The organism is Blautia sp. AF19-1, from assembly GCF_003479155.1.
In the GTDB taxonomy this organism is placed as follows: Bacteria; Bacillota; Clostridia; order Lachnospirales; family Lachnospiraceae; genus Fusicatenibacter; species Fusicatenibacter saccharivorans.
In genome coordinates, this window is the sequence record NZ_QUGQ01000026.1 from 1 (window position 1) to 44,046 (window position 44,046).

Consider the following 44,046-nt stretch of genomic DNA (forward strand, 5'->3'; position numbering starts at 1 on the left):
GATCATCGTCTGTGTACGTTTCAGACTGGAAAAAGATACAACTGTGATTTGTCAGCATCGTATAATATCGGAGCGAGATATTTTATCCGTGAAATTTTAAAACCCTTGCCGGAAACGGAAAGGTCTTTGCTGGAGGCAAAAGTTCCTGCAGTAAAGCGTAGAACCTCATGTGTTTATGCAGATCTGAGAGAACTGATTTCAGAAATGGAACTGCGTAAAGCAGCATAAACACAGGCAGATATGCAGTGGATTACCTGTTATGTGGAAACCCGCCGTATCCGGCATGGAAGAAGCACATATCTGTGCAAAATCTAAGTAACAGGCGTATCCGCCGATATTTGGTCTGCCGCTTAAAGCGGCCGGAAGCACGTGACTTTAGTCATGTGAGGTTCACGATTGAGTAAACAGAAATATTATCTGATTTGATATAACCAATTGCAAAGAAAGGAAAATCTTCATGAGAAGTCATTGGACAGAAATAGAAAAATATTTAGAAGACCAGAAGGTAGCGCAGGAACTGATTGGAGAACTGAGAGATTTTCACATGCGTTATGAGGTAGAGGATCAGGTAAAGGAACGAGTAGAAAAACCGGATATCCTATTTTATGGGAAAAAGATTCTGGAAATGTCAACAGCAGCGCTTCTTCAGGGAGATAATCTGTTACTTTCCGGTGCAAAAGCTACAGGAAAAATGTACTATGTGAGACATTGGCATGGATATTCGGAAGACCGGAATACGATATTTCTTTTCATGTAAATACAGACAGTGCCGATCTGATTGGAACGGATACCTTTATAAATAATGAGGTTCGCCTTCGGAAAGGCCCCATCTACCAATGCGCGGAATTTGGAGGATTTGGAATCCTGGACGAAATCAATATGGCAAAAAATGATGCGGTTTCTGTACTGCATGCCACACTGGATCATCGGCGCAGAATCGATATTCCAGGATATAACAGGATTTTACTTCATCCGGCAACACGATTTATCGGCACGATGAATTATGGTTACGCAGGTACCAGAGAGCTAAATGAAGCATTGGTTTCAAGGTTTATGGTAATCGATATGCCTGAAATGGATGAGGATAGTGTTCTTTTTGTATTAAGGCAACATTTTCCAGATGGGGAAAAAAGTGCACTGAAAGCTTTTGCAGGACTGTTTCTGGATTTGCAGATCAAAGCTTACCATGGAGAAATCTCAACAAAATCTCTTGACCTGAGAGGATTGGTTTCTGCTGTAAAAGCAACAAGAAGCGGACTTTCTCCAATTGATGCAATCCAGATGGGAATCATAAATAAAAGTTTTGATGTATTTGAAAAAGAGATCGTAGAAGATGTGGTTTCTACCAGAATCCCATCTTCCTGGACCGGAAAAGACATATGGGGGTAAACTTGTATGGAGGATGTCAGATGGCCGGCGGAACAACTGGAAGAACATCATCTGGAGATCAGCAATCGTATCAGAAATCTTTTTTGGACAGTCAGTGGTGATTATGATACGGAATTTGAACCGGATACAGAAAAATATGTTTATTCAAAACAAACGGTTCTGTATGAGGCAGTGAAGCAGGGTGCCTTTGCACGATATTTTGATCAGAAGAAACTTGGCATGTATTTGATGAAAAAATTACATTTTTCTGCTGGAGAAGATATGCTTTTGCCTCTTCAGAGATTTCGGGATTATGAAGATCCAAGGGAAACAAATGAAAGAATCTTTCAATTTCGTGCATATGCCAATAACAGAGATGGGCTTGCACTGAAAACAGTCGGTTCCTCTCTCATGGAGCGACCGGAAAAAAATAAGATTTTAATCGTATTAAGTGATGGAAAACCCTGTGATATGAGCATACAACGACCAGGAACCCGCCAGCCCAAGATCTATGACGGAGAAAAAGCTGTGAAAGATACTGCATATGAGGTACGTCGGGCCAGAAATCAGGGAATTTTCGTAATTGGTATTTTTGTAGGAAATGAAGAAGAACTCTCCGTGGAAAAGAGAATCTATGGAAAAGACTTTGCCTATATTCGTAATATCAGCAATTTTTCCCGTATGGTAGGAACTTTTTTGCGAAGACAAATTGATATGGAATGAAAATGGAGGAATCACTATGGGTAAAATTGAATTTGCCAATTGCCAGGATGTAAGAAATCAGAAAAAGATACAGGAATTAGATTGTCCACGCTGTCATGAACCGGGAGGCATTGAAGCCTTTGTGAAAGACGGGATACTTGCAGAGGATGGAGTATGTGATAACTGCGGATATATTCTTCCAGAAGGAACAGAACTGGAGGAAGTGGAGTAAGACAGTTTGAAGTAATCCCGAATCTCACCTATAAATCCGGTGAACAGATGGAGCAACTTGGCAAGTATGGTTTTCTTCGCAGAGATTATCTGAAAAACCATCGAAATTCAACCTATCAGGTGATGCTTCTGCAGGATACGATAGGAGAGCATCTTCTGGAAGTGGACAAGGCAGCCAGGGAACGGGAAGAAGTGATTCTGAAACAGTTGGAAGAAAAAGAACCACTGCCGGATAAGGAGAAAGATCAGATGGCATGGGTAAGAGCTGCCAATCAGCACAGAGCGATTGCAGAAGAGATTATCCTGAAAGAATTGATTTATGTATAAGGATTGGCAGTAACTAATCTGGCAGGTAACTGATAAAAATAGAATATTGTGAGCGAAGTAAGACGTGAGTCATAAGATATGGCTTGCGTCTTTTCCTTTTGAACTGGAAAGGAGGATGGGAGCATGGCACAGATTTTTCGTGTAGAGAGAACTAAGAATTTTACGGTAATGAGTAATCATCATTTCAAGAATAAGAATCTGACATTGAAAGCGAAAGGTCTATTATCGCTGATGTTAAGTTTAAAGTATCAGGCGGAACAAAATAGAAAGACAGCTGAGAACGAAGTGCAAAAATTGAAAAAAGGATAAGATTGCAATCAGAGAAAATAAACGAGATAAAATTTTTCTGTGGAATCGGATATATAGTGGCACTTGTACTTTCAGCTTGTCTTATTAAGATGTGTTTCTTGTGATTTTAAATGCGATATTTCAGAATTGAATTACGATTTTTGATAGATTAGATTGTTTGAAACGCATTTTTATGATATGATGATAAATACCATGTGAACAGATATTTCAAGCAAATAAGATTGAGGTGAAAAAATGGCAGTTAGTTACAAGAAATTGTGGAAATTGTTAATTGATAAAGAAATGATGAAGAAAGATTTGCGTGCAATGACAGGAGTTAGTACAACAACGATGTCTCGATTATCAAAAGATGAAAATGTAAGTACAGAGATTCTGTCAAAGATATGTTCTGCTTTGAATTGTGATGTAGGAGATATCATGGAATTTGTTCCTGATAAAAAAGAGGAGCAGTAAGGAGGTACGGGAACATGGATCATTCTTATCCTTATATTGCGTCTTTGACCAGAGAGCCGTTCCTTTTCTACGAGATGCGTTCTACCGCAAAGCTAATGGCAGAAGGAAATTCAAATGATGCGATTGTTAAAGAAATTGTAGAGCAGAATCTTTTCCAGTATCCAACGGAAAAATCTATTACACGCATGGCGAAAGCCTGTATCAAACGACTCCATGCGCTAGAAGATGATTCGCTGGTTGCTGCGATTGCGTCACAGCCAACGGATGTAGCAAAACAGATTTGTCTTTATGCTTTGATGAAGCAGAGCCGACTGGTTTGGGAATTTATGCTGACCGTCATTGGCGAGAAGTACAGATTAAGGGACACGTCTTTTGGTAAGATAGATTTGAATACATTTTTTATGCGTTTGCAGGAGCAGAATGATACCGTGGCTTCCTGGAGCGATACTACAATAACAAAGTTAAAACAGATTATTGCCAGAGTGCTTGTTGAAACAGAATATCTCGACAACCGGGGGGCAAATCATTTGAATCCAGTATGGCTGCATCCTGTTTTGGAGAATGCCATCAGAAGCAATGGCGACACGGCGATACTGCCAGCGTTTAATTGCTTTTCTTAGGAGGTAGCCAATGAGTGACATAAAAGAACGCTTGGATAAAGTTCGGGCATTGATTCAGGAACCGGAGTTCCTGGAAAGCAAAGGACTCAGCAATGAGGTGAATATCAGAATCTTCTGTTATGAACCGGAGAATGAAATGGTTGTCCGTCATTTTGTGAATCAGCTGGAAACTGATCAGTCCTTAGATTGCCATTTGATCGTTTGTAATTTATATAAAACATTTCTCTCTATCTGCGATGATATGGACATCACAGATGCAATTCCCGATATGGAAGAAGCTGACGGAAGTGCTTATCTTCTGGAGCAGCTTAACTCCGCAATCGGCAATGGAGAGTTCATTGATAAAATTCAGTATGAGCCACACGAACCGGGTGATGTGCTGATGCTGACAGGTGTGGGCGAGGTGTTCCCGTTTATGAGAATCCATACGTTATTGGAAGCCTTGCAACCGTATTTTTCGGATGTTCCGATTTTGGTTATGTATCCGGGTGAGTTTGATGGTCGTCATGTAAAACTGTTTAATCGTCTGACACCAAATGATTATTACCGGGCATTCAATGTCATAGATTAAGGGGGATAAAGCCATGATGATTCGAGATATGTTTGCGGATGACATCAACCGCAAAATCAATGGTGTAATTAAAGTAGATCAGGCTGCTGATGATGTAATCGAGCAGGAGTTAAATGAATATGTCATTACCAGAGAATTGAAGAAACACTTCATCACTTTCTTCAACTATTATGGAGATGCCTTTGACCAGCCTACGGCTGATATGGGGGTTTGGATTTCTGGTTTCTTTGGAAGTGGTAAATCTCACTTTCTGAAAATGCTTTCCTACCTTCTGGAAAATAAAGAGGTAAAAGGTATTCGGAGTGTAGAACGTTTTCGTAAAAAGTTTGAGGACGATCCGGCAACCTTTATGCTGATTGACCGTGCTACAAAGGGAACAACGGAGACAATTCTGTTTAATATTGATATTGAGGGATTCAGCAATAAAGATAAGACAGCTGTACTTCGTGTTTTTGCGAAGATGTTCTATAACCATCTGGGATTTTACGGAGAAAATCTGAAAGTTGCCATGATGGAGCGTTATATCGACCAGCAGGGAAAAACGGAGGAGTTCCGCAGAGTTTTTGAAGAAAAGAAAGGCAAGTCCTGGATGGAAATGCGCCGTGCCTTTGCATTCAATGGAAAGTTTATTATTCCGACTTTAATGGAAGTTCTGGATATGAGTGAGGACGATGCCAAGGCATGGTTCAATGATAAAACTGCAACAGAAATATCTATTGCTCAGCTTGTGGAAGATATGAAAGCCTATGTGGATACTAAACCAGCGAACTTCCGTCTGCTGTTTATGATCGACGAAGTTGGTCAGTATGTCGGCACAGACACCGATATGCTTTTGAACCTCCAGTCTTTGACAGAAAAAATCGGAAGTGAGTGTGAAGGAAAGATTTGGGTGATCTGCACCGGACAGGAAGCGATTGATGAAATCATCAAAGTTCGTGCCGATGAGTTCTCCCGTATTCAGGCTCGTTTTAAGACAAGACTGAGTTTATCATCTTCCTCTGTGGATGAAGTCATCCAGAAACGTATTCTGAAAAAGAAACCAGAAGCAGCTAAAAATCTGGAAGATGTTTATGAGCAGAATGATTCTGTTCTTCGTAACCTGTTCAGCTTTAGCGGTTCCATTCTGGATATTAAAGGTTATTCCGGCCCAAGGGAATTTACCGAGAACTTCCCGTTCGTGCCGTATCAGTTTATCATCATGCAGAAGGTATTTGCTGAAATCCGGAAACATGGAAATTCCGGTAAGCACCTGTCTGGTGGTGAGCGTTCCATGCTGTCCGGTTTCCAGGAAGCTGCACAGAAAATTCAGGAGAAGGATGAATACGCACTTGTTCCATTCTTCCGTTTTTATGATACCGTACATACTTTCCTGGACGGTTCTATTCGCCGAGTAATTGAGCGTTGTCAGAAAGCAGCCGACAATGGCGATGGCATCGAACAGCAGGATGTGGATGTGCTGAAACTTCTGTACTTGATTCGATATATTGATGATATTCCTTCTAATTTGGACAATATCGTTATCCTTATGGCAGACGATATTCGTGTAGATAAGATTATCATGCGTGAAGCTGTCCGTGGATGCCTTGACCGTCTGATGAGCCAGAACTATATTGGCAGAACTGGCGATACTTATAATTTCCTGACCGATGAGGAACAGGACATTCAGCGAGAAATCCGGGATACCAATGTGGATACCGCTTCTATCGTGGAGCGTATTGCTCAGATGATTTACGGTGATATTTTCACAACTAAGAAGTTCCGTTATGGAAAATATGACTTTGCCTTCGACCAGATGGTAGATGGTATTACTGTTGGTGTGGCAACAGGCGGTATGCGTCTGCGTTTCCTGACCGTTGCTACCGATGCTATTGAAAAAACGGATTATCGTCTGATGGCAGAATCCAAAGGCAACGAAGCAATCGTAGTTCTGGCGGATACGCCTTACTATGAATCTCTGGAATCTGCTATGAAGATTCGCAAGTATGTAAAGCAGAGAAATGTAAGCCAGCTTCCAAAAACTGTGCAGAAAATCATCAGTGACCAGCAAGACGAAGCCGGAAAATATGAGCTGAGTGCCATGAGCGAATTGCAAAATGCCATTGAAGGGGCGCAGTTCTATGTAGATGGTGAGCATTTGGAAATCAAAGCCGGAAATGCCAAGAGCAAGATTGACCAGTCTCTTGAATATCTGGTTGCTCATGTATATAGCAAGCTCGACCTGATTACAGATAATGCAGGCAGTGATGCAGATATTATTGCGATTCTGACAGGTGCAGTAACAGCACTTCCGGGCATGGAGCCGAACCGGGATGCTGCTTCTGCTATGGAAGAATATCTGGAAATGCAGGATGCAAAAAAACTGCCGACTTCCATGGCAGATGTGCAGAGCAAATACAGTGCGATTCCGTATGGCTGGAAAGAAATCGACATTGCTGCGGTTGCGGCACAGCTGATTTATTCCCAGAAAGTAACCATCAAGTACGCAGGCAATACCATTCAGCCGGATGACCCGAAACTACCGGATATGCTCCGCAAAAAGAGTGAGATCGGCAAGACTTCCATCAGCAAGCGTAAAACCATTTCTGCTACGATGATGCGTGATGTAAAATCAATGCTCCGTGACTATTTCGATGTTATGGATGTGCCGGACGATGAAGATGGTCTGATTCGCTTTGTGACTGAAAAATTCGGTGAACAGCGTGACTACTATGCTTCTCTGGATGCTCGTTATGATGGACATAAATACCCGGATCGTTCTTTAGTGCAGGAAGCCATTCATCTGATGGATGATGTACTTTTTCAGAAGAAAGATAATATTGCCCTGATTGAGCGTGTGCTGAAAAAAGAGGATGCTCTTTTCAACAATAAAGAAGCCATGAGCAACGGCATTGAAAACTTCTTCAAAACCCAGGTAACAGTATTCGACCAGGCAGTGCAGTTTGAAAAATCTCTGCACGACGATTTTGACCGAATTGCAGAAAATGAGGAAGCACATAAGGCACTGAATACCATTCGTCTGATTACGATGGTTCAGACTGGAAGCAAGTTCAACTATAACCGGATTCGTGAACTGAATCCGTTGATGGATACAGTTCGTACTGCTCATGATAAGATGCTGGAAGAAAAACGTGCCGAGGTTCTGGAAACGGTTCGTCAGTGTATGGAAGCGACCCATACTGCTGCAAACGGCGATTCCAAGGCATCCCATCTGATTGAAAAATCAGACCGATATTTCAGCCAGTGCAAGGAAAAAATTGCAGAATTAAAGAGCCTTGCCCTTCTGGATGCTATGTTCTTGCCGATGTGTCAGTACAAGGATGATACAGTCGGTAATATTGAATCAGTTTTGGCTCCGCCAGCACCAAAGCCACAGGTACAGCCGACACAGCAAGGAAAAGAAACTGCTCCTGTAAAGAAAAAAGTGGTTCGTGCCTATAACCGTCAGGTTGTATTCCAGGCAAAGACTTTACAGACGGATGCGGACATTGATGATTATGTAGAGAAGATTCGTTCTCAGCTGAAGCAACTCTTGAAAAATTGCGATGAGATCAAGCTGAACTAACGAGGAGAGACGAGTATGGATAAGAATGCGATTAAAAAATTTGCTGTCTGGGCAAGAACAGAGCTGATCGCCCGTGTTTCCCTAAAAGGCGTGGAATACGGTATCACAGAGGATAATATCGAGGCCGCCAATGCGGACAGCGTTGGCGGCAAAGTCCTCACTGCTGATGAAAAGAAACAACGTCAGGCTTTGATTGCCGAGATTAACGATAAAGGCTATAAGCAGGTCATGGAGGAGGTTGCTTACACTTGGTTCAATCGCTTCTCTGCTCTGCGATTTATGGAAGTCAACGGCTATCTTCCTTCCCATGTGCGTGTATTCACGGACGAGGAAAACAACTTTAAGCCGCAGATTATAACCGAAGCAATTCATCTGGATTTGGATGGATTGGATATGGAAAAAGTCTATGAGCTGAAAGATGCCGAAAAAACCGAAGAACTGTATAAATATCTGCTGATCGTGCAGTGCAACGCTCTGAATAAGATTCTGCCGGGAATGTTCCAGAAGATTGCAGATTACACTGAGCTTCTTCTGCCGGACAATCTGCTCCGTGAAGGCAGTGTCATTCAGCAGATGATTGAGCTGATACCGGAGGATGATTGGAAGGATGCTGTCCAGATTATCGGTTGGTTGTATCAGTATTATAACAGCGAGAAAAAGGACGATGTTTTTGCAGCACTGAAAAAGAATGTGAAAATCACAAAAGAAAACATCCCTGCAGCAACTCAGCTTTTCACACCAGACTGGATTGTTCGCTACATGGTAGAGAACAGTCTTGGTCGTTTATGGCTGGAGGGACATCCGGATGTGAAAGAGCAGCTTCTTCCTACCGAGGAAGAACAGTCTGCCTATGCTGCCGGAAACCGTGACCCGGAAGATACCAAATGGCATTACTATCTGGAAGAAGCTGAGCAGGAGCCGGAAGTGCAGGCACAGCTTGCCGAGATTCGCAAGGAATACGCCGCGCTGACACCGGATCAGCTGAAAGTCATTGACCCATGCTCCGGTTCCGGTCATATCCTTGCGTATATGTTTGATGTGTTGATGAAGATTTATGAATCCTACGGCTATACTACCCGTGAAGCAGTAGCAAGTATTGTGGAGAATAATCTTTACGGTCTGGATATTGATGACCGTGCGGCACAGCTGGCTTATTTTGCGGTAATGATGAAAGCCCGCCAGTATGACCGCCGTTTCTTTAGCCGTGGCATTCAGCCCCATGTGTATGCCATCGTGGAGAGCAATCATGTAGATAAATTCGCAGTGGACTATTTCTGTAATGGCGATGCGAAGCTCACAGCCGCTATGGATACCATTATCAGTGAACTGCATGATGCAAAGGAATATGGTTCTATTCTGACGATTACACCGCAGGATTGGTCAGCTTTGTATGACCGTTTTGCTGAGATTACGGAAGATATAAATATGTCCCGTGATACGGCATTAAGAGAATTATTGCCGTTGGTGCAGGTGGCGGAAGCATTGGCACAGAAGTATGATGTTGTAGTGACGAATCCACCGTATATGGGCGTGTCAGGAATGGATGATAAGTTAGTGGATTATATAAAAGATAGATTTTCAGACACAAAATCTGACATGTTTGCAGTTTTTGTTGATAGGTGCAGAGCGTATTGTGTTAAAAACGGATACTATGCTCTTATTACACAACCTTCTTTGATTACACTGTCATCATTTGAAAAACTAAGAAGAAGAATAAATAGCGAACAACATTTACACTCACTTATTCATATGGGAAGAGGAATATTTGGAATTGATTTTGGGTCGGCAACTTTTGTAATTCAAAACACTTCAGACAGAAAAAAAGATAGTTCACTTTTTTATAGATTGCATGAAAAGACATTTCAATTTATTGATCCGAACGATATTCGGAAACTATTTTTATATGCTAAAAAAAATAATAATATTTGTTGTGATTATAACCTATATAATATTGAAAAAGGAATAGTTGCGGAAATGTTTTCATTAAACAGAGGAAGACGAATGCAATTTTGCGTAAATACCTTGCGATTTAATGATATTCCAGGAACACCATGGATTTATGAGGCGAATGAAGAGTTATTTCATGCATTTAAAGGTAGTACACTCCGTGATTTAGCTACTCCAAAAGTTGGATTACAAACTGGAGAGAATAATAAATTTATACGATTATGGCATGAGGTATCATATCAAAAAATTTATTTTTTAGCACATTCCATTGATGATGCGAAAAAAAGCGGATTTAAATGGTTCCCCTATAATAAAGGGGGAGATTACAGAAAATGGTATGGGAATAATGATTATATAGTAAATTGGGAAAATGATGGTTTTGATATTAAACATTTTAAAAATGATAAGGGAAAGCTTAGATCAAGACCTCAGAATACAGAATATTATTTTAGACATTGTGTAAGTTGGTCGAAAATATCTGCGGGAAGTATTTCCTTTAGGTTCAAAGAAGATGGTTTCATCTTTGATGTAGCGGGAACTAGTTTTTTCGCCAACGATAGTTTGCTATATTATTTGGCAGGTTTTTGCAATTCTTCTGTAGCATTAAGAATTGTGAAAATGATTTCTCCAACTATGAATTATGAGGTTGGACATATAGCATCTTTTCCTATAATTGTCGATAAGAATAGAGTAGATGAAGTATCCGAGTTAGTAAAAAAATGTATCGAAATTTCAAAAGAAGATTGGAACTTATATGAAATTTCCTGGGATTTTGCTAAGCATCCGTTAGTGTTTGGAAATATGATGAATGCAACAATGAAAAAAGCATATGAAGAATTTGAGAAAACGTCAAATTTAAGATTCACGTGTTTAAAAAATTTAGAGAAAAAAATAAGTATTATTTTTGAAGAAATCTACTCATTCGAAGGTGATGAAACTGCATTCGAAGATAGTTCTATTTCCGTAAGAAAAGCAAATGTTGAAAGGGAAATAAAAAGCTTTATTTCCTATGCAGTAGGTTGTATGTTCGGTCGTTACTCTCTGGATGTGGATGGACTTGCTTATGCTGGTGGCGAATGGGATGCCAGTAAATATGCGTCTTTCCCTGCGGATAAGGATAACATTATCCCGATTTGTGATGACGAATATTTTGAGGATGATATTGTCGGTTTGTTTGTAGCGTTTGTGAAAACCGTTTACGGTGCAGATACGCTGGATGAAAACCTGAAGTTTATTGCCGACGCTCTGGGTGGCAAAGGTCAGCCGAAGGATGTGATTCGGAATTATTTCCTGAGTGATTTCTATTCTGACCATTGCAAGATTTATCAGAAACGCCCGATTTACTGGCTGTTTGACAGTGGTAAGAAAAACGGCTTTAAGGCTTTGATCTATATGCACCGTTATCAGCCAGACACAATTGCCCGTATTCGTACCGATTATGTGCATGAACAGCAGGCTCGTTATCGCACTGCTATTGCTGATCTGGAGCAGCGGATTGCCAATGCATCCACTGGCGAGCGTGTGAAGTTGAACAAAAAGCTGACCACCTTACAGGCACAGGATACTGAAATCAGAACCTATGAGGAAAAGGTTCATCACCTTGCCGATCAGATGATTTCTATTGATCTGGATGATGGTGTGAAGAAGAATTATGCAATTTTCCAGGATGTTTTGGCTAAAATAAAGTAAGGAAAGGCTTGCATATGATGACTGAAGAAAAAATCAAAAATCCGACTATGACAGCAAACCTGATTTTGCTTCAGAAAAAATATGCTCGTGTCATTGAGTGTTTTGCTAAACAGCAGGGACTTTCACTGGATACGGCATTGGGATTATTTTATCATTCTGAAGTCTATCAGTTAATGCGTGACGGTGTTTCTGATATGCACTGCATGAGCGATTTGTATCTTGCAGAGGAATTAAGACTGGAATATCAGATGAAATAATAAAAAGGCTATGCACTGTGTAGCAAATTGAGAGCGAGGTGTTACAATGACCATAGAAGAAATTCTTGCAGGAGAATCGAAGAATGTGGAGTTCAAAGAGAACCTGCCGGAGAAAAGCATCAAATATATGAAGTCTGTGGTTGCCTTTGCAAATGGAACCGGCGGAAAAATCATTTTCGGAATTGCCGATAAAACCAGAGAGGTCGTCGGCTTTGACAAGGAAGATGTGTTCAAGAAAATGGATGCCATTGCAAATGCTGTATCAGACAGCTGTGAACCAGCAATCATCCCGGATATTACTTTGCAGACGGTTGATGGTAAGACTGTCATTGTGGTAGAGGTTTCTGAGGGTAGACAGCGCCCCTATTATATCAAAGCTCTTGGCAGAGATGGCGGTGTATATGTCCGTGTTGCTGGAACTACCCGCCTTGCCGACGAGTATATGATAAAAGAATTGTTGTTTGAGGGCAGTAACCGCTACTATGATCAGGCTTTATGTACTGGGTTAAATGTTACAGATGAAGATATTGATACCCTTTGCAAAGCTATGAAAGAGCAGGCTGTCAGAAATGCTCGGACAGAGGAACAGAAAGCATCGATTAAAGATGTAGGCAGACAGCAGTTGCGTTCCTGGGGAATTTTAATCGAGCGTGATGGAAAAGATTATCCATCCAACGCATTTGCAATTTTGACAGGCAACGGAGGCCTTCATGTTGCAACGCAATGTGGTGTGTTCAAAGGTACAACGAAAGCGGTATTTGTTGATCGTAGAGAATATACCGGACCGCTTTGGGAACAGATAGACGAAGCATTTCAGTTTGTCTTGAGAAATATTCATCTGGGTGCTACTATTGTGGGAATTTATCGCCAGGATGTTTATGAGATTCCACCGGATGCCATTCGTGAGTTGATTATCAATGCTATGGTACATCGTAGTTATCTGGATCATGGTACGATACAGGTAGCGGTATATGACAACCGATTGGAAATCACTTCTCCAGGAAAGCTGCCAATGGGACAAACTATGGAACGTATGAAAGAAGGCTATTCCAAAATCAGAAATGAAGCCCTTGCCCATGCGTTTGCTTACATGAATCTGATTGAGCATTGGGGAAGCGGTATTCCGAGAATTATTGATAAAGTGAAAGCTGCCGGACTTCGGGAGCCGGAGTTTATTGGTGGCGAAGTGGATTTGCGTATCAATATTTATCGAGGTCAGGTTGACGGCACTGTTGACCTCAATGACCTCAATAACGCCATTAAAGTGCCGGATACTATTGATAAAATGCCAGATAGTGGCAATGAAGTGCCGGATAAAACAGAAACAGTGCCAGATACTATGGGAAAAATGCCGGATAGTGACAATGAAGTGCCAGATACGACAGAGAAAATGCCGGATAGTGAACAGGAACAACAAATCTATAAATATGTATTGGAAAATGGCTCTATTACTACTGCTGAAACAGTAGAGATTTTAGATGTAAAACATCGTAGAGCCAGAGCTGTCTTGCTGAATATGGTTAAGGATGGTTATTTGAGAAAAGAGGGTGCGGCACGAAGCACTATTTATGTAAAAAATACGGAAGGGAAATAATGCAGCATGGATACAGACAAAATAATACAAGATTTAAATCGCAGGTTTGCTGCACCTCTGCCTGAGTTTTATCAGCGTCGTATCATTTTCTGGTATGATGAAGATAAGGAATTTGAGGATAAACTGGATGAAGTGGTTTTGGAAAATGCAAAGGTGATTGCGCTGACAGGAAATAATGCGTTTTCTGTAAAAAAACTGCTTTCAGTAGATGATTTGACCACAAATTATCTGGTTTACAGTCCGTGTGTCTATAACCGCCCAGATGATAACTGGCTTCTGGATGTGGAGCTTTACAGCGAAGAGTTTCGGGCGGATCTGATTTCTATTTGGATGGATGAGATGGGACTTATATCAAATCCGGCAATGAGGAAACAGGTTAAAAATTATCGTGCTTATTTCAATGCGAAAGACCGTCGTTTGAAAGTCAGCACACAGAATAAAGTTCCGGAAACACCGGCACAGTTACACATGGCTGTCATGGCGTCAATCTGTGGATTGAAAGATGCACAGCCTAATATGATTCTCCGTAGTGTGTTCCAGGCGGGACTGGATTTGAATAATAATACGGTTTATCAGGATTTTGTAAAATATCATGCAGACGCAGCTTTTTGGGCGATGGTTCGTCAGGGATGTGGATTTGTGGTGGAAGAACCAGATCTTGGGCAGTTGGCAATTTATCTACTTTTAACTGCAGCGACCCGTACCATGCGGCAGGAATATTTTGCCGGACTGGACAGTTTTATTTCCATACCCCATCAGGCATATTGCTATGATTTTATTTCTGAATGGCTTCATAGTGACAACATTCCGCAATTATATGATGTGGCACGTTATGTTGAGGATGAAGCTCGTCTGTATCAGCGTTTTGAAAAGCTGACAGTAGAAGATTTGGTAGGAACAGAGTGCTTTCCGTGTATTAACGAAGTAATTCTGACAAAGCTAATGACAGAGATCAGTGACCATATTATTGATGTGGATACCATTACGAATACCGTTGAAAAACGTAGAACTTGTGTATGGTATGAGCCATTTGAGAATTTTTATGACGGTATCTTACAAGTGGCGAATATGCAAAGTTTCTTTAAGGAACATTCTGCCGGATTCCATACCGCAGAAGCGAAAAGTATCTGGAAAGAATATACTGAGAGCTACTATCAGATGGACACTTATTACCGTTTGTTCCATCTTAGTTTTCAAAAGAGTTTGGAGACTTCCAATATTCTGCTGGATGATTTGTTCAAGCATGTTGTCGATAAGGTGGAAGGACTTTATACGCACTGGTTCTTAGGTGAGTTGGGCAACAACTGGTCGGATGTATGTGCGGATGAACTGGCAACTTACGGTAAAGTTCTGGAAGTACCGCAACAGGAGGATTTTTACCGTTCTCGTATCCAAACCTCGGATACGAAAGTATTTGTAATTATCTCAGATGCCATGCGTTATGAAGTGGCGGTTACGATGGCAGATCAGCTTCAGCGAGAAACGCAAAGTAAGGTTTCTATCAGCAGTATGCAGAGCATCTTTCCTTCTACTACAAAGTTTGGTATGGCAGCTTTGTTGCCGCACAAAGAATTGACAGTAGAGGTTCGGAACGATATTTTGACGGTTTTGGCAGATGGACAGTCTACGGCAAGTACTTATAGGGACAAGGTTCTGAAAACAGAAGAGTCGGCAAGCGTGGCCTTAAAGTATAATGACATCATTGCTATGAAACGAGCGGAAAGAAGTGCTTTGGTAAAAGGTATGGATGTGGTCTATATTTACCACGATACCATAGATGAAGCCAGCCACACTTCGGATACTGCTGTTTTTGCTGCGTGTGACAAGGCAATTTCAGAATTGAAGAATCTTGTGCGTATCATTGTAAATGAATTTGGTGGAACGAATATTTTAATTACGGCAGATCATGGATTTCTTTATACATACAGTCCTTTGAAGGAAGAGGACAAAGTAGATAAAAGAGGATTTTTTGATGTGGATGTAACAAACTCTGACATTACAAAAAAAGAAAGTATCAAGCGATGTGTAGAATATGGCAGAAGATATGCAATTATGCAGAAAGGTGTGCAACCAGATTACTTGATGCCTGTAAAATTCCTGGGCGGAAATACGGAATTTGATGGATTTGCACCGAGAGAAAGTATTCGTATCAAAATGAATGGCGGCGGTATGAATTTTGTGCATGGTGGTATCAGTTTGCAGGAAATGGTTGTTCCAGTGATTGAGTATCATTATCTCCGCAACGATTCTATGGAATATAAGCGAAATAAGCAGAAATATGATACTAAGCCGGTAACGGTTAATTTACTGTCCGCAAACCGTAAGATCAGCAATATGATTTTTTCGTTGAACTTCTATCAAAAAGATGCGGTCAGTACAAATCGTGAAGCAGCAACCTATCAAGTTTATTTTACAGATGAGGACGGCAAACAGATTAGTGATATTCAGAAGATTATTGCAGATAAGACCAGCGATAACGGTGCAGAAAGAACTTTCCGTTGTCAGTTTAATCTAAAATCTTTAAAATACAGCAATACCGCTACTTATTATCTGGTAATTGCAGATGAACAGGGATTACAGCTGCCACAGCGGGAGCCATTCCAGATTGACATCGCCTTTGCGGTGGACGAGTTTGATTTTTTTAGTTAATGCCGCAGGAGGAGAGAAAGATGGAGCAATTTGCAGAGGGTGAAAGTACCCGTGAAGAAATAAAGAACAAGCTCCGTCAGAACTTTGACGGTAAGATTGTTCGGAAAGACCTGACAAAGAAAATTAAAGAAGGGGCGAATGTCCCAGTGTATGTTCTTGAGTTCTTGTTGGGACAGTATTGCAGTTCAGATGATGAGACGGTTATAGAGAAAGGCGTACAGAATGTGAAGCGTATTCTTGCTGACAACTTTGTACGCCCGGATGAATCACAGAAAATTCTGTCTCAGCTGCGTAAAAAAGGCAGTTACACAATCATTGATATGGTGACTGTTCGACTGGATATGAAAAAGGATTGCTTTTTTGCAGAGTTTTCTAATTTGGGCATTGGTAATGTACCGATTGCCGATGAATATCCAGAAAAATTTGATCGCCTGCTCTGCGGCGGTATCTGGTGTATTGTTCAGCTGGATTATGAGGTTGAAGGCGACAATAATTTTGGCATTGAGGATATTGATGGAAATCCACTTCGTTCCAAACAGAAAAAGCAGAAAGATATTTCACCAATCAGTATCCGTAAGCTGACACCGATCCAGATGCCGCACATTGATATTGATGAACTGAAGCAGGGACGAAAAGCTTTTACGAAAGATGAATGGTTGGATATCCTTCTTCGTTCTATCGGAATGGAACCGGATGAATTTACATACCGTGAGAAATGGTTGCTCTTGACCCGTATGATTCCATTAGTTGAGAATAACTTTAATCTTTGTGAGCTTGGACCGAGAAGCACCGGTAAATCTCATCTTTACAAAGAGATTTCACCAAACAGTATTTTGATTTCCGGTGGACAGACGACGGTTGCAAACCTGTTTTACAATATGGGACGCAAAACGGTCGGACTGGTCGGCTTATGGGACTGTGTAGCCTTTGATGAAGTGGCAGGTATCAAGTTTAAAGATAAAGATGGCATTCAGATTATGAAGGATTACATGGCATCCGGCTCTTTTGCCCGTGGCAAAGAAGAAAAAGCTGCTACTGCGTCCATGGTATTTGTGGGAAATATCAATCAGAGTGTGGACGTGCTGTTGAAAACATCCAGTCTGTTTGCACCTTTCCCGCAGGAAATGGGAACAGATACAGCATTTCTTGATCGTATGCACTGTTATCTTCCAGGATGGGAGATACCGAAGTTCAGACCGGAGCATTTTACTAATGATTATGGTTTTATCAGTGACTATTTGGCAGAGTTCATCCGAGAGCTTCGCAAGGAGCAGTATGGAGATGCACTTGATCACTACTTCCGTCTGGGGAGAAATCTGAATCAGCGTGATACAATTGCGGTTCGTCGTATGATAGACGGTTATCTGAAGTTGATGTACCCAAATGGTGAGTTTACCAAAGAAGAACTGGAAGAAATTATTCAGATTGCATTGGAAATGCGTCGCCGTGTCAAGGAGCAATTGAAGAAGCTGGGTGGTATGGAGTTTTATGATGTGAACTTCTCTTATATAGATCTAGAAGATATGTCAGAACATTATGTTTCCGTACCAGAACAGGGTGGTGGTAAGCTGATACCGGATGGAATGTGTAATCCGGGACAGGTTTATACCGTATCCAGAGGAAAAAGTGGCATGATTGGTGTATTCCGTTTGGAAAGTCAGATGCTTCCAGGCAATGGCAAAATTGAACGGACTGGCTTAGGCAGTGATTCTAAATGCAAGGAAGCGGTGAACACGGCATTTAATTATCTGAAAGCCAACGGCAATCGGATCAGTGGCTCTATCAGCACCTCGACCAAGGATTACATCATCAATTATCAGGATTTGCAGGGTATCGGTATGACAGACAAATTGGCACTTCCAACATTGATAGCACTTTGTTCGATTGCTCTTGGAAAGCCTGTTGTCAGCAACTTGGCAGTGTTGGGAGATATAACAATTAGTGGCACAATGATAAAGGTGGATGAACTTGCCAATACACTTCAGGTGTGTCTGGATAGCGGCGCAAAGAAGGTGCTGATTCCAAGTACATCGTTTGTTGATTTTGCAAGTGTTCCAGCTGATCTGATGAGTGCATTTCAGCTGATTCCGTATCAGAGTGCGGAAGATGCAGTGTTTAAGGCGTTAGGGGTAGAGTAAAATCGAAGATAGGAGGCTACGAATGGCTATTGAGAAGGTAATCATTCAAAATTTTAAGAAGTTTAAAAATCCGTTTGAAGTAAAATTTAATGAAAATATCAATCTTCTGGTTGGTGATAATGAATCTGGAAAATCTACTATTCTTGAAGCCATTCATGTGGCTTTAACGGGTATGTATGCTGGTCGAAATATTAGAAATCAGCTATCAACATATTTATTTAATAGAGAAGCAGTTGAGGAATACCTGGCATCAGTGGAAAATGGACAGCCGATTGCACCTCCAGAAATAATGATTGAGTTATATTTCAAAAGTGGAACATTGCCTGAATATGAAGGAAATGGTAATTCCGAAAAAAGTGATGGTATAGAGGGAATCAGATTCACAATTAGTTTTTCTGATAAATTTAATTCAGAATATGAAAGTTTGCTGAAAACAGAAAAAATTATAAGTTTGCCTATTGAATTTTATGAAGCTAAATGGTTTTCTTTTAGCCGAGATGAAAAAATGCCCAGATTCATACCAATAAAGTCTGTAATGATTGATTCGTCAAATTACAGATACCAAAATGGGTCTGATGTATATATTTCCAGAGTAGTAAAGGATTTCCTTGAACCAGAGGACATAACAGCAATAACACAAGCCCATAGAAATATGATAGATGAGTTTGCACAAAATGAAGCAATTCAGTCAATCAATGAGAAAATTAGTGCAGCGTCTACTGTTATGAATGGAAAATTATCATTGAGTGCCGATCAGGGAGTTCAAAATTCTTGGGAGTCAAGTTTGGTTACGCAGGTGGATGGAATCCCGTTTGCTCATGCTGGAAAAGGTGCACAATGTATCATAAAAACACAATTAGCTTTAAGTCATAAACAGGCAGAAAAAGCAAGTATTATTTTGATTGAAGAACCTGAAAGTCATTTGTCTTTTTCCCGATTAAGCGAACTAATGGGAGTTATTGAAAAGGCTGCATCTGGTAGACAAATTATAGCATCAACGCATAGTAGCTTTGTCGCTAATAAACTCGGACTGGAAAATTTAATTTTGCTTTCAGGCGATAATTGTTGCTCGATGCAATCGCTCAAAAAGGAAACTTTTGAATTTTTCAAAAAAGTGGCAGGTTATGATACACTGCGATTGATTCTTTGTAAAAAATCAATCTTAGTAGAGGGCGATTCAGATGAGCTGGTTGTTCAGCGGGCATATATGGATACTCATGAGGGGCGGCTTCCTATCCAAGATGGAATAGATGTAATGACCGTAGGTGGGGTGACATTTAAGCGGTATCTTGAAATTGCACAGACACTAAACAAAGAAACAGCTGTTGTTACGGATAATGATGGAAATATTGAAGCTGTTAAGAAAAAGTACAAAGAATATGAAGAAATACAATGTATTCATATATGTGTTGATGAGGTAGTGGATACAGGTGATTTGAAACTGTCAGATAAGGATTTTAATTATAATACCTTAGAGCCGAAAATATTAAAAGAAAATGGACGAGAAGCAATGAACAATATTTTTGGAACTAACTACGATACGGATGATGAGATGCACAAATATATGCACGCTCATAAGACGGATTGTGCCATAGCAATTTTTGAATCGGCTACGAAAATTAAATATCCTGAGTATATAATGAGGGCGATAAAAAATGAGTAGTCTAATTATTGCGGCGGCAGGGGCAGGAAAAACAACATTTCTTGTAAAGAAGGCATTGGAGATTTCTGAAAATGTTTTGATAACAACTTATACCGATGCTAATGAACAAAGCATTAGAGACAAATTTTACGAAATAAATGGTTGTATTCCATCTAATGTAACTATTATGCCGTGGTTTTTGCTGCTAATCAAGCATGGTATACGACCTTACCAAAGCTATCTTATAAATAATAGGGTATCCGGTGTGTTATTAGTGAATAAGGCAGATAAAAATTTGTTGAGACTAAAGGATACAAATGAGAAAAAATATGTCACGGCTTCCGGTAATGTATATTCAAATATGATTTCAAAATTGCCCTGTGTTTTGGACGAATTATCGAATGGATGTGTATTTCGCAGAATACGAAAAATTTTTTCTTATGTTTTTGTAGATGAAATACAAGATTTTGTTGGATATGATTTAGAAGTTATAAAAAAGTTGCATGAGGTTGGTTGCAACATGACTTTAGTAGGAGATCCTCGTCAGACGACGTATCGAACTCATTATGAAGCAAAATATAAAAAATATGCAGGTGGGAAAATAGTGATTTTTGTGCAGGATAATATTGCCGGAATGAATATTGATACCACAACATTATCGACATCTCATAGAAATAATCAGATTATATGTGATCTTGCAAATCAGATGTATCCTGATATGAAGCCATGCGATTCTGCCATGAATGAAAAAACGGGACATGATGGAATATTTTGGGTTCACGAGAATGATATTGATAAATATGTAGATATATATAATCCTGTTCAGTTGCGGTATGATAAAAGAACCAAGGTAAATCCCATCCCAAAAACGATGAATTTTGGATTGTCCAAGGGACTTACTTTTAATAGAGTCTTGATATACCCGACGAAACCAATGCTGGATTGGTTGTCAGGAAAGTCCAAAGACATGAAGGATGAAAGTCTTTCTAAGTTTTATGTTGCAGTGACGAGAGCACGGTATAGTGTGGCTTTTGTATACAAGACAAAACGACTTCCAACTAACGATATTGGAACAAGGTGGACACCTGATGTATTGGAATAAATAATAGATTGCACGACAAGAAGTAATTTAGTTGTTATAAGTAATAATACTGTGTATTGGGCATAATCTAAGTTTCACTTATGTAGGTGTCTGAGGAAAATTTAATAGGAAAAACATGAAAAAAGCACTGAAAACCGTTTGTCGGGAGATCCATGTAGGTGGACAGCTTGTATATTATGAAGGTGAAGAAGGATATTGTTTCCATGATTCAGAAACCAAAACGGATGCAGGAATCAGAGACATTCCTATGACACAGATGGTATATGATGCGTTCCGTAAACAGAGAGAGCTGAACCTGATGCTTGGTTTGCAGAGTAATGTAGAGATTGGTGGACGCAGTGGATTCATCTTCAATACAAAGTATGGACGTCCGATTATGCCAGCGGGAGTGAACAGCTTTCTGAAAAACATTGTTAATGCCTATAATAAGAAAGAAAGCAAACTGGCAGAAGGAGAGAAGCGAGAGCCGGAGCTGATGCCTCCTATTTCATCGCATACCCTTCGTCATACGGGATGTACCAGACTGGGTGAGAATAATGTCAATCCCAAAGTTATGCAGTATGTGATGGGGTGCTGGATGTCCGGGGGACATCCGTTTAGCACCGACCGTAGCGGAGCGAAGAACATTCAGATGCACAGATCACAATGAATGTCTACAATCATATTGCAGAGAAGTCTCATGTGGAGAACGAGATGTCTAAAATGAATCTGCCAGAAACCGTACCTGCTGTGGTATAAACCAGAAGTCGTTGTCGTAAAATGTGGTAAGAAAATCAGACGAATATATTTTTCCAAGAATTTGTGGTCAAAATGTGGTCAAATCAAGAAAATCGAGTGCGAAAGTAAGTGAAAAATCCCTGTGAAGCCCGTAAAATCAAGGCTTCACAAAATCTTCACAAAATAATTAGCACTCACCTCTTGACAGTGCTAATAATAAGTGTTATATTACAGCTAGAACAAAGGAAGAGGGATACAAAGAGAGGAAAAGAAGAAAACCTCCGGTATCCGGAAGCCTTTCCGTTCCAAAGAAACAGGTAAACAAAAAGATCCGGTGAAAAGAAAAACCGGAGAAAAAGCATGGATCAGGTTCCATGAGAAGAATAAGAAGGAGCGATGACTTATGTTAATGCCTAGTATTTTTGGAGAAAATTTATTTGATGACTTTTTCAACGATTTTCCGTTCTATGATTATGACAAAGAGATGAAGAATACAGAAAAGAAACTGTATGGCCGCAAAGCCAGCCATGTGATGAAAACAGATATCCGCGAGCTGGACAATGGCTACGAGGTAGTGGTTGACCTTCCGGGATTCACAAAAGATGAAGTTCAGGCCACACTGGAAAATGGTTATCTGACCATCAGTGCCGAGAAAGGTCTCGACAAAGACGAGAAAGAAAAAGAGAGCGGCCGTTACATCCGCAAAGAGCGTTACGCAGGTGCATGCAGCAGAAGCTTCTATGTAGGTGAGGATATTACCGAAGAGGACATCAAGGCTGAATTTAAACACGGTCTGCTGAAACTCTTCGTACCGAAGAAGGAAGCAAAACCGGCTGTGGAGCAGAAAAAGACAATCTCCATTGAAGGATAAAAGAAAAAAAGCAAAAGCGTTTGCCGCCCGGGAATGTTAAAATTCCCGGGCGGCAAAATTTTTATCTTTTCCGGTACATCCCGAGGGAAAGAATCCGGAATATGCGGGCGGATATACGTGATTTTCAGATTCGGAAAATAAATTGTATACAATAATGTACTTGCTATTTGGGAACAGGTCGGATACAATAGGCGTGACAATTACAAAATGAGAGAACTCGTATCAAAAGGAGAAATCATGAAGAAAAGAAGAAGCGTACTTGCGCTGCTTTTAGTTGCAGCTCTTACTGTTGTACTTGGCGGATGCCAGGATGGCAAGGATGGGAAAGCAGATTCTTCCGATACCACAAGTTCTCAGGTATCAATGGAATCAACCCCGACAGGGGAACCTGTTATGGGAGGTTCCATCACGGTAGGAATTCCTCAGGACATTGAGGATAGTCTTGACCCACACAAATCTGTTGCGGCAGGAACGAAAGAAATCCTATTCAATATTTATGAGGGCCTTGTAAAGCCCGATGAAGAAGGAAATCTGAACGATGCGGTGGCAGAGAGCCATTCGATCTCGGAGGATGGAAAGGTTTATACCTTCAAGCTCCGGAATGGTGTCAAGTTCCACGATGGAACGACCGTCACTGCAGAGGATGTAAAATATTCAATCGAACGCTGTGCGGGTATCAACGGAGACGGAACGCCTCTGGTAGAGGCATTTTCCAATGTAGACAAGGTTGAAATTCCGGACGAGAGCACGATCGACATCTATTTAAAAGAGCCAGACACCGAGTTTCTTGCCTATCTGACGGTGGCGATTGTACCTGAGCATGTGGAAGATCTGGAAGCAGATCCGGTCGGAACAGGCCCGTTCCACTATGTATCACGGTCCCCGCAGGAAAACATTGTCCTTGAAAAATTCAGCGATTACTGGGATACGGAAAATCAGGCGTATCTGGACAAGGTAACATTTCGAATTGTCAAGGACAGCAATGCAGTCGTAACAAACCTAAAATCCGGAACACTGGACATGTATGCACGTCTTAGTTCCACACAGACAGCGCAGCTTGCCGAAGATTCCGATTTTACGATTTATGACGGCGGTATGAACCTGGTACAGGCGCTGTATCTAAACAATGCCGTGGAACCGCTCAACAATGTGAAGGTGCGCCAGGCGCTCTGCTATGCGGCAAACCGTCAGGAAGTGCTGGATATGATTGCGGACGGAAAAGGAACGATCATCGGAAGCAGCATGTTCCCGGCATTTGGAAAATATTATGTGCCGGAACTGTCAGAGCGATATAATCAGGATATTGAGAAGGCAAAAGAACTGTTAAAAGAAGCCGGATACCCAGATGGATTTGAGCTTACGATTACAGTGCCGAACAATTATCAGCAGCATATCGATACAGCCCAGGTTCTTGTAGAGCAGCTTAAAGCGATCGGTGTTACTGCCAAAATTCAGCAGGTCGAGTGGGACAGCTGGCTGTCGGATGTATATGCAGACCGGAAGTTCCAGTCCACGGTTGTCGGCGTTGACGCGGCATATCTGAGCGGACGCGCGTTGCTGGAACGGTTTACCTCAACATCATCCAAGAACTTTATCAACTACAGCAACGAAGAGTATGATAAACTGTATCAGCAGGTTAAGACCAGCACGGATGAAGAGGAGCAGGTTGAGCTTTACAAAAAAATGGAAACACTGCTCTGTGACGATGCGGCAAACCTGTATATCGAGGATATGGCATGCGAGGTTGCACTTCGGAGCGATTTTGCGGGCTACCAGTTCTATCCGCTGTATGTACAGGATATGGCGAAAATTTATAAAGTAAAATAAAAATCAAATTATAGGGGACTCGAAAGGCAGAGGGAAAAGAAAAACTCTCATTCAATTGTCAAATGCTGCCGGAAGAGTCCCCTGTAATTATTAGTAGAAATCCCGAAAATATGTTAGGCTTGACTTTTTTTCCGACACTGCCTACTATAGAAAAAGACAGAGAAAACGTAAGGGCTCCGCGGCAATGCAGGAGGCCTTTTTTTAAAAGAAGGGGGAACCATGACAGATTTTCTGGTAAGACGTTTTGTAAAAGATTATGAGAAAACCGACAACGCGGATGTGCGCACGAGCTACGGCATTTTGTCAAGCATCGTGGGAATCTGCTGCAACATTCTGCTGTTTACGGCAAAGCTGCTGATCGGTGCCGGAATGAACTCTCTGGCGATTATGGCGGATGCGTTCAACAACCTCTCGGACGCGGCATCGTCTGTGATCAGCTTCGTCGGTGTGAAGATGGCAAACAAACCGGCCGACAAAGAGCATCCGTTCGGGCATGGGCGGATCGAGTATATTGCAGCGCTGATCGTTTCGTTTCTGGTTATTGAAGTCGGCTTTACGTTTTTAAAGAGCTCCCTGGAGAAAATCCGCAATCCGGAAGAGATCACATTTCAGATGGTTCCGTTTTTGATTCTGGTGCTCTCGGTTGGTGTAAAGCTGTGGATGGCGCTTTTCAACCGAAAACTGGGAAACCGCATTCAGTCGAAGGTGATGCTGGCAACGTCGGCGGATTCCATGGGCGACGTGATCACGACGAGCGCAACGATCGCTTCTACATTGATCTGCCATTTCCTTTCGGTTAATATCGATGCAATCGCAGGACTTGTTGTGGCGGTACTCGTTATGTGGTCCGGTATTTCCATTGCAAAAGATACATTGGAACCGCTGATCGGGCAGGGCGCGGATCCGGATCTGTATGCACGGATCATGAAAGAGGTTGCTTCCTATGAAGGAATTGTAGGAACCCATGATCTGATTGTCCACAACTACGGGCCTGGCAGAAGTATGGCATCGATCCATGCGGAGGTGCCGCGAGATGTCGATATCGAGGTATCGCATGATATTATCGACCGCATTGAACATGAGGTCGGTGAAAAATTGGGGATTCTGCTGGTCATCCACATGGATCCGGTGGAGATCCACGATGCGACGGTTCTTGCGACAAAGGAGAAGGTAAGAAACGTAATTTCCATTCTTGATCCGGAGCTTTCCTTCCACGATTTCCGTATGATCAACGGGTCGGAGAAAAAGAAGCTGATTTTTGATCTTGAAATCCCGTATTCTTATAAGAAGAAAGACTGTGATCGCGTGATCGGGCAGATCGGGGCGCTGATGAAGGAAATGGATGAGAAGTATGAATGCGTCGTCAACATCGACAAAAAATACGTGGCGGGAGAGTGACAACGGCCGGGTTGAGCCGTCAAATCCCTTCCAAAATGTTCCAAAAGTCAGTTTTTTGAAAAAAATAAAAAAATTTCAAAAAAGGTGTTGACTTTTCTCTTGCGATAGTGTATTATACATTTTGTCGCAAGGCAATGGGCTATCGCCAAACGGTAAGGCAACGGACTCTGACTCCGTCAGTTCCTGGTTCGAATCCAGGTAGCCCAGCTCATTGAAAGGTCTCAGGTCTCGTACCTGAGGCCTTTTTCGATTTGTGCAGGCAATGAGCCAAAGTCTGTGTTTGCTCGAAACTTTGGCGAATATCCGCTTGACAAAACATTTTCGGTCAAAGATTAAAAATACAGCAGGAGGAACGAAACGATGAAGTATTCCTTTACAAGCAGAATCCGCTACAGCGAAATCGGTGAGGACGGAAATCTCACCCTGCCGGGGCTGATCAATTACTTTCAGGACTGCAGTACCTTCCAGTCGGAAGCGATCGGCGAGGGCGTTGCGGAGCTCAAAAAACGAGGCTGTGCCTGGGTGCTGTCCGCGTGGCAGATTCATGTGCGCCGCAATCCATCCCTCGGTGAAGCGGTAAAAATCACTACATGGGCGAGCGGCTTCAAAGGATTTCTTGGCATGCGTAACTTCACGATGGAAACAGAAGACGGCGAAATGCTCGCCTGTGCCAACTCCATCTGGTCTTACGTCAATATGGAAACGGGTCATCCCGTCCGCGCACCGAAAGAGACGACAGACGCCTACGGCATTGACGATCCGATCGACGAGGATTTCGGCGAGCGCAAAGTGAAAATGCCGGAAGCAGATTTCATCGGCGAACCGTTCCCGGTGCGGCCGCACAACCTCGATACGAACCACCACGTCAATAACGCACAGTTCATTTCCCTTGCCGGTGAATGCCTTCCGAAGAACTTCACCGTGCGCCGGATGCGCGCCGAATACAAACAGCAGGCGCACCTCGGCGATGTCCTGCATCCGCTGTGCGCCGAGACGGAAAACGGCTGTTTTATCTCGCTGAACGATGAAAAAGGACAGCCATACGTAGTTGTGGAATTTCAATGATTGTGGTACAATCGGAAAGAATAAGATACGATACGAACGTAATAAACACAATGAGGAAAGGGGAATTTGCCATGAGAGCGCAGAACCTTACACTGTTAACCGATTTATATGAACTTACCATGATGCAGGGCTACTACGAGAACCCGTCCGATCAGATCGTGGTATTTGATGCATTTTACAGAAAGAATCCATGCGGCGGCGCATACGCCGTATGTGCAGGACTTGAGCAGGTAATCGAGTATGTCCGCGATCTTCACTTTTCACCGGATGACATCGACTATCTCCGTTCCCTCCATATTTTCAACGATGATTTCCTGGAGTATTTAAGAGGCTTCCATTTCACCGGAGATATCTATGCGATCCCGGAAGGAACTGTCGTATTCCCAAGAGAACCGCTCTTAAAAGTTGTCGCTCCGATCATGGAGGCACAGCTTGTAGAGACCGCGATTCTGAACATGATCAACCATCAGAGCCTGATCGCGACGAAAGCATCCCGCGTTGTTTACGCGGCAAAGGGCGACGGCATCATGGAGTTTGGACTCCGCCGTGCACAGGGACCGGATGCCGGTATCTACGGCGCGCGTGCTGCCATGATCGGCGGCTGCATCGGAACCTCCAATGTCCTGACCGGACAGATGTTTGACGTTCCAGTCAAGGGAACCCACGCACACAGCTGGATCATGAGCTTCCCGGATGAGTACACCGCATTCAAAACGTATGCGAAAATGTATCCGGAAGCCTGCATTCTTCTCGTAGACACCTACGATGTTCTCGAATCCGGTGTTCCGAATGCGATCCGCGTTTTCAAAGAGATGAGAGCAGAGGGCTTACCGATGAAGGGCTACGGCATCCGCATCGACAGCGGTGACCTGGCTTACCTGTCGAAAAAAGCATATCAGATGCTCGAGGCAGAAGGTTTCGGCGATGCCATCATTTCCGCATCCAGCGACCTCGATGAGTACCTGATCGACAGCCTGAAAACCCAGGGTGCGAAGATCAATTCCTGGGGTGTTGGTACAAACCTGATTACTTCCGGCGACTGGCCGGCATTCGGCGGCGTTTATAAGCTGGCGGCTGCAAAAGAGAAAGAGGATGCCGAGTTTACACCGAAGATCAAGCTGTCTGAGAACTCGGAAAAGGTAACAAATCCGGGCAACAAGACCATTTACCGCATCTATGATAAAGAAACCGGAAAGATTCGTGCAGACCTGATCTGTCTTGCGGGCGAGACCTTCGACGAGAGCAAAGATATGATTATCTTCGATCCGATTGAGACCTGGAAAAAGACGAAGATCAAGGGCGGAACCTATACATTAAGAGAGCTCCTTGTTCCGGTTTTCCAGAAGGGCGCATGCGTCTACACTTCTCCGTCTGTGATGGAGATCCGTGACATCTGCACCAGAGAAAAAGATACTCTCTGGGAGGAGTCAAAACGTCTGGTCAATCCGCATGAGGTTTATGTGGATCTGTCCGACAAGCTGTACCACATCAAGAGCAGCCTGCTCGAGGAGATGAGCATGAAGGCTCTCGACGAGCAGTAAGATAAGGGAGAAAGGAAATTTCATGTTAAATATAGGAAGAAAGCAAAGGCTGGTAGTAGTAAAGAAAGTAGAATTCGGTATTTATCTTGGGGAGACCCGGGAAGCAGGCGAGAAGGAACGCGTTCTTCTGCCGATCAAACAGGTGCCGGAAGGAACAAAAGAGGGAGATGAGCTGGAAGTATTTCTGTACCGCGATTCCAGCGACCGTCTGATTGCGACAACCAGAGAGCCGAAGCTGGTGCTTGGAGAGCTGGCTGTCTTAAACGTAGCTGCTACCGGAAAGATCGGAGCATTTCTGGACTGGGGTCTGGAAAAAGATCTGTTTCTTCCGTTTAAACAGCAGACCCGCCGCCTCCATCCAGGTGATGAGGTTCTGGTTTCCCTCTACATCGACAAGAGCGACCGTCTCTGCGCAACGATGAAGGTTTACCATTTCCTGAAAACCAATTCTCCGTACGTCGTAAGCGATATCGTAAAGGGAAGAATCTACGAGATCAGCGGAAACTTCGGCGTTTTCGTTGCTGTTGATGACCGCTACTCCGGCCTGATTCCAAAGAGAGAAGCACAGGCAGACTATCATGTCGGCCAGGAACTTGAGTGCCGCGTTACAGAAGTCAAAGAGGACGGAAAACTCTCCCTGTCCGCACGCGGAAAAGCGTACGAGCAGATCGCAATCGATGCAGAGAGCGTTCTTTCTGTGATCGAGGAATTTGCAGGTGTCCTTCCATTTGATGACAAAGCATCACCGGAAGTGATTCAGAGAGAATTCGGCCTCAGCAAAGCAGCATTTAAGCGCGCGGTCGGCCATCTGATGAAAGAAAAACAGGTTGTCATCCGCGACGGTAAAATCTGGACGGCAGAAAAAGCAAAATAAGAAAAAATCGGGCACTGGACAGGAAGCACATCCTCTCCGGTGTCCGTTTTTTTGTGTCAGACAGCAGATAAAATTTTGAAATTTTTTCTGCGCCCGGTTTGCGGTTGCGCGAAGAGAGGATTGCGCTTATAATATGATCTATATGACAAAAAGTGACACAGGATCTGATGGAGAGCGATGAAGAAAAAGAAAAGTAAGAAAAAAACATCTTTTATTTCCAAAACCGCAATGACGGTTTTAACGATCATTCTGATTATTCTGTTTTTCTGCATTATGTCGATGGTCGAGAAAATACAGGGAACGGCCCGCGTTGTCAACTATGCCGGTCTGGTGCGCGGAAAAACGCAGCGGATTATCAAGCTGGAGAATGCGGGAGAACCGCAGGATACGATGATTGCAGACATCAACGCTTATATCGACGGTCTGCGGAACGGAAGCAGCGAGCTGGATCTGGTGCGCCTGGATGACCGGGATTTTCAGGATAAGATGACTGAGCTGGCATCGTATTTTGAAGAGCTGAAGGCAGAGATTCTGCTGGTGCGTGAAAAAGGATATGAGAATACCGCGATTATCGAAAAGAGTGAGACCTTTTTCAAAATCTGTGACGAGGCGACGGGCCTTGCGGAAGCGTATTCGCAGAGAATGGCGTCTTCGCTGAAGAAGCTGGAGCAGGTGGTAGTAGGAGATATCATCGGTCTGGTGTTTGTCATCGGCATGGAGCTGATCAAGGCCGTCCGCTATGCGGCGGTGAACCGTATTCTGCAGAAGAAAGTCTATCTCGATGAGGCGACGGGCCTGCCAAATAAAAATAAATGCGAAGAGATTCTGGAGGGAAGCGACGGAGGAGAAGAAATTTCCGGCGTGTATGCGGTCTGCGTGTTTGACCTCAACAATCTGCGCACGATCAACAACAGTCTGGGTCACGACAAGGGAGACGAATATATCCGTTCCTTTGCCGTTCAGCTTCGAAAAGCAGTCCCGGAGGAGTATTTCGTCGGAAGAAACGGCGGAGATGAGTTTCTTGCCATTCTGCGCGGACTGAACCGCGAAGAAGTGGAAGCGTGCATGAATCACATCCGCACGCAGACGGCAGAATATTCCCGCCAGCACCCGGAGATGCCGATCAGCTACGCCGGAGGCTATGCACTGTCCACGGAATTTGAAGACTGTGATATCCGGGAACTGTTCCGCCATGCGGATCAGAACATGTATATCGACAAAAACCGCGCGAAGATGGAAGAAGCCGCCGCAGAGCGGAAGATCAGCCTGGAAGCGCTGGACGTCGTAAAGAAAAAGGGATACCATTTTTCCAACTGTATTTACTGCAATGCAAGACAGGACCAGTACCGGATTCTGCGTGCCGTTTCGGGCTTTTTCCTTGCCGAGGACGGCAGCTATACCGGTGCGGCCGAGCATATTGTGCAGGGCATCACGGATGAGGAAAAGAGAAAGGAAATGCGTAGAATGCTGGATCTTACCCATCTGAAGGAGTGCTATCAGAAGGGAGAAGAGAGCGTAGAAATTCTGTACGAGTATCAGGAGGGCAGCGAAGGGGAAGCGCTCTGCCGGGGAAAAGTCACCATTCTGTTCTACGACGCGGCCGAGGACGGCGGACTGCACCATTTTCTGATGGGCTTTGAGCGGTTCCGCTCCAATGGGGAAGCTGCTCGGAATGAAAAAGAACAGCTCGACCAATACTATGAACAGATGAAACAGTCGATCATTGAAAACAGCCACTACGCCGAGGCACTTCTCGAGACGGCCGAGGCCGTGTTCGCCGTTGATCTGACGAATGATTCGCTGGAGCAGATTTTTTACCACAGCGGGCAGAAGAAATTTGACCTCAATATAGATCTGCCGTGTTCCTACGAGAAATACTGCGGGGAATGCAGTGCGTTTGTCGCGGAGGAGACATTGGAATCATACCGCATTGTGGATTCCTCGAAGAAACTGCTGCAGCGCTTTGAAAACGGAGATAAGCAGGTAGTCGTGGAGTATCAGGAAACAGATGAGTCCGGCAGAAGAATATGGTTGCAGAAGACGGTTCTTATGTCACAGGATACCGTCTACGACCGAAAGACAAAGCGGGAGAGCGTTGTGGTACACGGCATGATCCTTTTCCGTGATACGTCAGAGTTCCACAGCCGGGAAGAGAGGGAGAAGATACAGCTTCAGGATGCCTTTAGAGCTGCAGACAGTGCAAGTCGTGCAAAAACAGAATTTATGAACCGCATGAGCCACGATGTGCGCACGCCGATCAATGGCATTATGGGCATGCTGGATATCATCCGCAAAAACCGGCAGGATGAGGCAAAAGTGGACGACTGCCTCGATAAAATCAATCTTTCCGCAAGCCATCTGCTGGCACTCGTCAACGATGTGCTCGATATGAATAAGCTGGAGTCCGGAAAAGAGACGATCGAGAGCGCTTCTTTTGATCTGACGCATCTGATGGATGATGTGGCATCCCTTGTCAATGCGCAGATTACGGAGATGGGCATTACCCACCGTATGCACCGCGGTGAGCTGACGCACACGAGACTGATCGGCAGTCCGCTGCGCCTGCGGCAGATTATGCTGAATCTCTTCAGCAATGCAATCAAGTACAACAAGCCGGGCGGAACGATCGATACGTATGCGGGCGAAGTCTCCTGCGACGGAACCCGGGTCGTCTACGAGTTCCGCATCATGGACAGCGGCATCGGAATGAGCAGCGAATTTATCGAAAAAGAGCTGTTCCATCCGTTCACACAGGAGAAGTCCGGTGCGAGAACGCAGTACAAGGGAACGGGCCTTGGCATGTCGATCGTCAAAGAACTGATCGAAAAAATGCAGGGCACGATCGAGGTAACGAGCCAGCAGGGCGTCGGAACGACGTATGTATTCCGGCTTCCGTTTTACATTGACTGCGAGGGACAGCGGATTCAGGAAGTAAAGACACGGATCGCAGGAAAAGAGCTTGTCCGTTTCCACGTTCTGCTTGTCGAGGATAATGAGATCAACATGGAAATCGCCGAGTTTTACCTGACCGATCACGGTGCGACGGTGGAAGAGGCATGGAACGGCCGCGAGGCGGTCGAAAAGTATGCGGCGAATCCGCAGAAATTTGATGTGATTTTAATGGATCTGATGATGCCTGTGATGGGCGGTCTTGAGGCAGCGCGGCAGATCCGCACCATGGGGCTTCCGGAAGCAAAACAAGTCCCGATCATCCCGATGACGGCGCAGTCCTCCGAAGAGAGTAAAGAGGGATGCCGCGCAGCGGGCATGAACAGCCATCTGACCAAGCCGATCGAGCCGGACAGCCTGGTGCAGACGATCTTGGAGACAACGGAACATGCCTTTGGAAAATAGAGGAGAAAACGATGAGTTTTACGCATTTACATGTACATACCGAATACAGCCTTCTGGACGGATCGAACAAGATCAAAGAGTACGTTGCCAGAGTCAAGGAGCTTGGCATGAACAGCGCCGCGATCACCGATCACGGCGTCATGTTCGGCTGTATCGATTTTTATAAAGAAGCCCGCGCGCAGGGCATCAAGCCGATCCTCGGCTGTGAGGTTTACGTGGCGCCGGGTTCCCGTTTCGACCGCGAAACCAGCCGCGGAGAGGACCGGTACTACCATCTGGTTCTGCTGGCGGAAAATAATACGGGCTATTCCAATCTGATGAAGATTGTTTCGGCGGGCTTTATCGATGGATTTTACTATAAGCCGCGTGTCGACATGGAGATTCTGGAAAAGTATCACGAGGGCATTATCGCGCTTTCCGCCTGCCTTGCAGGTGAGGTGGCGCGTGCGATGGTGCGGAACCAGTACGAGATGGGAAAAGAGGCCGCACTGCGGTATGAGAAGATTTTCGGAAAAGGCAATTTCTTCCTGGAACTGCAGGATCACGGCATCTCGGAGCAGCGGATGGTCAATCAGCAGCTGATGCGCCTTTCGGCAGAAACCGGCATCGAGCTGGTGGCGACGAATGATATTCACTACACGTACGCAGAAGATGCGGATTCCCACGATATTCTTCTGTGCCTGCAGACCGGAAAGAAGATCACGGATGAGGACCGCATGCGCTACGAGGGCGGCCAGTATTTCGTGAAATCCGAGGCGGAGATGGCATCGCTCTTCCCGTATGCACCGCAGGCAATCGAAAATACACAGAAAATTGCAGACCGGTGTAATGTGGAGATCGAATTTGGTGTCACAAAACTTCCGAAATTCGATGTGCCGGAGGGATACACTTCCTGGGAATACTTAAATAAGCTCTGCTACGACGGCCTCGAGGAACGGTATCACCCGGCGACGGATGAACTGAAAGCGCGGCTGAAATACGAGCTTGATACGATCAAAACGATGGGTTACGTCGATTACTTCCTGATCGTGTGGGATTTCATCAAATTTGCGCGCGACCACGACATCATGGTCGGACCGGGACGAGGATCGGCGGCCGGAAGTATTGTTTCCTACACCCTTGGCATCACGCAGCTGGACCCGATGCGGTACCAGCTCCTGTTCGAGCGTTTCCTGAACCCGGAACGAGTTACCATGCCTGATATCGACGTGGATTTCTGTTTCGAACGCCGCCCGGAGGTCATCGACTATGTAACGAGAAAATACGGCAAGGACCGCGTTGTACAGATCGTCACATTCGGTACACTGGCGGCGCGCGGTGTCATCCGAGATGTCGGCCGTGTGCTGGATATGCCGTATGCACAGGTCGATTCGATCGCGAAGATGATTCCGAATGAGCTGAATATCACGATCGACAAGGCACTGCAGATGAACCACGAGCTGCGGGAGCTGTATCAGGGAGATGAAGAAGTTGCCCATCTGATTGATATGTCACGGAGACTGGAGGGTCTGCCGCGTCATACATCCATGCATGCTGCAGGCGTTGTCATCGGTTCGCGGCCGCTGGTCGAATTTGTGCCGCTCTCCAGAGGAAGCGACGGAACGATTGTCACGCAGTTTACCATGACGACACTCGAGGAGCTGGGACTTCTGAAAATGGACTTCTTAGGGCTTCGGACCCTCACCGTGATCCAGAATGCAACGAAACTTGCGGAGCGGTACAGCGGGAAAAAGATGGATCTGCTTCAGATTGATTACAACGATCCGAACGTGCTCGGCATGATCGGCGCATCGAAAACGGTCGGTGTGTTCCAGCTCGAGAGTGCGGGAATGAAAAACTTCATGAAGGAGTTAAAACCGCAGAGCCTCGAGGATATCATCGCCGGAATTTCCCTGTACCGGCCGGGCCCGATGGATTTTATTCCGCAGTACATCAAAGGAAAAAACAACCCGGAATCCGTTACGTACGATACGCCGCTCTTAAAACCGATTCTGGAGCCGACGTACGGCTGTATCGTCTACCAGGAACAGGTTATGCAGATCGTACAGGCACTGGCGGGCTATTCGCTTGGACGGGCTGATCTGGTGCGCCGTGCGATGTCGAAGAAAAAGGCATCCGTCATGGAAAAGGAGCGCCAGAACTTCGTCTATGGAAACGAGGCGGAGGGCGTGCCGGGCTGTATCAAAAACGGCATTGACGAGAAGACAGCGAACAAGATCTATGATGAGATGATCGACTTCGCGAAATACGCCTTCAACAAATCCCATGCGGCGGCGTACGCGTTCGTATCGTACCAGACGGCATGGCTGAAATACTATTACCCGGTTGAGTTCATGGCGGCTCTGATGACCTCCTGCATCGATAACCCGGGAAAAGTCGCAGAGTATATCTTGAGTTCCCGCCAGATGGGCATTTCCATTCTGCCGCCGGACATCAACCGAAGCGAAGGAAAATTCACGGTAGACGGCCAGGCGATCCGCTATGGCATGGCGGCGGTCAAAGGCATCGGAAAGCCGGTCATGGAGGCGATCGTGGAGGAGCGGAGTGCAAACGGACCGTTCCGCTCGTTAAAGGATTTCGCGGAGCGTCTGAGCGGAAAAGAAGTCAACAAGCGGACCGTCGAGAACTTTATCAAGGCGGGCGCATTCGACTGCTTCGGCGTGACGAGAAAGCAGCTCATGTTCGTCTACGCCAATGTGCTCGATGATGTGGCGCGCGAGAAAAAAGATTCGTTAAGCGGCCAGATGAGTCTGTTTGACTTCGTAGACGAGACGACCAAACGGTCGTATGAAACGGTGTACCCGGATGTCGGAGAATACGAAAAGAGTGATCTTTTAGCGCTCGAAAAAGAGGTGCTCGGCATCTACGTCAGCGGTCATCCGCTCGAGGAGCAGGAGGAGTGCTGGCGGAAGAACATTTCCGCGGTAACGACAGACTTCCAGCCGGATGAGGAGACGGGTTTCCCATCCGTCACCGACGGCGCGAAAGAGATTGTCGGCGGCATTATCACGGATAAAAAAATCAAATATACAAAGAATAACAAGACAATGGCATTTCTCACACTCGAGGACCTCGTCGGCAGTATGGAAATCGTCGTATTCCCGCGCGATTACGAGAAAAACGCAGCGATGATGCAGACCGATGCGCGTGTCTTCATCCAGGGCCGTGTTTCCGCGGAGGATGATAAGCCGAGCAAGCTGATCTGCGAGAAAATTTTCCCGTTTGCAGGCATCCCGAAAGAGCTCTGGATCCAGTTCCCGGACAAGGAAACGTACGAGAGAGAAGTGGCGGATCTGTACCAGATGCTGCATGAATCCGACGGCAAGGACAGCGTGATTCTCTACATCAAATCGATCAAAGCGATGAAAAAACTGCCGCCGAGCCGCAATGTGCAGGCAGATGCCCGTCTGGTGGCGTCACTTCAGGCAAAATTCGGTACCGGAAACGTGAAAGTTGTAGAAAAGAGTATTGAAAAAAGGGCCTGAATGCTTTAAAATAAAACTGTGTGTGATTAATAAATAAAACTACTCGTTTATTAATGTGTGTGATGAGATGGAGGAATTCATATGGCAACGACTAACAAGGTAAAGACAATCGGAGTGCTTACCAGCGGTGGTGATGCACCAGGTATGAACGCAGCGATCCGTGCAGCCGTAAGAAGAGGTCTGCAGAAGGGCGTTCAGATGAAAGGTATCCTGAAAGGCTACGACGGACTGATGAACGAAGAAATCATCGACATGACAGCCCGCGATGTATCCGACACCATCGAGCGCGGAGGTACTATCCTTTATACAGCCCGCTGCGCAGAGATGCGTACACCGGAAGGCCAGAAACGTGCTGCAGATGTCTGCAGAAAACACGGCATCGACGGACTGGTAGTTATCGGCGGAGACGGATCTTTTGCAGGAGCGCAGAAACTGGCAGCTCTTGGAATTAACACCGTAGGTGTACCGGGAACCATCGACCTGGATATCGCCTGCACAGAATATACCATCGGTTTTGATACCGCGGTAAACACTGCAATGGAAGCCATTGATAAAGTAAGAGATACTTCCACTTCCCATGAGAGATGCTCGATCATCGAGGTTATGGGACGTAATGCCGGATACATCGCTCTGTGGTGCGGTATCGCAAACGGCGCAGAGGATATCCTGCTTCCGGAGAAATACGATTACGATGAGCAGAAGATCATCAACAACATCATCGAGAACCGTAGAAAAGGCAAAAAACATCATATCATCGTAAATGCTGAGGGCATCGGCCATTCCACCAGCATGGCGCGCAGAATCGAAGCTGCAACCGGCATCGAGACCCGTGCAACGATCCTTGGACATATGCAGCGTGGAGGAAGCCCGACATGTAAAGACCGTGTATATGCGTCCATCATGGGTGCTTACGCAGTTGACCTTCTTCTGGAAGGCAAAACAGACCGCGTTGTTGCATACAAGAACGGTGAGTATGTAGATTACGATATCGATGAGGCACTGTCCATGACAAAGACTCTGCCGGAATATCAGTGGGAGATCGCAAGAGCTCTTTCTTATAACTATACGAAATAAAAAAGTATCACGAAACAGACTGTTTTTAGCAAGCAGTCTGTTTCATTGGTATAATAGCGGGAATAAAAATGTTTCCGCGGACGGAATAGAGAGACAAAATAAAAAAACAGGAGGAACTTAACAATGGTTACCTGGAACAATCTTGATAAACTGGCTTCTTTTGAGGAGCTGAAAAAAGTGGAGCGTGTCAATCTTGCCGAGGTGATGTCCGGCGAAAACGGAGCAGAGCGCGTAAAATCTTACAGCGTTCCGATGGCAGAAGGACTTGCGTATAACTACGCAGCAAAACAGGTGAATGAGGATGTCCTTGCCGCACTCGTAAAACTGGCAGAAGAGGCACAGCTTTCTGAAAAATTTGAGGAGCTTTACAACGGTGCTGTCATCAACACCGGAGAGAACCGTCTCGTGCTTCATCAGCTGACCCGCGGCCAGCTCGGAAACACCGTTACGGCAGACGGCGTAGACAAACGTGCTTTCTACGTAGAGCAGCAGAACCGCATCGCAGAGTTTGCGAACAAAGTACATGCAGGTGAGATCACCAACGCAGCAGGTGAAAAATTCACCACCGTTGTGCAGATCGGTATCGGCGGAAGCGACCTTGGCCCGCGTGCGATGTATCTGGCTCTGGAAAACTGGGCAAAGAAAAACGGCTGCTTCAAAATGGAAGCAAAATTCATCAGCAACGTTGACCCGGATGACGCAGCAGCTGTTCTGAATTCGATCGACGTAGCACATTCCATCTTCGTTCTGGTATCCAAATCCGGAACCACACTGGAGACTCTGACCAATGAGTCCTTCGTAAAAGACGCTCTGAAAAATGCAGGCCTGGATGCATCCAAGCATATGATCGCCGTTACCAGTGAGACTTCTCCGCTGGCAAAGAGCGACGACTATCTGGCAGCATTCTTCATGGATGACTATATCGGAGGCCGTTATTCTTCCACATCCGCAGTCGGCGGCGCTGTTCTGTCCCTGGCTTTCGGACCGGAAGTATTCGCAGCATTCCTCGAGGGCGCTGCAGCAGAAGATAAACTTTCTGCAAACAAAGACGTATTACAGAACCCGGAGATGCTCGATGCGCTGATCGGTGTTTACGAGAGAAACGTTCTTGGCTATCCAAGCACTGCAGTTCTTCCGTACTCCCAGGCACTGAACCGTTTCCCGGCTCACTTACAGCAGGTAGATATGGAGTCCAACGGTAAATCGGTCAACCGCTTCGGCGAGCCGGTCAATTACCCGACCGGTCCGGTTCTCTTCGGCGAGCCAGGTACCAACGGACAGCATTCCTTCTATCAGCTGCTGCATCAGGGAACTGATATCGTTCCGCTGCAGTTTGTAGGATTCCGCAATAACCAGATGGAGACCGATGTCGACATCCAGGGCAGCACCAGCCAGCAGAAACTCTGCGCAAACGTAGCAGCTCAGATCGTTGCATTTGCCTGCGGTAAAGCAGATGAGAATAAAAACAAAAACTTCGAAGGCGGCCGTCCGTCCAGCATCATCATCGGAGATCAGGTAAATCCGAAGACGCTGGGAGCACTGCTTGCACACTTCGAGAATAAGATCATGTTCCAGGGATTCCTGTGGAACGTAAACAGCTTCGACCAGGAGGGCGTCCAGCTTGGTAAAGTCCTTGCAAAACGCGTTCTGGCTCATGAGACAGACGGAGCACTGAAGGTATTCAGTGATCTGCTCAATATCTAAAAGCGTTATTTTCTGATCAGAAAAGGCGTCCTGTGAAAAAAATCTCCCGGAAAAACTCCGGGAGATTTCAGACTATAGACAAAGCCCTGCTTAGGGGCGGTGACGTAAGAAAACATTTATGTGAGAGAATCGGCGTAGTTTAGGCTACGCCGGTTTTCTTTTCTTTTTGGGCTGCTTGGGATTGCTCCCTTGCGTCCTCAAAATCAAATGCACCAATGAAGTTATAGACGATCTCGATTTCTCTGACCTTGATGCGCGGCTCATTCTCGTCCGGCGTATAAACCTCGGAGATATAAATTTTCTCCACAAACTCCCGGAGAACAGAGGCGTCAAGCTGCTGCATATCAGTGTACTTCCTGACCGCTGCAATAAACTGTCTGACATTGACTTTCTGCTTTTCCTGTTCCTTGACTTCTTGCCGAAGATATTCGACAAGGTTTGTAAGGTTAGTCTGTTCCAATTCATAGTCACGGGACAGTATATCAGCATGGCGGCTCCCTCCGTGGGCCGCCGATCCTGCGCTGGGCAAAGAGAAGCGGCGGCCTTGATTTCTCAAAGCCGCCGCTGGTTTTATGGGCGTGTCAAAAGGGCTGTTGTACGACGGCTTTTTTTCTTTGCCGTCGCCCGGCAGTTGAAACAATACTGTTTATTTGATTTCCAATGAAATGGTTAGTGTATCATTTTCAATTTTAGCGAACACATTGCCGCCGAGCTTGTCAGTTAATAGTTTTACCACAGCAAGCCCCACTCCTGTACCGCTATTATGCCTTGATTTGTCCCCGGTATAAAATCTTTCAAATAGTCGGTTTGGGTCTATTTCCACCTTACTATCAATGGGATTTTCAATGATAAAAATAGCACTCTTTTCTTTGCCTTGCTTCAAGTCAATTTTAATCGAGCCAGAGGAATATCGAATAGCATTTATAATAAGATTTTGAAAAATACGTTCTACCATACCATAGTCCGAATGGAGATAAACGGAATGATCTGGCAGACCAATTACAGGAGATATGCCTTTTGCTTCCAATGCTGGGGCGTTCTCTGTGATAAGATTTATCAGCAAATTTGTTAAGTTGAAATCTTCACGCACAGGAGTTACTTCTTTTGCGTCTATTACAGAAACATCGTAAAAGGTTTGTATCAGCGCTTTCATTCTTTCTGCTTTATTATAAATGGTTTCTATACGCTGTGTTTGACCTGCTGATAAATTCTCCTTTTTTAATAATTGTAAATGGCCAAGTATTACCGTCAGAGGGGTACGCAAGTCATGTGAAATATTAGCAATGGACTCTTTCAAATACATTTCGTGCCGTAATGTGCTTGCAATGGACTGTCTTTGCTTTTCATTATACTGGTTTAATACTGCGGCCAGTTGTTCTATATCTTTATCAACAAGAGAGATGTCCAGCATCTTTTCCGATTTTCCAGTTGTAAGATCGGTCATTTGTTTCGATAGATTACGGATTTGTCTTTTGATTTGCACATATTTGAAAAGCACTACTATCAAGACTGCGATAACTAAAATTAACAACAGCTTTATTCCAGACACCTCCCTCCTTGTTATTTGAGTTCACATTTGCGAAAGCTAATCCATGAAAAGGTTATCAAAGCAACTATCCAAACAACGCCAACTAAAATGGCCCATGGCAAAAAATAGGTCACAGAAAAAACCGCTTCCCGTATCTGATAGGTTGCCAAAAATGCAACAGGAAGATCAAACATCATTCCATACCCAAGATAAAGGCTAAGAACAAAAGTGACTAAAGCGGTAACAGCTATTGCTCTTGCAGAGCTTCTTAACCAAAAAACAATCCAGATTGCAATAAGAAAAGTCGCACTGTTCAAAAGCAGAGAATATAAAATCGCCTTACTGACCTGATAACAAAGGTTGCCTGCTTCGGTAATACCAAAGCGGACACTTTCTCTTATACAACCAGCCACAGGATAAACAAGAGCCATGATATTAAATGCAATTAAGTATGAGATTACTTTAGCAAAGAAAATGGTTTTTCTCGAATGTCCTGCATTGACCTCAAGATCAATCGTCCGACTGGAAAATTCCTGTCCTAAAATCAGAGCTAAAATACTGGATATAATAATCAGGAGAAAGGTTGAATCGTAAACCATTCCATTAAAAATATCTGCGAGGGATGTAGCAGCCCCACCCATAGGCCCCATAGCTTCCGGGACATAAGTATCTGCGGTAAAAAAACCAATCAAAAATATCCCTATTAAACCGCACCAATAAAAGATATTATGTGATAATTGATATTTTTCCATTTTCAGTAAGTTGTTCATTCCCACACCTCCTTGTTATTTCAAATCCGAGCGTCGGAACCACAGATAAGTACCTAAGCATAATGCCAGTACCCATAAAAAATCTGAAAACATGAATTGCCCGCCGGATATGTTGGATTGTTGCAATGCCATAAGCCGAAGCTGGCCCATAGGCAATATTTGTGAGATAAGCTGCACTTGATCTCCATTCATCAAAAAGACCATTAAGAAAAAGAGTACCATCGGCACAGCCATACTCTTTCCTATATCACGGAAAATGAAGGCAAAGAAAAAAGGTAATAGGCACATTGCAAATTGCGAAGCAATCACCATTACAACTATGCCGATGCTTGCCAATGCTCCTTTAGTGACAAACGTACCAATTATGCTATGTAACAACAGTGGAAAAGACAGGATAACCATGCAGGCGATTTGATGAACTACCAGCTTCGCAAATAGTATCTTTCCGCGTCGATGTCCGGCATTGATATATGATTGTAATGTTCTTCTGCCAAAATCATTTCCAACAAACAGGGCAGAAAAGATGATTGTGAGGAAATATAGGATTGGCATATTGTATATCGAAGCAAAGAAAAGGTTGGATGTTTCCCCAACGCTATCCAGTAACAACACACTACTTAAAAGGAGATTAAACAATCCTATCCCCCAAAAATACCAGCTATGGAACAGCTTATAAAATTCAGCTTTTAGGAGATTTGACATTTCCTGTCCCTCCTATTTTGCTTAAAAAGTAATCTTCTAATGTATCACCGGCCACAGAAAGACCTGTAACGAGAATATGTGCATCTGACAAAGCAGCAGCCACTTTTTCCATATCATCGAGATAATCATATAGGCGAATTATGCCATCTGGCATCAGCTTAAAACTATCTGTGTGTAGCGTTTCTTCCAAAACGATCAGAGCTTTTTGTGGATCAGTTGCCTTTATTGCGATATGCCGTTTGCAACGATCATTTAGTTCTCGATCTGATATTTCTTCGATAATTTTGCCTTTGTCTATTAAAATAAACTCTGATGCTGTCTGATACAGTTCCTCTAAGATATGGCTGGATACCAATATCGTCATTCCGTATTCCTTATTCAAGGACTTTAGCAAATTACGAATTTCCACAATTCCAGCAGGATCAAGCCCATTGATCGGTTCATCCAAAATAAGAAATTCTGGTGTATTTAATAGTGCGATTGCAATACCCAATCGCTGTCGCATCCCCAGCGAAAAATTACGGACAGCTTTTTTCCCGGTATCTTTCAGACCTACCATGTCTAAAGTTTTTTGGATAACTGCTTTGTCAGGGATACCACGTTGGATACGCTGTATCTCCATATTTTGATAAGCGGTCATTGTCGGAAAAAGCGCAGGTGTTTCGATCATGCAACCGATCCGCTTTCTCTGTTCCTGCAATTCCTTTTCGACGGTTTTCCCCCACAACGATAAGGTACCGCTTGTCGGAAACGCTAATCCTGTAACCAATCTCAAAAAGGTGGTCTTTCCTGCTCCATTTTGGCCTATGAAGCCATAAATTTTCCCTTTTTCAATTTTCAAATCAATATGATCTAAGGCAACTGTGTGCCGGTATTCTTTTGTTAAGTCATGTGCTTCCAAAATAACAGAACTCATGTTGTCATCCTCCTTTACATTTTAGTGTAAGGGGAAATCATAAAGAATTTCTTAATTTCTATTTGGAAACCATAAAAAAAGCATAAAGCCAAGAGCTTACCCCTCGGCTTTATGCAAACGGTATCCAATGCCCCACACAGTATCTATAAACTCTTTATCCGGGCAAATGGCTTTCATCTTGTTTCGCAAGTTGCTAATATGGACATTCAAGGTGTTGTCCTCGCTGATATACTCTGTATTCCAAACACTTTGAAACAAATTCGCCTTTGAGAAGATCTTGTCCGGGTATTTCATAAGCAATTCCAGTATAGCAAATTCTTTCGCAGTTAAAGGTAACTCCGCCCCTTGTAGCATAGCTCTGTTGCCGTCTAAATCTAAAACCAAATCATTGCACTTCAAAGATGACGGCGTGCTGTTTTGAAATTGAATCCGGCGTAAGTTGCTTTCAATTCTGGCGAGAACTTCTTCCATATCGAAAGGTTTTGTAATGTAATCATCCGCACCAAGCCGCAACAAATCAATCTTGTTCTGTGTTGTTTCCTTTGCTGAAATTACTATGACAGGAACCGTTGAGAATTTACGAATATCCGCAAGTATAGTATCACCACTCCGATAAGGCAGCATTATATCAAGCAGAATAAGATCAATCTGATGTTCTTGTATGCAGTCTAACACATGAAGCCCATCATACTGACAAAGCACCTCATATCCATTTCCCTGTAAAAAATCAGCCAGCAATTTGCTGATCTCTAAATCATCCTCAACAATCAAAATTTTCATGTTGTTCTATGTTCACCTGCCTTATGTCAGCATTGTACTACACTTTTTATCTCTAATAGATTTAATTATATTTCCTTTCAGGAGAGAATACAAGGCATAAAATATGAATTATTAGATGTTAGAAGAACACATTTCTATTGCTGGGTACACTGGAAATATGAAACCAAAAGCCAGCAAAAGCCCCTCCTGTCTACGCATTTAGGGGGCAAAAAGCCCACGGAAATCACAATGTCATTAACTTTAGCAAAGAGCAGAAATCGTAAGCATTTATAAAACTAT

Annotated in this window: 31 protein-coding genes, 1 tRNA gene and 3 pseudogenes; 29 read left to right on the forward strand and 6 right to left on the reverse strand. The window is 44.1% G+C overall.

The annotated features are described in order from the left end of the window. The 29 genes and pseudogenes from DWX26_RS16970 to DWX26_RS14900 all read left to right on the forward strand — a co-directional run. Positions 1-228: pseudogene (locus DWX26_RS16970) on the forward strand (IS200/IS605 family accessory protein TnpB-related protein); the annotation flags it as partial. Positions 229-457: 229 nt separating this feature from the next. Beyond that, positions 458-1,389, forward strand: a pseudogene (locus tag DWX26_RS14765) (AAA family ATPase). 219 nt (positions 1,390-1,608) lie between these two features. Continuing rightward, entirely contained in the window at positions 1,609-2,091 is a 483-nt protein-coding gene (locus DWX26_RS14770; RefSeq protein ID WP_243030705.1) for a cobaltochelatase CobT-related protein, read from the forward strand. 16 nt (positions 2,092-2,107) lie between these two features. Further along, on the forward strand, positions 2,108-2,302 hold the full coding sequence (locus DWX26_RS14775; protein ID WP_015542178.1) for a hypothetical protein: 195 nt from the start codon (positions 2,108-2,110) through the stop codon (positions 2,300-2,302). Beyond that, positions 2,260-2,628, forward strand: coding sequence for a TnpV protein (locus DWX26_RS14780; protein WP_118601697.1), 369 nt, complete (start codon positions 2,260-2,262; stop codon positions 2,626-2,628). The genes DWX26_RS14775 and DWX26_RS14780 overlap by 43 nt, the downstream gene beginning before the upstream one ends. Before the next feature lie 123 nt (positions 2,629-2,751). Next, a pseudogene (locus tag DWX26_RS14785) lies at positions 2,752-2,871 on the forward strand (helix-turn-helix domain-containing protein); the annotation flags it as partial. Between the two features lie 300 nt (positions 2,872-3,171). Then, on the forward strand, positions 3,172-3,390 hold the full coding sequence (locus DWX26_RS14790) for a helix-turn-helix domain-containing protein (protein ID WP_002578407.1): 219 nt from the start codon (positions 3,172-3,174) through the stop codon (positions 3,388-3,390). A gap of 14 nt (positions 3,391-3,404) precedes the next feature. Next, positions 3,405-4,010, forward strand: coding sequence for a DUF1819 family protein (locus tag DWX26_RS14795; RefSeq protein WP_118601698.1), 606 nt, complete (start codon positions 3,405-3,407; stop codon positions 4,008-4,010). Between the two features lie 10 nt (positions 4,011-4,020). Further along, positions 4,021-4,581 (forward strand): DUF1788 domain-containing protein, encoded by a 561-nt coding sequence (locus tag DWX26_RS14800; protein WP_055268213.1) that lies wholly within the window; start codon positions 4,021-4,023, stop codon positions 4,579-4,581. Positions 4,582-4,594: 13 nt separating this feature from the next. Beyond that, positions 4,595-8,143, forward strand: a complete 3,549-nt coding sequence (gene brxC / locus DWX26_RS14805) for a BREX system P-loop protein BrxC (RefSeq protein WP_118601699.1) — start codon at positions 4,595-4,597, stop codon at positions 8,141-8,143. Positions 8,144-8,158: 15 nt separating this feature from the next. Continuing rightward, positions 8,159-11,779, forward strand: coding sequence for a BREX-1 system adenine-specific DNA-methyltransferase PglX (gene pglX / locus DWX26_RS14810; protein ID WP_055268217.1), 3,621 nt, complete (start codon positions 8,159-8,161; stop codon positions 11,777-11,779). A 47-nt stretch (positions 11,780-11,826) separates the two neighbouring features. Continuing rightward, complete coding sequence (locus tag DWX26_RS14815; RefSeq protein ID WP_055268231.1) at positions 11,827-12,036, forward strand: DUF3791 domain-containing protein; 210 nt, start codon at positions 11,827-11,829, stop codon at positions 12,034-12,036. 46 nt (positions 12,037-12,082) lie between these two features. Beyond that, complete coding sequence (locus tag DWX26_RS14820) at positions 12,083-13,630, forward strand: RNA-binding domain-containing protein (protein ID WP_055268219.1); 1,548 nt, start codon at positions 12,083-12,085, stop codon at positions 13,628-13,630. Between the two features lie 6 nt (positions 13,631-13,636). Further along, positions 13,637-16,279 (forward strand): BREX-1 system phosphatase PglZ type A, encoded by a 2,643-nt coding sequence (pglZ, locus tag DWX26_RS14825; RefSeq protein WP_055268221.1) that lies wholly within the window; start codon positions 13,637-13,639, stop codon positions 16,277-16,279. A gap of 20 nt (positions 16,280-16,299) precedes the next feature. After that, positions 16,300-18,417, forward strand: a complete 2,118-nt coding sequence (gene brxL, locus DWX26_RS14830; RefSeq protein ID WP_118601700.1) for a protease Lon-related BREX system protein BrxL — start codon at positions 16,300-16,302, stop codon at positions 18,415-18,417. 22 nt (positions 18,418-18,439) lie between these two features. After that, positions 18,440-20,080: an ATP-dependent nuclease gene (locus tag DWX26_RS14835; RefSeq protein WP_055268225.1), complete on the forward strand. Its 1,641-nt coding sequence runs from the start codon at positions 18,440-18,442 to the stop codon at positions 20,078-20,080. Beyond that, complete coding sequence (locus DWX26_RS14840; RefSeq protein ID WP_055268227.1) at positions 20,073-21,161, forward strand: UvrD-helicase domain-containing protein; 1,089 nt, start codon at positions 20,073-20,075, stop codon at positions 21,159-21,161. The genes DWX26_RS14835 and DWX26_RS14840 overlap by 8 nt, the downstream gene beginning before the upstream one ends. A 115-nt stretch (positions 21,162-21,276) precedes the next feature. Beyond that, positions 21,277-21,810: a tyrosine-type recombinase/integrase gene (locus DWX26_RS14845; protein ID WP_242857239.1), complete on the forward strand. Its 534-nt coding sequence runs from the start codon at positions 21,277-21,279 to the stop codon at positions 21,808-21,810. A 471-nt stretch (positions 21,811-22,281) separates the two neighbouring features. After that, positions 22,282-22,749, forward strand: coding sequence for an Hsp20/alpha crystallin family protein (locus DWX26_RS14850; RefSeq protein WP_117510053.1), 468 nt, complete (start codon positions 22,282-22,284; stop codon positions 22,747-22,749). A gap of 237 nt (positions 22,750-22,986) precedes the next feature. Continuing rightward, positions 22,987-24,576, forward strand: a complete 1,590-nt coding sequence (locus tag DWX26_RS14855) for an ABC transporter substrate-binding protein (protein WP_118595773.1) — start codon at positions 22,987-22,989, stop codon at positions 24,574-24,576. Positions 24,577-24,795: 219 nt separating this feature from the next. Then, positions 24,796-25,974: a cation diffusion facilitator family transporter gene (locus tag DWX26_RS14860; protein ID WP_118601701.1), complete on the forward strand. Its 1,179-nt coding sequence runs from the start codon at positions 24,796-24,798 to the stop codon at positions 25,972-25,974. 135 nt (positions 25,975-26,109) lie between these two features. Continuing rightward, positions 26,110-26,181, forward strand: a tRNA-Gln gene (locus DWX26_RS14865). A gap of 153 nt (positions 26,182-26,334) precedes the next feature. After that, the gene (locus DWX26_RS14870) at positions 26,335-27,039 is read left to right on the forward strand and encodes an acyl-[acyl-carrier-protein] thioesterase (protein ID WP_118601702.1); all 705 of its coding nucleotides are present in this window, start codon (positions 26,335-26,337) and stop codon (positions 27,037-27,039) included. Positions 27,040-27,110: 71 nt separating this feature from the next. After that, the gene (locus tag DWX26_RS14875) at positions 27,111-28,580 is read left to right on the forward strand and encodes a nicotinate phosphoribosyltransferase (protein WP_118601703.1); all 1,470 of its coding nucleotides are present in this window, start codon (positions 27,111-27,113) and stop codon (positions 28,578-28,580) included. A 22-nt stretch (positions 28,581-28,602) separates the two neighbouring features. Further along, positions 28,603-29,454, forward strand: a complete 852-nt coding sequence (locus DWX26_RS14880) for a CvfB family protein (RefSeq protein ID WP_118601704.1) — start codon at positions 28,603-28,605, stop codon at positions 29,452-29,454. Positions 29,455-29,631: 177 nt separating this feature from the next. Continuing rightward, positions 29,632-32,808 (forward strand): ATP-binding protein, encoded by a 3,177-nt coding sequence (locus DWX26_RS14885; RefSeq protein WP_118601705.1) that lies wholly within the window; start codon positions 29,632-29,634, stop codon positions 32,806-32,808. Between the two features lie 11 nt (positions 32,809-32,819). After that, positions 32,820-36,293 carry a DNA polymerase III subunit alpha gene (locus DWX26_RS14890; protein ID WP_118601706.1) on the forward strand — a complete coding sequence of 1,158 codons (3,474 nt, stop codon included), beginning with the start codon at positions 32,820-32,822 and terminating at the stop codon, positions 36,291-36,293. A gap of 81 nt (positions 36,294-36,374) precedes the next feature. Next, entirely contained in the window at positions 36,375-37,367 is a 993-nt protein-coding gene (gene pfkA, locus DWX26_RS14895) for a 6-phosphofructokinase (protein WP_022462041.1), read from the forward strand. A gap of 123 nt (positions 37,368-37,490) precedes the next feature. Next, positions 37,491-39,071, forward strand: coding sequence for a glucose-6-phosphate isomerase (locus DWX26_RS14900; protein WP_022462042.1), 1,581 nt, complete (start codon positions 37,491-37,493; stop codon positions 39,069-39,071). A 139-nt stretch (positions 39,072-39,210) separates the two neighbouring features. Here DWX26_RS14900 and DWX26_RS14905 read toward each other — a convergent pair whose 3' ends face one another. From DWX26_RS14905 to DWX26_RS14930, 6 genes are all read right to left on the reverse strand, one after another. After that, positions 39,211-39,711: a DUF4368 domain-containing protein gene (locus DWX26_RS14905; protein ID WP_117510059.1), complete on the reverse strand. Its 501-nt coding sequence runs from the start codon at positions 39,709-39,711 to the stop codon at positions 39,211-39,213. A gap of 6 nt (positions 39,712-39,717) precedes the next feature. Further along, on the reverse strand, positions 39,718-40,620 hold the full coding sequence (locus DWX26_RS14910; RefSeq protein WP_055267777.1) for a sensor histidine kinase: 903 nt from the start codon (positions 40,618-40,620) through the stop codon (positions 39,718-39,720). 11 nt (positions 40,621-40,631) lie between these two features. Continuing rightward, positions 40,632-41,369 carry an ABC transporter permease gene (locus DWX26_RS14915; RefSeq protein WP_055267780.1) on the reverse strand — a complete coding sequence of 246 codons (738 nt, stop codon included), beginning with the start codon at positions 41,367-41,369 and terminating at the stop codon, positions 40,632-40,634. Positions 41,370-41,384: 15 nt separating this feature from the next. Then, complete coding sequence (locus DWX26_RS14920; RefSeq protein ID WP_117510060.1) at positions 41,385-42,071, reverse strand: ABC transporter permease; 687 nt, start codon at positions 42,069-42,071, stop codon at positions 41,385-41,387. Beyond that, a complete protein-coding gene (locus DWX26_RS14925) occupies positions 42,049-42,987 on the reverse strand; it encodes an ABC transporter ATP-binding protein (protein WP_055267784.1) in 939 nt (312 codons plus the stop codon). Before DWX26_RS14925 ends, DWX26_RS14920 begins: the two co-directional genes overlap by 23 nt. A 96-nt stretch (positions 42,988-43,083) precedes the next feature. Beyond that, on the reverse strand, positions 43,084-43,767 hold the full coding sequence (locus tag DWX26_RS14930; protein ID WP_055267786.1) for a response regulator transcription factor: 684 nt from the start codon (positions 43,765-43,767) through the stop codon (positions 43,084-43,086). Between the last annotated feature and the right edge of the window lie 279 nt (positions 43,768-44,046).

Bases quoted from the DNA above. Each gene is read 5' to 3' on its own strand.
- DWX26_RS14770 (WP_243030705.1), top strand. From the start codon at position 1,609: ATGTATTTGATGAAAAAATTACATTTTTCTGCTGGAGAAGATATGCTT.
- DWX26_RS14775 (WP_015542178.1), top strand. From the start codon at position 2,108: ATGGGTAAAATTGAATTTGCCAATTGCCAGGATGTAAGAAATCAGAAA.
- DWX26_RS14790 (WP_002578407.1), top strand. From the start codon at position 3,172: ATGGCAGTTAGTTACAAGAAATTGTGGAAATTGTTAATTGATAAAGAA.
- DWX26_RS14795 (WP_118601698.1), top strand. From the start codon at position 3,405: ATGGATCATTCTTATCCTTATATTGCGTCTTTGACCAGAGAGCCGTTC.
- DWX26_RS14800 (WP_055268213.1), top strand. From the start codon at position 4,021: ATGAGTGACATAAAAGAACGCTTGGATAAAGTTCGGGCATTGATTCAG.
- brxC (WP_118601699.1), top strand. From the start codon at position 4,595: ATGATGATTCGAGATATGTTTGCGGATGACATCAACCGCAAAATCAAT.
- pglX (WP_055268217.1), top strand. From the start codon at position 8,159: ATGGATAAGAATGCGATTAAAAAATTTGCTGTCTGGGCAAGAACAGAG.
- DWX26_RS14815 (WP_055268231.1), top strand. From the start codon at position 11,827: ATGACAGCAAACCTGATTTTGCTTCAGAAAAAATATGCTCGTGTCATT.
- DWX26_RS14820 (WP_055268219.1), top strand. From the start codon at position 12,083: ATGACCATAGAAGAAATTCTTGCAGGAGAATCGAAGAATGTGGAGTTC.
- pglZ (WP_055268221.1), top strand. From the start codon at position 13,637: ATGGATACAGACAAAATAATACAAGATTTAAATCGCAGGTTTGCTGCA.
- brxL (WP_118601700.1), top strand. From the start codon at position 16,300: ATGGAGCAATTTGCAGAGGGTGAAAGTACCCGTGAAGAAATAAAGAAC.
- DWX26_RS14835 (WP_055268225.1), top strand. From the start codon at position 18,440: ATGGCTATTGAGAAGGTAATCATTCAAAATTTTAAGAAGTTTAAAAAT.
- DWX26_RS14840 (WP_055268227.1), top strand. From the start codon at position 20,073: ATGAGTAGTCTAATTATTGCGGCGGCAGGGGCAGGAAAAACAACATTT.
- DWX26_RS14845 (WP_242857239.1), top strand. From the start codon at position 21,277: ATGAAAAAAGCACTGAAAACCGTTTGTCGGGAGATCCATGTAGGTGGA.
- DWX26_RS14850 (WP_117510053.1), top strand. From the start codon at position 22,282: ATGTTAATGCCTAGTATTTTTGGAGAAAATTTATTTGATGACTTTTTC.
- DWX26_RS14855 (WP_118595773.1), top strand. From the start codon at position 22,987: ATGAAGAAAAGAAGAAGCGTACTTGCGCTGCTTTTAGTTGCAGCTCTT.
- DWX26_RS14860 (WP_118601701.1), top strand. From the start codon at position 24,796: ATGACAGATTTTCTGGTAAGACGTTTTGTAAAAGATTATGAGAAAACC.
- DWX26_RS14870 (WP_118601702.1), top strand. From the start codon at position 26,335: ATGAAGTATTCCTTTACAAGCAGAATCCGCTACAGCGAAATCGGTGAG.
- DWX26_RS14875 (WP_118601703.1), top strand. From the start codon at position 27,111: ATGAGAGCGCAGAACCTTACACTGTTAACCGATTTATATGAACTTACC.
- DWX26_RS14880 (WP_118601704.1), top strand. From the start codon at position 28,603: ATGTTAAATATAGGAAGAAAGCAAAGGCTGGTAGTAGTAAAGAAAGTA.
- DWX26_RS14885 (WP_118601705.1), top strand. From the start codon at position 29,632: ATGAAGAAAAAGAAAAGTAAGAAAAAAACATCTTTTATTTCCAAAACC.
- DWX26_RS14890 (WP_118601706.1), top strand. From the start codon at position 32,820: ATGAGTTTTACGCATTTACATGTACATACCGAATACAGCCTTCTGGAC.
- pfkA (WP_022462041.1), top strand. From the start codon at position 36,375: ATGGCAACGACTAACAAGGTAAAGACAATCGGAGTGCTTACCAGCGGT.
- DWX26_RS14900 (WP_022462042.1), top strand. From the start codon at position 37,491: ATGGTTACCTGGAACAATCTTGATAAACTGGCTTCTTTTGAGGAGCTG.
- DWX26_RS14915 (WP_055267780.1), bottom strand. From the start codon at position 41,369: ATGAACAACTTACTGAAAATGGAAAAATATCAATTATCACATAATATC.
- DWX26_RS14920 (WP_117510060.1), bottom strand. From the start codon at position 42,071: ATGTCAAATCTCCTAAAAGCTGAATTTTATAAGCTGTTCCATAGCTGG.
- DWX26_RS14925 (WP_055267784.1), bottom strand. From the start codon at position 42,987: ATGAGTTCTGTTATTTTGGAAGCACATGACTTAACAAAAGAATACCGG.
- DWX26_RS14930 (WP_055267786.1), bottom strand. From the start codon at position 43,767: ATGAAAATTTTGATTGTTGAGGATGATTTAGAGATCAGCAAATTGCTG.